The sequence below is a fragment of the Micromonospora sp. genome, from assembly GCF_048594385.1.
Taxonomy (GTDB): Bacteria; Actinomycetota; Actinomycetes; order Mycobacteriales; family Micromonosporaceae; genus Micromonospora; species Micromonospora wenchangensis.
The window spans coordinates 1-40,500 of record NZ_JBMDWU010000121.1; the positions used below are offsets into that span (position 1 = coordinate 1).

General features: G+C 68.9%; 34 protein-coding genes and 2 pseudogenes. 16 read left to right on the forward strand and 20 right to left on the reverse strand.

Going from position 1 to position 40,500, the window contains the following annotated elements; genetic code table 11:
• On the reverse strand, nucleotides 1-122 hold a 122-nt coding region (locus ACOJTC_RS05915; RefSeq protein ID WP_420116106.1), incomplete at its 3' end, for a helix-turn-helix domain-containing protein.
• Nucleotides 123-611: 489 nt separating this feature from the next.
• On the opposite strand from ACOJTC_RS05915, the gene ACOJTC_RS05920 reads away from it, so the two are divergent.
• Nucleotides 612-1,025 carry an SRPBCC family protein gene (locus tag ACOJTC_RS05920; protein ID WP_420116077.1) on the forward strand — a complete coding sequence of 138 codons (414 nt, stop codon included), beginning with the start codon at nucleotides 612-614 and terminating at the stop codon, nucleotides 1,023-1,025.
• A gap of 82 nt (nucleotides 1,026-1,107) precedes the next feature.
• On the opposite strand, the gene ACOJTC_RS05925 is transcribed toward ACOJTC_RS05920, so the two are convergent.
• From ACOJTC_RS05925 to ACOJTC_RS05935, 3 genes and pseudogenes are all read right to left on the reverse strand, one after another.
• Complete coding sequence (locus ACOJTC_RS05925; protein ID WP_420116078.1) at nucleotides 1,108-1,266, reverse strand: hypothetical protein; 159 nt, start codon at nucleotides 1,264-1,266, stop codon at nucleotides 1,108-1,110.
• A 25-nt stretch (nucleotides 1,267-1,291) separates the two neighbouring features.
• Nucleotides 1,292-1,915 (reverse strand): DUF2399 domain-containing protein, encoded by a 624-nt coding sequence (locus ACOJTC_RS05930; RefSeq protein ID WP_420116079.1) that lies wholly within the window; start codon nucleotides 1,913-1,915, stop codon nucleotides 1,292-1,294.
• 74 nt (nucleotides 1,916-1,989) lie between these two features.
• A pseudogene (locus tag ACOJTC_RS05935) lies at nucleotides 1,990-2,274 on the reverse strand (hypothetical protein); the annotation flags it as partial.
• Nucleotides 2,275-2,691: 417 nt separating this feature from the next.
• Between ACOJTC_RS05935 and ACOJTC_RS05940 the strand changes: the two are divergent.
• Both ACOJTC_RS05940 and ACOJTC_RS05945 read left to right on the forward strand, forming a co-directional pair.
• Nucleotides 2,692-4,479, forward strand: a complete 1,788-nt coding sequence (locus tag ACOJTC_RS05940; RefSeq protein WP_420116080.1) for a putative bifunctional diguanylate cyclase/phosphodiesterase — start codon at nucleotides 2,692-2,694, stop codon at nucleotides 4,477-4,479.
• Between the two features lie 26 nt (nucleotides 4,480-4,505).
• Nucleotides 4,506-5,213 carry a VOC family protein gene (locus tag ACOJTC_RS05945; protein ID WP_420116081.1) on the forward strand — a complete coding sequence of 236 codons (708 nt, stop codon included), beginning with the start codon at nucleotides 4,506-4,508 and terminating at the stop codon, nucleotides 5,211-5,213.
• Between the two features lie 327 nt (nucleotides 5,214-5,540).
• Here the strand turns inward: ACOJTC_RS05945 and ACOJTC_RS05950 are convergent, their stop codons facing one another.
• A complete protein-coding gene (locus ACOJTC_RS05950) occupies nucleotides 5,541-6,476 on the reverse strand; it encodes an NYN domain-containing protein (protein WP_420116082.1) in 936 nt (311 codons plus the stop codon).
• Between the two features lie 300 nt (nucleotides 6,477-6,776).
• Here ACOJTC_RS05950 and ACOJTC_RS05955 point away from each other — a divergent pair.
• A pseudogene (locus tag ACOJTC_RS05955) lies at nucleotides 6,777-7,671 on the forward strand (IS5 family transposase).
• 405 nt (nucleotides 7,672-8,076) lie between these two features.
• Nucleotides 8,077-9,642 carry an FG-GAP-like repeat-containing protein gene (locus ACOJTC_RS05960; protein WP_420116083.1) on the forward strand — a complete coding sequence of 522 codons (1,566 nt, stop codon included), beginning with the start codon at nucleotides 8,077-8,079 and terminating at the stop codon, nucleotides 9,640-9,642.
• Between the two features lie 276 nt (nucleotides 9,643-9,918).
• Here the strand turns inward: ACOJTC_RS05960 and ACOJTC_RS05965 are convergent, their stop codons facing one another.
• Both ACOJTC_RS05965 and ACOJTC_RS05970 read right to left on the reverse strand, forming a co-directional pair.
• A complete protein-coding gene (locus ACOJTC_RS05965; RefSeq protein WP_420116084.1) occupies nucleotides 9,919-10,518 on the reverse strand; it encodes a TetR/AcrR family transcriptional regulator in 600 nt (199 codons plus the stop codon).
• A 27-nt stretch (nucleotides 10,519-10,545) separates the two neighbouring features.
• Nucleotides 10,546-11,400, reverse strand: coding sequence for an SDR family NAD(P)-dependent oxidoreductase (locus ACOJTC_RS05970; protein WP_420116085.1), 855 nt, complete (start codon nucleotides 11,398-11,400; stop codon nucleotides 10,546-10,548).
• A 178-nt stretch (nucleotides 11,401-11,578) separates the two neighbouring features.
• Here ACOJTC_RS05970 and ACOJTC_RS05975 point away from each other — a divergent pair, with 178 nt between their 5' ends.
• Complete coding sequence (locus tag ACOJTC_RS05975; RefSeq protein ID WP_420116086.1) at nucleotides 11,579-12,067, forward strand: hypothetical protein; 489 nt, start codon at nucleotides 11,579-11,581, stop codon at nucleotides 12,065-12,067.
• 119 nt (nucleotides 12,068-12,186) lie between these two features.
• Here the strand turns inward: ACOJTC_RS05975 and ACOJTC_RS05980 are convergent, their stop codons facing one another.
• Entirely contained in the window at nucleotides 12,187-13,437 is a 1,251-nt protein-coding gene (locus ACOJTC_RS05980; protein WP_420116087.1) for a hypothetical protein, read from the reverse strand.
• A gap of 611 nt (nucleotides 13,438-14,048) precedes the next feature.
• Between ACOJTC_RS05980 and ACOJTC_RS05985 the strand changes: the two genes are divergently transcribed.
• The 3 genes from ACOJTC_RS05985 (at nucleotide 14,049) to ACOJTC_RS05995 (ending at nucleotide 15,458) form a co-directional block, all read left to right on the forward strand.
• The gene (locus ACOJTC_RS05985; protein WP_420116088.1) at nucleotides 14,049-14,453 is read left to right on the forward strand and encodes a VOC family protein; all 405 of its coding nucleotides are present in this window, start codon (nucleotides 14,049-14,051) and stop codon (nucleotides 14,451-14,453) included.
• Nucleotides 14,450-14,731, forward strand: a complete 282-nt coding sequence (locus ACOJTC_RS05990; protein WP_204925237.1) for a winged helix-turn-helix transcriptional regulator — start codon at nucleotides 14,450-14,452, stop codon at nucleotides 14,729-14,731. Before ACOJTC_RS05985 ends, ACOJTC_RS05990 begins: the two co-directional genes overlap by 4 nt.
• A 106-nt stretch (nucleotides 14,732-14,837) precedes the next feature.
• Complete coding sequence (locus ACOJTC_RS05995; protein WP_420116089.1) at nucleotides 14,838-15,458, forward strand: hypothetical protein; 621 nt, start codon at nucleotides 14,838-14,840, stop codon at nucleotides 15,456-15,458.
• Between the two features lie 82 nt (nucleotides 15,459-15,540).
• Here the strand turns inward: ACOJTC_RS05995 and ACOJTC_RS06000 are convergent, their stop codons facing one another.
• On the reverse strand, nucleotides 15,541-15,810 hold the full coding sequence (locus tag ACOJTC_RS06000; protein ID WP_420116090.1) for a hypothetical protein: 270 nt from the start codon (nucleotides 15,808-15,810) through the stop codon (nucleotides 15,541-15,543).
• 189 nt (nucleotides 15,811-15,999) lie between these two features.
• Nucleotides 16,000-18,153 (reverse strand): 2Fe-2S iron-sulfur cluster-binding protein, encoded by a 2,154-nt coding sequence (locus tag ACOJTC_RS06005; RefSeq protein ID WP_420116091.1) that lies wholly within the window; start codon nucleotides 18,151-18,153, stop codon nucleotides 16,000-16,002.
• A gap of 169 nt (nucleotides 18,154-18,322) precedes the next feature.
• Here ACOJTC_RS06005 and ACOJTC_RS06010 point away from each other — a divergent pair, with 169 nt between their 5' ends.
• Nucleotides 18,323-18,952 carry a TetR/AcrR family transcriptional regulator gene (locus ACOJTC_RS06010; RefSeq protein ID WP_420116092.1) on the forward strand — a complete coding sequence of 210 codons (630 nt, stop codon included), beginning with the start codon at nucleotides 18,323-18,325 and terminating at the stop codon, nucleotides 18,950-18,952.
• Between the two features lie 163 nt (nucleotides 18,953-19,115).
• Here ACOJTC_RS06010 and ACOJTC_RS06015 read toward each other — a convergent pair whose 3' ends face one another.
• Nucleotides 19,116-20,003, reverse strand: coding sequence for a helix-turn-helix transcriptional regulator (locus ACOJTC_RS06015; RefSeq protein ID WP_420116093.1), 888 nt, complete (start codon nucleotides 20,001-20,003; stop codon nucleotides 19,116-19,118).
• A gap of 179 nt (nucleotides 20,004-20,182) precedes the next feature.
• On the opposite strand from ACOJTC_RS06015, the gene ACOJTC_RS06020 reads away from it, so the two are divergent.
• Both ACOJTC_RS06020 and ACOJTC_RS06025 read left to right on the forward strand, forming a co-directional pair.
• Nucleotides 20,183-21,043 (forward strand): SDR family oxidoreductase, encoded by an 861-nt coding sequence (locus ACOJTC_RS06020; protein ID WP_420116094.1) that lies wholly within the window; start codon nucleotides 20,183-20,185, stop codon nucleotides 21,041-21,043.
• A gap of 458 nt (nucleotides 21,044-21,501) precedes the next feature.
• Nucleotides 21,502-22,122 (forward strand): peptidase inhibitor family I36 protein, encoded by a 621-nt coding sequence (locus tag ACOJTC_RS06025; RefSeq protein ID WP_420116095.1) that lies wholly within the window; start codon nucleotides 21,502-21,504, stop codon nucleotides 22,120-22,122.
• A 471-nt stretch (nucleotides 22,123-22,593) separates the two neighbouring features.
• Here ACOJTC_RS06025 and ACOJTC_RS06030 read toward each other — a convergent pair whose 3' ends face one another.
• The 3 genes from ACOJTC_RS06030 to ACOJTC_RS06040 are packed head-to-tail and all read right to left on the reverse strand — an operon-like array spanning nucleotide 22,594 to nucleotide 27,366.
• Complete coding sequence (locus ACOJTC_RS06030) at nucleotides 22,594-26,568, reverse strand: trypsin-like peptidase domain-containing protein (protein WP_420116096.1); 3,975 nt, start codon at nucleotides 26,566-26,568, stop codon at nucleotides 22,594-22,596.
• Entirely contained in the window at nucleotides 26,565-26,930 is a 366-nt protein-coding gene (locus ACOJTC_RS06035; protein ID WP_363653885.1) for a CU044_2847 family protein, read from the reverse strand. Before ACOJTC_RS06035 ends, ACOJTC_RS06030 begins: the two co-directional genes overlap by 4 nt.
• 10 nt (nucleotides 26,931-26,940) lie before the next feature.
• Complete coding sequence (locus ACOJTC_RS06040; protein ID WP_204925229.1) at nucleotides 26,941-27,366, reverse strand: hypothetical protein; 426 nt, start codon at nucleotides 27,364-27,366, stop codon at nucleotides 26,941-26,943.
• Between the two features lie 774 nt (nucleotides 27,367-28,140).
• Between ACOJTC_RS06040 and ACOJTC_RS06045 the strand changes: the two genes are divergently transcribed.
• Complete coding sequence (locus ACOJTC_RS06045; RefSeq protein WP_420116097.1) at nucleotides 28,141-28,920, forward strand: isocitrate lyase/PEP mutase family protein; 780 nt, start codon at nucleotides 28,141-28,143, stop codon at nucleotides 28,918-28,920.
• A gap of 132 nt (nucleotides 28,921-29,052) precedes the next feature.
• Here ACOJTC_RS06045 and ACOJTC_RS06050 read toward each other — a convergent pair whose 3' ends face one another.
• From ACOJTC_RS06050 to ACOJTC_RS06075, 6 genes are all read right to left on the reverse strand, one after another.
• Nucleotides 29,053-30,348 (reverse strand): MFS transporter, encoded by a 1,296-nt coding sequence (locus ACOJTC_RS06050; protein ID WP_420116098.1) that lies wholly within the window; start codon nucleotides 30,346-30,348, stop codon nucleotides 29,053-29,055.
• A 467-nt stretch (nucleotides 30,349-30,815) separates the two neighbouring features.
• Nucleotides 30,816-31,958: a HesA/MoeB/ThiF family protein gene (locus tag ACOJTC_RS06055; protein WP_420116099.1), complete on the reverse strand. Its 1,143-nt coding sequence runs from the start codon at nucleotides 31,956-31,958 to the stop codon at nucleotides 30,816-30,818.
• 232 nt (nucleotides 31,959-32,190) lie between these two features.
• A complete protein-coding gene (locus ACOJTC_RS06060) occupies nucleotides 32,191-34,011 on the reverse strand; it encodes a M3 family metallopeptidase (RefSeq protein ID WP_420116100.1) in 1,821 nt (606 codons plus the stop codon).
• A gap of 734 nt (nucleotides 34,012-34,745) precedes the next feature.
• Nucleotides 34,746-35,663: a hypothetical protein gene (locus ACOJTC_RS06065; protein ID WP_420116101.1), complete on the reverse strand. Its 918-nt coding sequence runs from the start codon at nucleotides 35,661-35,663 to the stop codon at nucleotides 34,746-34,748.
• A gap of 3 nt (nucleotides 35,664-35,666) precedes the next feature.
• Nucleotides 35,667-36,473 carry a MerR family transcriptional regulator gene (locus ACOJTC_RS06070; protein WP_420116102.1) on the reverse strand — a complete coding sequence of 269 codons (807 nt, stop codon included), beginning with the start codon at nucleotides 36,471-36,473 and terminating at the stop codon, nucleotides 35,667-35,669.
• 243 nt (nucleotides 36,474-36,716) lie between these two features.
• On the reverse strand, nucleotides 36,717-37,958 hold the full coding sequence (locus ACOJTC_RS06075) for a PucR family transcriptional regulator (protein WP_307826165.1): 1,242 nt from the start codon (nucleotides 37,956-37,958) through the stop codon (nucleotides 36,717-36,719).
• A 329-nt stretch (nucleotides 37,959-38,287) separates the two neighbouring features.
• Between ACOJTC_RS06075 and ACOJTC_RS06080 the strand changes: the two genes are divergently transcribed.
• The 3 genes from ACOJTC_RS06080 (at nucleotide 38,288) to ACOJTC_RS06090 (ending at nucleotide 40,350) form a co-directional block, all read left to right on the forward strand.
• Nucleotides 38,288-38,425 carry a hypothetical protein gene (locus ACOJTC_RS06080; RefSeq protein ID WP_420116103.1) on the forward strand — a complete coding sequence of 46 codons (138 nt, stop codon included), beginning with the start codon at nucleotides 38,288-38,290 and terminating at the stop codon, nucleotides 38,423-38,425.
• Between the two features lie 132 nt (nucleotides 38,426-38,557).
• Nucleotides 38,558-39,844, forward strand: a complete 1,287-nt coding sequence (locus ACOJTC_RS06085; protein ID WP_420116104.1) for an NAD(P)/FAD-dependent oxidoreductase — start codon at nucleotides 38,558-38,560, stop codon at nucleotides 39,842-39,844.
• A 176-nt stretch (nucleotides 39,845-40,020) separates the two neighbouring features.
• On the forward strand, nucleotides 40,021-40,350 hold the full coding sequence (locus tag ACOJTC_RS06090; protein WP_420116105.1) for a TraR/DksA family transcriptional regulator: 330 nt from the start codon (nucleotides 40,021-40,023) through the stop codon (nucleotides 40,348-40,350).
• Nucleotides 40,351-40,500: the final 150 nt, after the last annotated feature.

Genomic DNA, 40,500 nt, shown 5'->3' on the forward strand with positions numbered 1-40,500 from the left:
TCCACGTTCGCGACCGAACTGCGGGAGTAGGCCGTCCGCCTGGCGAGGGCGGCCTGGGTCATCCCGGCTGCCTTGCGCCAGTGGGCCAACTGCCGTCCCAGCGCCTTCTGCAGGTCGCGAATCTGCTCCGATGTGACGGGAACCGGGACGGCATCCTGCCGTACAGGACTGGATCGTGTCGCACGGGCGGTCCACCATGCAGCGTGTCCAAGACGACCCTGACAGCTTTTTGGAGTTAGCGCGCGACCGACACAACGCTCGGATCGACTGGTTCTGCGGCCTACCGCTCGAAGCGTACATCGCGGTCACCGGGGCACCATTCGCTATCGATGGGTGTCCCGGATCCGACGCACCGGCCGGGAGGCCGGCCGAGTTGACCGACGAGGCTAGGACGAGACAGCGTTTCCCTAGGCTCACCACCTACCTCGACAAGAATCCGTGGATCGAGCGTCCGTGGGAACATGGGGCCAGCTGACCACCACAGACGCACCCGATCAGCGGCATGAGCGGATGTCAGTTCGGGCATGCCTGGGTCCTTCTGGCGCTCCGTCAGGGGGCCGATAAGCTGCGGCGGCCGTCCCGCTTTCAGACAGCGATGGGAAGTATCGATCATGGCCACGGTCTGTGTCGAAGTCGCCATCGACGTGTCCGCACAGCGCGTGTGGGAGGCCATCGCGGATGTCGGCGCGGTACACCGGCGACTGTTGCCCGGCCGGGTGGTCGATGCCCGGATCGAGGGTGACGTACGCATCCTGACCATGCCGGACGGGGCGCAGGTACGGGAACTCATCCTGGCGGTCGACCACACCATCCGCAGAATGGCGTACGCAGTGGTAGAGGGCCAACGGATGCCGCTGACCTACCACCACGCGGCGTTCCAGGTGCTTCAGGAGGGCGACCACAGCCGGCTCGTCTGGCTGACCGATGTTCTTCCGCATGCGATGGCCGATGCGGTGAGGGCCCGGCTCGAACGAGGGATCGAGGAGATCAGAGAGGCGCTGGAACTCAACGGATCCGAGCGGTAGTGCCGCTCCTGTCGAACAGCGGCAGTACCCCACCACCGCTGAACGCGCGGCGTTCGGTCATCGGCAAAGCCGCGAGCGCTGGCTATGTCGCGGAGGCCAGGTACGCGGCGAGGATGTGTTTGGGTTGGCGGTCGAGGTTCTTGCGGGCCCGGTCGTAGCGCATGGTGGTTCTCGGGTCGGCGTGGCGGGCGGCGATCTGCACGTCGCGGAGGTTGGCGCCGGAGTCGAGCATCGTCGTCACGAACGTGTGCCGCCGCACTGCTGGTTCAGCCCCGATGGTGCGCGAGGATTCGCGCGAGAAGGACGTCGTGTTCCTGGAAGACCGGGGTCGCCGCGCCAGCGCACGCGTGGGACTGCTCACCTTCGCGTGTCCTGGGCCGGGGTGTGGCCGGCGGGTGATGCCGAGCTTCGGAGGCGACGTCGTCATCCATCGCGACGATCTCGGCACCGTAGGTCGACGCGACGACCGCGGCGATCTGTTTCCCCGCGGTGTCGATGTCACCGGCGTACCGCAGACGCACGCCGTGCGCGACAGCGAGCTGAAAGAACACATGGTCGATCGCGCGCAACTGGCCGCTGGTACAAGCGATCGGTTGCCGCACCCCGGCAATGAAAGTGACCTCCATGACCGACGGGTTCTCCACGACCGTCAGGGTCTGCGGCGCGAGAAGGGGCGGATGGTGCACAAGGTCGAGCAGGGTGAGCGCCACGGGCGCCGGTGAATCACGCAGCCGTCGGTCGATCGGCCCGTCGCCGACAGCCTCGACATTGAAGAGCAGGACGGTCGCGCACAACCGGTCCGCAATGACACCGACGGTGGCCAGCAGCGCGCGCACCAGATCCGGCCGACTCGGCTCGCTCTGGCCGGTGCGTTCGGCGACGGCGGCCACGGGCGGATGCCGTTGAGGGTGGTCAGGTCGAAATAGTGCGGGTCTCCGGTGATGTCGTGGGCGAGCTTCGCCAAAGGTACCGGCGGCCGGGCCGGAAGGTGTCGCAGCGCTTCGGCGAGCGCCGCGATGCTGTACCGGACCTCGGTATCGTCCCCGCCGACGCCGGTCACCCGCATCCGGGCGACGAGCTGCGGTAGGTCGGGAAGCTCCTCGGTCGCGTACTGCCACAGCCGCGCACGACGCTCCGCCGCCGCCAACGCAGCGGCACCACGGTCGATGACCGGTTCCCCCACCGCCTTGCCGTCAGAACGTGCGAACAGACGTTGCCGCATCGCCCGCCGCCGGCTGCTGGGGTGCATACGCCGCACCGGTCAGCTTCAATCCGACACCACGGGCTCGATCGACCAGCATCGCGACCGGTCCCGGCGCTCTCGCCGCCGACGCCCTGAGCGGACCGTCCGGACGGCCGCTAGACTGCCCGTCGCGATAGGATGACCGTCTGTCAGCCGTGGCCGTGCTGCGCCCTGCTCGGCGAAGGGAAGTGGTGGCCCCAGGTGAGCACGCTGCCGGGACTCGCGGCGGACACCGCCTCCACCGCCTTGGCGATAATGGCCCCGGACGGCCGCTTTCTCTGGTGCAACCCAGCCGGTCACCGGTTGGGTGTCAGGCTGGCAGAGTTGCCGCTGGGGCAGATCGGGCCCGACGGGCCCGCAGTGGACCACCCGGTGCAAGGTGTCGACGGGGCCACCCGGTGGTTACGGGTGCGATGTCACGGCATGGAACACGAGGGGCAACCGCTGCGCCTGTACGAGCTGCGTGACGTCAGCGCCGAACGGCAGGAACGCGACCGTGGGCGCAACTACCGGTGGCGGCTGGCCCACCTCGAGCAACTCGCCAAGGTGGGCACCTGGGAGTGGAACGTACTGACCGGTGAGGTCGTCTGGAGCGACGTGCTGCTGCAGATGTTCGGTCTGCCCGCTGATGCGCACCTCGACTATGACTCCTACCGGCAGATGTTGTACCCGGACGACGTCGCGATGATCGAACGGACGTTGGAGAAGGCCCTACGTGACGGCGGCTCGTTCTCCTACACACATCGGATGTACCTCGCCGACGGCGCGACACTGCGCGTCTTCGAGTGCTACGGCGAGGTCTTCCCCGACGCCGCTGGGGCGCCGGCGCGCGTCCTGGGCACCGCCCACGACATCACCGCGATGCGGCGAGTGCAGGACGAGCTGACCAAGCTGGCCGAACGCGACCCGCTGACCGATCTGCCGAACCGCCGTGCCCTGCTGGCCCGCCTCGACGACCTGATCGCCGAGCTGCGGGAACGGTCCGCGGCGCTGCTGCTGATCGACATCGACAACTTCAAGGACATCAACGACGTACACGGGCACGCGGTCGGCGACGACGTGCTGCGCGTCCTGGCCCGGCGGCTGCTGTATGAGCTGCCCGACGGCACGGTGCTGGGCCGCCTGGGCGGCGACGAGTTCGCGGTCGTCCTGCCGGGGGCGTACGCCGAGGACGCCCTCGCCGTCGCCGAGCGGCTCTGCGACGCCAGTGTCCGCACGCCCGTGCCGTTGGCCGGCACCGGGCTGCGGGTGACCCTGAGCATCGGTGCCGCCTCGCTGGAACCGGGCGACACCCGCGACACCGTGCTCGCCCACGCCGACCTCGCCCTGTACGAGGCGAAGAACGCCGGCCGCAACCGGGCCAGGCTCTACCTTCCGGAGCAGTACCGGCACGCCGTGCAGCGCGTCAACGTGGTGACCCGGGTCCGCAAGGCCCTCGACGAGAACCGGATGCGGTTGGACGCCCAGCCGATCATCGACCTGTCGACCGGGGAAGTGGTCAGCCGTGAGCTGCTCATCCGGCTGCGGGACGGCGGCGAGCCCAGCCTGTCACCGGCGGAGTTCCTGCCGACGGTGGAACGTGACGACCTCATCGGTGAGCTCGACCGGTGGGTGGTGTCCACCGCCACGGAGGCGCTGGCCCACCCCAAGGCCATGAAGGCGGGAATGTGCTTCGACATCAACATCTCGGCCCGATCCCTGGAATCGCCGGGCTTCGGTGACTGGGTGGTGCGCACCCTGCGCGCGGCCGGCATCGACGCGAGCCGGCTCGGCCTGGAAATCACCGAGACTGCGGCGATCACCAATGTCGCCGCGGTGCGGCACCTCGCCAGCACCTTACGCGACGCCGGTTGCCGGCTGAGCCTGGACGACTTCGGCGCCGGGTTCGGCTCGTTCGCCTATCTCAAGCACCTGCCCTTCAGTACGGTCAAGATCGCGGGCGACTTCGTCCGCCAGGCGGATCACGGCGGCGCCGATCCCGTGCTCATCGACGCGGTCGTCCGCGCCGCGCACGGCCTGGGCATGCGAACCGTCGCCGAGTCGGTGGAGCGCGCCGAGCTGGTGCCGGCGCTGCGGATGCTGGGCGTGGACGCCGGCCAGGGCTACCACCTGGGCCGACCGGCCCCATTGGACGAACTACTCGGTCGAACGTTCGACTCGCGGCAGGGCGGCGGGGCGGCCGGGACAGTCGTGGGGCATCCTGAACCCTGATCAACCGCCCCGGTTTGGAGACTCAGGTGAACGCACCCCGGACAAGGCCGTTCCCCACCGGCGCCGAACTCGTCACGAGCGATCTCGACGCTGCCCGTAGCTTCTACCAGGATCTGTTGGGCTGGACGTACCAGGCCACCGCCGACGGCTGCACCGCGTCCGCCGACGGGGTTCCCGCCGCCGATCTGCGGGTCGGTCCTGCCCCGGCCCGCTGGTGGACTGTCTTCGGCGCCGCTGACGAGGCCACCGTCCGGGCCGCCGCCGGCGCAGCCGGCGCCCGGCTGACCGGCGACGAGGTGCACGACCCGCTGGGCGGGAGCTTCCGGCTACGCACCGCACCGACCCCGGTGGCCCCGGGCCTCGGTCGGCCCTGCTGGTACGAGTACATGACGACCGACCCGGCCGGAGCGGACCGGTTCCACACCGCCGCCCTGGGCCTGCGGCCCAGCGTGCCACCCGGCGCCCCCGACGACTCGTACGCCCTGCTCGTCGGCGACGTCGCGCCGGTGGCCGGCCGGCTCGCCACGCCTCCGCCGCTGGATACCCTGCTGCCCGCCGGCTGGATGGTCTATCTGGCAGTGGCGGATCCGGACGACGTCGCCGAGCGGGCCCAGCGGGGTGGCGGCCGACTGCTGGTGCCGCCGCGCGACGTGGTGACCGGTCGGGTCTGCGCGCTCGCCGACCCGGCGGGAGCCGTCTTCACCGTCATTCGACCGGCCCACACCGGTAGCTGACTGCCACGTTCTCCCGCAGGTCGCCGTCACCCTGGCGTCCCGAGACCGGCACCGGGGCACGGCGGGACCCGGCCTGCCACGCGTTCAGGCATCCCCTCGGAGGATGTGCCGCGATCGCGGGAGCGGGGGTCTGGTCAACGACGGGCCGCCCGCCGCCGCAGCCCACCCCCCAGCACGACGAGGACGGTCAGGGTTGAGCCGGCGACGAGGATGAGGTTCCCCCGGTTTGCCGGAGGCTCCTCAGGACCTGAACCGGCGCCTGCCTCACCCTGCCACCGACCCGTGAAACCCTACGCCGCAACAAGCGCCACAGAACCAAACAAAGCGCTACCAGGCCTGGTCATACTGCTCCCAAAACCGTGCCCGAAGCTGGTGTCGCACGGCTTCACCCAGATCGACTTCACCGAGCCGTTCCGACAGGTCGGTCAGTAAGGCTTTGTCGATGTCGCGTGGGATCGATGGTTTCCCGGCGGTGAGTTCCGCCAGGGCCTCCGGCGTGGCGGAACTGCGGAACGTCGTCAGGACGTTGGTGACGACCGAGCCGATCTGTTCGGCAAGGTCGGCAGGATCCTCGTGAATCGTCGTGTCCGTCCTGATGGCCAGGACCCCGCTGGACGCAGGCACGGACGACAGGCGGGGTGCTCGTGAGCGTTCCTGCGCGGTGAAGCCCGCCAACGGGGCCTTGGCACGCGGGTGCCCGCCCAGCGACACCGCCATCGGTGACGGCACCGCCGAGGGTGTCTCCACCTTCGTCACGGCATGGTCGATGGCGTCCGGAAATATGATCTTGAGCCCGTCGGCCGCCCGGATCAGATGCCGGCTGATGCCATGGGGCCGGTCCTGCCCGTTGGGGACGGCGAGCAGGATGACCTGCACCCCGTGCACCTGAGCCTCCTCCACGGCCTCGGTCAGATCATCGTCGCCCGAAACGAGGACGAAGACGTCCGCAACCGCGTTGCGCGCATGCATCACCAGGTCGAGCCCAATGCGCAGGTCGACACCCTTCTGCTGGCCGTCCACGCCGAACCGGCCAAGCCGCAGCTTGACGTTGGGCAGTTCACCGATGAACTGCTGCGAGCCGTCGGGTACACCGTCTCTCGCAGAGTCGTACCAGTGCACGCGCAACATCGGCAGCTCCGACAGCGCCTCGGACTGCTGGACCAGCGCGTCGATCAGCGACTCGTAGTCGACCTGAATCCCGTTCCGCAGCGACGTCCCCGTCACCCGGACCGCTGCCGCACTGAGCAGGTAACCGACGTCCACGTACAGGGAGCATTTAGGCCTCACGATCCACAGGATGCCACCCCCATGCCGCAACTATCGAGGCCGCACCCCGGCGGCGCAGCTGCGCCCGCTCGCAGGCAATGGCGTCCGCGATCTTGACATCGTGCCGTCCCGGGGTCGGGGTGTAGCACCACGCCTTGATCAAGGACAGGACCAAGCCGACGATGACGCGGACCGCGTGGGGTAGCCGCCGGATCAGCGCGGACAGAATCGTCCGGGCAGGACAGGCGCGGTTAGGTTCTGTCTTGCGGATCATGAGTCTCGCTCGTTGAGCCTGGTATGGCGCGAGGTGATCTCACGAGTCACGAGTGGGTTGTGCTGGCAGCGTTGTTGCCGGCGCAGGCGGTGCGGGGTGGGCGGTGGCGGGATCATCGGCAGGTCATCAACGGGATCTGCTGGGTGAAGCGGACCGGGTCGCCGTGGCGGGACCTGCCGGACCGGTACGGGTCATGGAAGACCGCGCACGGACGGTTCTCCCGGTGGGCGGCTGACGGGACGTGGGCCCGGTTGAAGGCCCACGTCATCGCCTTAGCCGAACTCGACGACGGTATCGACTGGAACGCCCAGGTCGATGCCACCATCGTGCGGACCCACCAGCACGCTGCCGGCGCCCGTAAAGGGGGCTGACCCGCCAGGAGTTGCAGGCAGCGCAGGCCGTCGGCCGATCGAGGGGTGGTCTCACCACGAAGATCCACACCCTGGCCGACGGACGTGGTCGTTCCCTGGCCACCCTGATCACCCCTGGTCAGGCAGCCGACACCCGCCAACTGATCCCGCTGCTGGGCCAGGTCCGGGTGCCCCGACCCGGGGGTGTGGGCCGGCCCCGCAATCGGCCGGACTCCGCTCACCGGTGACAAGGCGTACTCCTCTCGTGCGAACCGGACCGCCTTGCGGGACAAGGGGATCACCACGGTCATCCCCGAGCCCAACGACCAGATCGCCAACCGGAAGCGCGAAGGGACGACGCGGCGGCCGACCACCAGCGTTCGACAAGGTCGCCTACCGGCGACGTAACCAGGTCGAACGCGGCTTCAACCGGCGCAAACACTGGCGCGGACTCGCCACCCGATACGACAAACTCGCCGCCAACTTCCAGGCCACCCTCGACCTGGTCGAAACCCTCGACTGGCTACGCGCCGTCCCCGACAACCAAGATCCGCAAGACAGAACCTAGGCCGGGGTGGGCCGCGTGCCCATCGTGCGCGGCTCGCCAACCCGTATACACCGCCAGTAGGCAGGCCCGAGCCGGGCATCGACATTTCGCCTCACCCGGCGTTACCCGTCGGATCGCGGACACACAGGAATTCTCAGGCGTTGTAGCCTCCATTCCGGACGCCATCGCTGCGGAATCTGGCCGATGTCGGTACATAAACCCCGAGACGTCGGGGTGACGTGGGCGTTCAATCATCGACGTCTGCCGTGTGCGGGCGGCTCGCTTGCGGCGTGTGCAGGTCGACAGGGACCTGGATTCACCGAGCGTGCCTGCAACCTGGGCTGCCCCTCGAACATGTGACGTGCGGACGTGCACTAGCGACCAACGGGGAGGAAGACTGTGCGTAGATCCGGCGGGCGAAGGCTCGTGGCAGTACTGATGATGGCGGGTGTGCTCGCCGCTCCGGGTGGGCTCCCGGCCCAGGCCAGGGCAGCGGCTCCGGCCTGTCCGACACCGGCCGGCCTGCTGGCCGCCCTGCGGGCCGACCCCCTCACCGACGAGGCGGCCGGGAATCCCGCCGTACTGGAGGGCGTGAGTTGCGCCCTGCCCTGGGCCACGGCGGTCGTGCCGGCGGTCGGCGAGTACGACGCCTCTTTCGTGTTGTTTCGCTTCGAGGATGGGGCGCAGCAGTGGAAAGCGCTCAACGTCGGTTCGGGCGGGGTCTGCGACGAGTCGGTGCCGGCCGCCATCGCGGCCGAACTGGACGGATGCCAGCTGAACGACCCCGGCGACGAGCTGCCCGACGATGATCCGGTCGAGGAGACCGAGGATCCCCCGGCAGCCCAGGGTTCCGCCGGTGGCGCGGTATCCACGTTGGCTTCCGCGATCGGTGGGCCGATCACGCGTACCGAGATCATGCAGCGGGCTCAGGGCTGGGTGGACAACCAGCCCGGCACGTACAACCAGCGGGGGTTCTCCTGGGACCCGACCCACACCCGCAAATACCGGCGTGACTGCTCAGGGCTGGTGGGCATGGCCTGGCATCTGAATGCCGACCCGAGCACGCGGACGCTGCCCCAGTTCTCCAACCAGATCAGCAAGGCGAACCTCCAGCCGGGCGACATCCTCAACATCGCCTCGACGCACGTCGTCCTGTTCAAGAGCTGGAAGACCGACCGACGGCACTTCAGCTACTACAGCTTCGGGTCGACGCCGGTGAAGATCAGGACGGCGGCGATCGACGCGGGGACCATCGACAGCCACCGGGCCACCAGCTATGTGGCACGGCGGTACACGAAGATCGCGGCATCCTCGACGCCGCCCCCGACGACGCCGACCGGTCGCGCCGCCCCGACGGTCGCCTACGACCAGGGTGACGGCACCATGCGGATGTACCGCTGGCTGTCCGATGGTGACTCGTTCAACCGCACGACCGACTACGACTCGGGTTCTTTCCGGCTCAGCGCGGTCGGTGACCGGATGGCTGCCGGTGATGTGGACGGTGATGGCAAGGACGACGTCGTCATGGCCTACCAGAAGTCCGACAGCACATTCTCGTTCTACGTCTGGCGCAACGGCAACTCGGCAGCCCGAATCTGGTACGACAGCGGGCCGTTCAACTTGAGTAACGTCGCCGGTCGTCTCGTGTTGGGCGATTTCAACGGTGACCGTAAGGCCGAGCCGGCGATGGCCTACGACCAGGGTGACGGCACCATGCGGATCTACCGTTGGCTGTCCGACGGTGACTCGTTCAACCGCACCACCGACTACGACTCGGGTGCCTTCCGGCTCAGCGTCGTCGGTGACCGGATGGCTGCCGGTGATGTGGACGGTGACGGCAAGGACGACATCGTCATGGCCTACCAGAAGTCCGACGGCACGTTCTCCTACTACGTCTGGCGCAACGGCAACTACGCCGCCCGTGTCTGGTACAGCAGCGGGTCGTTCAACCTCAACAACGTCTCCGGCCGCCTCGTCCTCGGCAACTGGTAGACGCTGACCCGGGGCCAGCCCCGGTACGGCCCTCGCGTCGCCACGGGAGGCTGTACCGGGGCGTGCCCTGAATCGTCCCGCCAGACCAGGCTTCCTGGCGGGACGATTCATCCCGCACGCTGCCCATCTGCTCGTGGCGACACACGGTGGAGCGCGCTTCGCGGCCCGCCGGTCGGGAAAGCGGCCACGGTGCAGGCCCGCACCGTCCCGGGTTGTGGCCTGCGGGGCGTACCCGGCGATCAGCAGCGCGGCGACCGGGTGGTCAGCCGGTCGACCTCAGCCGAGCGAAGCGAGGATGAGTTCCCGGGTGGCGTGGACCGTGGGGGAGTAGCTGCCCGGGTCCCGGCCGATACGTTCCGCGCCGGCGCGCATGACGCCGCTGAGCAGTTCCACCACGAGGTGCACGTCGCCGACGTCGCGGAACTCGCCGCGTTCGATGCCGTCGCGGACCACGGTTTCGACCTCGACGACTATCGCGTGGAACGGGCTGTCCGGGCCCTTCGGTAGGTCGGCGAACGGCAGGCCGGATCCGGGCCGGAACATCAGTTGCAGGACCTGGTCCTGGAACGCGGCCAGGACCGTCTCGATGATCTCCCGCATCCGCTGCGCAGCCGGCTCGGTGGACCGTGCGGCGATGGTGGCCACCTGCTGCACCGTGGGTTGACCCACCCGCTGGGTCAGGGCCAGGACCAGCGCGCTGCGGTCGCGGCCATAGTTGTAGAGGGTGTTGCGGGCGAGCCCGGCGCGGGCCGCGATGTGGCCCATGGTGATCGAGTCGTAGTCGCGTTCGCGCAGTAGCTGCCGCATCGCCTCGGCGAGATCGGCCCAGACCAGCTCGTGGTGTTCCTCGATGCTGGCTCCCCGGATCCGCGGCATCCGGTCATCCTTCCCTACCGCACCGGGTCATCCGGTGACTGCCTTCGGGTAGTGACGGCGCAGGTTGGCGGCGATGACACGGTCGAGCATCCGGTCGGGAAGCAGCCGGGTCAGGCCGATGACCAGAGCGGCATCCCGGCCGATGGTGTAGCGGGTGCGCGGCCTGCGGGCCGTCACGGCTTTCGCGATGACCCGGGCGGCGGCGTCGGCGGTCACACCCGATGCGGTGCCCGTCTGCATCAACGTGTTGATGGCCTGGACCATGCTGCCGTACCGGGCGTCCTGCTCCGGCGTCATCGCGGCCGCCAGGTGGTTGGCCGTGGCGACCCCACGGGCGGCCATCTCCGTGCGGACACCGCCGGGCTCGACCACGACCACGGGTACGCCCAGCGGCGTGACCTCCCGCCGCAGCGCGTCGCTCACCGCCTCCAGGGCGAACTTCGCGCCGGCGTACGCCCCGTAGGTGGGCATGGCGGCCTTGCCGCCGATCGAGCTGATGTTGATCACGCGGCCTCCGCCGTGCAGGAGCGCGGGCAGGAGTGCCTGGGTGACGGCGACGTGGCCGAACAGGTTGACCTCGAACACCCGCCGCCACTGCGCCATCGGCAGTGCTTCGACCGGCGCGTTCACCTGGATTCCCGCGTTGTTGACCAGCGCGTGCACCGTGCGCGGGTCGTCGCCGACCCCGGCGGCGATGGCCGCCACCTGCTCGGCGTCGGTGATGTCGAGGATGACCGGTTCGATGCCGGTCGTGCGGATGGCGTCGGCGTCGGTGTCGCGTCGTACGCCGGCCAGGACGTGGAACCCCCGGCGGGCCAGTTCGCGGGCGGTTGCGGCGCCCATGCCGGTGGAGGCGCCGGTGACCACGATCAGCTTCTGCATGCCCGCACTCTCCCTTATGCGACACACTGTCGTCAAGATTGCGACAGGTTGTCGCTAAAGCCGGTGGGACGGGACCACCAAGGCCCAGAGGTGCGATCGAGCCCCAGTCGCCTTCCGGACAGACGCCCACCTGAACGGCCCATCCACCGGCCTCACCGCTGCCAGCACACTCGGCCAGGTGACGAAGCGACTCACCACCAAGCAGACCATCGGCGTCACCCTCGCCGGGCTTCTCGGCCTGTGCTGCTGCGGCAGCGGGATCGCCGGCGCATTCAGCGACGACTCAAAACCCCGCTCGGCTCCCGCCGCGACCACCTCCGCTGCGACCGCGACCACCCCCGTGCAGGCGCAGAAGGCGGGCGGGGTGCTCACCAGCGTCAGCCCCACCGCCGACACACCCGCCCCGACAACGGCCACCACCAGCGCCGCGCCGAAGCCGACCCGCACCCCCACCGTCCGGAAAACCACCAGCCCCCCACGCACCACCGCCCCGAAACCGAAACCCAAGCCGACCCCGGTCAAGACCACGGCCCCCTCCGTGCAGAAGGGCGTGCATCCCGGAGCGTTCTGCACACCGCGGGGCGCGTTGGGTCGAACCTCCACCGGGAAACTGATGCGGTGTGGGCCGTCAGCGACGGACAGCCGCAACCGGTGGCGCGCCGCCTGAACGTGCAGGTCGCACCGCACCCGGGCCGGCCGTGGCACTGGCCCGGCCGCGCCCTGCGGCCCGCGCGACCGGGCGGCTCACCTCAACCCACCGGCGTACGCCTCAACGGCGAGGCGGCGCTACGTGATGTCGAACAGTTGCCTCAGCCGGGCCTCGATCAGGGGTTGGCCGGCAGCGGACACGTCGTAGTGGCCGGCACCTTCGAGGACGGCGAGGTTGATGTCGTTGCCGTTGATCAGCATCTTGTTGACGGTGTCATAGGTGACCGTGGCCGGGCTGGTGATGTCGTCGGTGCCGTACAGCCAGAGAATCGCCCCCGGCAGCGTCGAGTTCTCCAGCCTGCCCTGGTTTTCCGCGTAGAACCGCTTGTTCTCGGGCAGCGAGTTCGGGGTGTCGCCGCGAACACCGGGGTAGGTGGTCAGCCGGTGTGCCGGCGACGCGTTCAGGTAGTGCTGGATGTCCCGTTTGACCAGGGCGTTGAGATCGTCCAGGCAGGTACGCCAGTTGTCGCGGTAGAACCTCAGCATGTTGGAGCCGTAGATCGTGGCGGGGTCGATGTCGTAGCCCGCGTACCGTTCGGTCCTGGTGAAGTAGATGGTCTCCGCGTTGGCGAAGACGAGTTGCTCGATCTGGTGCTCCGTTGGCGGGAGCCCCGATCGCGCAGCCGCCTCGATGTCGTTCCACAGGACCCGGTTCATGGCGGGCACGTCCGGTACCGGGGCGAGGGCGATGGTGCCGCGGTACTCCAGGTCGGGGTCGGCCATGGTGGCCCGGTCGGCGTAGTACGCGGCGGCCAGGGCGGCGAAGCCACCCTCCGACCAGCCCGCCGGCACCCACTGACCCGACAGTCGGTCACCGAGGAGCCGCTGCGCGGCCACCGCGGCGAAGACCATCGAGTTTCCCTCGCTGGACAGCTCGTAGTAGCCGTGCCCCTCCGGGACACCCTCGGCCACCGGGCCGAGTCCCTCGTAGTCCGGGGCGACCACGGCGATGTTCATCTTCAGGATGGACGCCAGCAGGGGAGCGTTCGGCCCGTCGGCCCACCGGCCGTGCTCCTGCAGTTGCACGCTCGGCGCGCACTCCGGAGCCCACCCGACGGTGCCGTGCCCCCACACCACGAGTGGCCACCCACCGGCCGGTGGTGCCTGCGTGGGCAGGAACAGCATGGCGGTGGCGTTGATCTGGCCGCCCCGGATTCCGGGCATGCGGTAGACGACGAGTTGACCGTCGGCCACGTCGGCGATCACCGATGGCACGTTACGCAGCGGCGTGGGGGTGCCGACCACGTCGCCGTCGGCGGCCGTCTCGACGGTGCCGGTCGGACCACCATCGGCACCCCACGCGGGGGCGACGGGGATCAACAACCCCACCAGCAGCACGACGAGCGGGAATCCGCGTCGGACACGACCACGCCGTCCGGGTGATCCGATGGGGCAACTGGTCATCGTGCTCCCGTCGTCGTGAGTTCCCGAGACCGTCCCAGGCAGGGCGTCATGCTCCACCGCCAGCGACGTGACCCGTCGTGTCGTCCGAGCACCACCACAGGGCCCCGGGCAGCCGGGAGGACGTGGCCGTGACGTGTGCCGGATCGGCAGGCCGGACCCCCGCGCGACGAGCCTCCGGTTCCGGTGCCTACGGGTCGAGAATAGGCCCGCGCGGTCAGGTCAGAGGTGGTTTTCCCGGGCCGGCCCGGGACCGGCAACGACCGGCCCGTCCGACTCCATGACCACCCACCGGGCCTGACCCCAGCAGCAGAGGGGAAGCCCTACCCGGCCAGGCCCGTCACCGGCAGCGGGAACCCATGACGTCTGCCCTACCTCCCGGGTTTCCTCACCTGCCAGGTAGCCGGCAGGGTTCAGCCCCGGCGTCCGGCGTCGATCCGAGGCCCGGTAGGTGGGAGGGGCACCACCCCCGGTTCCGTCGCTGGACGGTGGACGCATGCCGCTTGACCAGTCACTTGTATTTTGCAAGTATGGCCCGCATGAGCCTCTTCATCACCTGCCCGGTCGAGAGCGTCGAGCGCGCAACCGCCTTCTACACCGCCCTCGGCTGGACCCTCAACGCCGAGATGTCCGACCACAACGTGTCGTGCTTCGCGATCGCCCCCGAGCAGTACGTCATGCTCGGCAGCCGCGAGATGTACGCGAGCGTCGGCGGAGTCGAAGAGTTGATCGGCGGACCTCAGACGCCCTCGAAGGTCACGGTCTCGTTCGACCTGGGCAGCCGGGAGGCGGTCGACGAACTCGTCAACCGCGCCGGCGCCGCCGGCGGGCGGATCGGTGACACCGACGACTACCCCTTCATGTACCAGCGCCAGTTCGACGACCCCGACGGCTACCACTACTCACCGTTTTGGATGAAGGCGGACGCCGACCCGACCGCGTGAGTGACCTCGCTGCGGCCCTCGACATCGTCGGAGCACGGTGGGCCCTGCTCATTGTGGAACGGCTGCTCGACGGGCCACAACGCTACGGCGATCTGCAGCGTGACCTCGGCGTACCGACCAACATGCTCGCGATACGCCTGCGCGAGCTCGAAGCGGCCGGCGTGCTGATCCGCCTGCCCCTTCACCACAACACCCGGGCCTACGCGCTGACCGATCGCGGGTTCGCCTTACGCGAGGCGATCGTCGCACTCGGCAACTGGGGCAGGCGCGACTCCTGATACGGCACCGCCGTCCGGGATCATGGCTGATCGTCCACAGGAGGCAGAGCATGCAGGGCACGGGAGAGAGATGACTGCTACCGCAGGCGGTCCGATGGTACGAGACATGACGCCGCGTCAAGCGGTCGACGTACGGGCGCACCGCTGGCTGATGATCGTGGGGGCACTCCTCACCGCTGGCGCACTCCTGCTGTTGTCGCTTCTCCCTGACCCGCCCGCCGAAGCGGTCGCGATGACAGCGTGGGTCGAACGCGGCCACCCGCTACTGATGTGGAGCAACGAACTGCTGTTCTTCGCGGTCATCTGCTGGGGAGCCGGTGCACGTGGTCTCGTCAGCGCAGGCCTGGCCGGCCCGTCGGCGCGGATCGACGTGGGAAGGACCGCTCTCACGGTTGCGCTCGTCGCGCTTGTCGTCGTACTGCTCGCGGTGGGGCGTCTGGTCTACCCGGTGTTTGAGATCGACCTGTCAGCCGAGGTCGTAGCCCTGCTCGTCAGCTCGACGTTCGGCGCCCTGCATGTGGCGTTCCTGGGTTTCGCCGTCGCTGCGGTGACGCTCGGCTGGTCGACACGCGCCGCACTGGCCGGGCGAGCTGTCGGCATCGTTGCCGCAGCCGTATTCGTCGTGGGCTCCTTCCCCTGGTTGACACCGAACTGGTGGAACTCGGTGGTCCCGGTGCTGACCGCCGCCTGGGGCGTGTTTCTCGCCTGCGTAACCCGCACCGAGTAATCCGGCGACGCCACGGAAGGGACGAGCGCCGGGCAGGTCGCCGATGCCGTGGAGATTCGCGGCGCTCACGGCAGGCTGCCGGTCAGCGGGTGCACTCCAGCAGCACCCAGACGTCGAACCCGCCGGGCCAGGTGTAGCTGTCGATCAGCACGCAGTCGCCGAATCCGGCGTCGTCCGCTTTGATCAGGGCCTGTTGGTAGGCGTAGTAGTAGGCCAGGCCCATGCTGCTGGAGTCCTCTCCGCTGAACTGCCGGGTCTCGACGGCGGACCCGCTGGCTGCGGCGGAGGGTGCGGCACCGAGCACAGCTACCGATACGGTCAGTAGCGTTGCGGTCACCATTCGCTTCATCACCGCTTCAGGGTGGGCCGCACTCGATGTGATCGCCATTTGCCGGAGCGAACCCACCCCCGCGCCGACTACCGCTCAACCGCCCTCGGCCCGGACGCCGTCGGCGTTGCCGCACACCACGTTTCCCCCAGCCCGGGCGTGACCACCACGCCGTCGACCTGCAACCCGACGATCCGCCACCCGGCATCCAGATCAGCCTCGGCCACCCGTCGAGGAACGCCCCTGGTCGGCGAGGTCGATGGCCACCTCGGACAGGGGCTGGGCGACACACGTCAGGGTGTAACCGGCGGCCCGCTGCTGCGGGGTGAGACAGTTCGGCCCGCCCACCACGACGTCGCCACGGCGAAGCCGCACGACGCACTCGCCGCAGGTGCCGACGGTGCAGGAGAACGGCAGGTCGATCCCGGCGGCGAGACCCGCGTCGAGCAGACTCTGACCGGGCTCGACAGTCCCCGAACCGACGGGCTGCCCGGCCGCCTCCACGGTCATCGGCTGCGGCGTGGTCGTCACGATCGTGGTGCCGGCACCCGAGGTGTACGTCTCATGGTGCACCCGCGCGTCCGGAACGCCGAGGCCCGCGAGCACCTTCCGTACGGTGCCCATGAGCGCCTCGGGGCCGCAGACGTAGTAGTGGGCGTCGGCGGCCGGCGAACGGCCGGTGAACCAGTCCACCAGGCGGTCCGCGTCGAGGCGGCCGTCCCGACTGGTCAGGACGGGGGTGACGGACAACCGGTCGGGATGCTCCGCAGCCAGCCGGTCGAGGTCGGCGGCGAAGATGACCTCGCCTGCGTCCCGGCTGCTGTAGAGCAGCGCGATCCGGTCGCGGCCGGACCGGTCGGCGAGCCGCGTACGGATCATGCTCATCATCGGCGTCACACCGCTGCCGGCGGCGACGAACAGCATCTCGGTCGGCGGCTCGGCCCCGATGTGGAACGTCCCGGACGGGCCGTGCAGGCCTAGGTGGTCCCCGACGCGCAGCACCCGGTGCACGTGGCCAGAGAGCCGACCCCCCTCGACATGCTTGACGGTGACCTCCAGCCGCGGCGTCCCCGGCGCGGACGAGGCCGAATAGGCCCGTCGGACCGGGCGGCCGTCGACATCGACGACGAGCGTGAAGTACTGGCCGGGCCGGAACGCGAAACCGCCGGGCCGCCCGGCGGCGTCTTCGAGGACGAGCGTGACGGTGGTCGGCGTCTCCCGCCGCATCTCCACGACGCGCACCTCCCGCAGCGGACTTCCGGCCCGGTCGCCGGCGGTCTGTCGCCCGTCCGCGATGTCGGCGTAGCCCTCCTTCCGCAGCCCGGAGCGGTAGGCGCGGCGCATCACCACCCGCAGCAACCGCGACAGCCCCGGGATCGCGCCGATGACCCTGAGCAGCGCCGCAGGCGGCCCGCCCGGCACGCCCGCCGAGTTCGCGGCGAGATGCTCCAACGCGATCATGGTGAGATCCGGCGCGGCCCCGCGGTCGAGGTGCGTGCCGGGATGCCACAGCCGGGCCCGGGCCACCGCGTCGTTGCCGACCACCTCGGCGTGCTCGACGTCGATGACGAGCGCCGCATGTGGTGGCAGCCCGCGCAGCGCTAGGGTCCGTAGCAGTGCCGGGTCGTCGGTTACCACGCCGCGCCCGCGTACGTGCAGCACCCCGCTGCGGCCGGGAACGAGCGCGGCGAAGGCGAGCCGCTCGTCCTGCAACAGGTTGTGCAGCGTGTCGGCACGCTTGTTGCCCCTACGGTCCGGGAGCACGAGCGTCCGACCGTCGAGTACCCGGACCACCGTCCCCCGGTCGCCTCGGGGACTGGTGTCGCTGCCACCCTCGGTGTCCCAGCTCGACAGCGCGAGGAACGGCGCTGCGGCCAGGAAGCCGGCCACACCGGGCGCCCCCAGCGGCTCGTCGACGGCGATCTCCGGCGCCGGCGCGGCCTTCGCGGGTGGTTGCCACAGGCCGGAACGGAGAATGGCCTGCGCGCAGTGCACCCACGCCTGCCTGATCGCCACCGTGGTCCGTGCTCCCTGCTGGGAGATGACCGTGCCGTTGACGCGCAGGACCTCGCCGACGCCAGGCAGCAGGAAGAACATCGACGCCGGCCCGGGGGCGGCGTCGGCCTCGGGAAGGGCGAACGAGATCCGCGTGGGCGAGTGGACGCGGGCGAACCCGGCGACGCCACCGACGAACGTCGTCCGGCTCGTGCCGTCGGTGCCGCGGTAGCCGAACGCCGCGACCGGACTGCGGGCCAGGACGCTGCGGCAGCCCGCGTCGAGGGCGTCGACCTCCTTGAGCATGACCATGGACGGCGGGCGGCCGACAAGCGCCTCGACCTCGTCCACGGTCGTGAGTCGATGCAGCACGACGGTTCCTCTCAGTCGGGCGCGGGGTGAACCACGTAGCCGGCGAAGGTGTCGTCGGTTGTCGGTGCACCGCATCGACGAGACCTTGTTTCAGCAGCTCAGAGCAATATTATGAGCAATAGCTCAGCTCTTTGCCTACTCGCTTTCCGTGCCCCGGAAGGACCATCGGATGCCGTCAGCCGACCGTCGTCTCCAGCCTCGTCGTGAGCCCCGCCAGGTGCGGGCCGAACTCACCCGGGAGCGCATCCTGGCCGCCGCTGCTCACATTTTCAGCGAGTACGGCTACGCCGCCGGCACCACGAACCGCATCGCCGAACGGGCCCGGATCTCCATCGGATCGCTGTACCAGTACTTCCCGAACAAAGACGCGATCCTCGCCGCGCTGCTGGTGCGGCACATCGACCGCGGCACCTGGACCCAGGCCGACGAACTCGACCTGTCCCCGGGCACCCTCGCGGCGACAGTCCGGGCCCTGGTCCGCGACGCGATCGACAACCACAGCGAGGACCCACAGCTGCTACGCATCATGATGGAGGAGGCACCGCTGTCGCAGGAGCTGCTCGACACCGTCGACCGGCACGGCAAGCAACGCGTCGCCCAGATCCGCGACCTACTCGCCCGGCACCCGGACGTCCGCGTGACCGACCTCGACACGGCAGCCGAACTCATCGTGCTCACCGTAGAGATCAACACGCACAAGCTGATGGCCGATCCCCGGCCGATCCCGGTCGAACGATTCGAGCGTGAGCTGGCAAACATGGTCACCCGCTACCTGCGCGGCGATCGGCACGGGGAATGACTGCCAGCGGTGTGCAACGGGCTGGGTGAGCCGTTGTGAGGGTCCCCCGGTAGCTCGGAGGCTTTGGTCTGCCCCGGGTTGACCGAACCCTCCGGCGAACCGGGGGACCTCACGTCCGGGTGAGATCGGCGCGTTCCACTTCCCAACAGGTCCCGATGGTGTTTCAGGCCGGCGGGGCGTGTCGGATTGATGGAGGGCTCAGCGACCAGCTCGCGAGCAGGTTCAAGGCGCGTTGGGAGGGTGAATTGGGTTCGGTGCTGTAGAGGAACACGGTGGTCTCTTTGTCGCCGGGCAAAGTGAGTGTTTCGTAGTCGATCGACAGGTCGCCGACGACCGGGTGGCGAAGTCGCTTGGTCCCGTAAGTGCGCTGGTAGACCCGGTGCTCGTTCCACCATTGGTCGAACTCGTGACTCTGAGTGCGTAGCTCGTCGATGAGCTCGGTTTGCGTTCGGTCGTTCGGACGGGCGCCGAACTCGAGGCGCAGGCTCTCCACGGCAGCTCTTGCCTGCTGGTCCCAGTCGACGAACAGTTCCCGGGCTGCGGGGTCGAGGAGTATCCAGCGGGCGTAGTTCCGCTCGCGTGCTGGCATCCGCTCGAAGTCGGCGAACAGCGCCCGAGCCAGCCGGTTCGCAGCCAGCACGTGGCTGCCACGGCCGAGGACGAGTACCGGCACCGTGTCGAGGCTGTCCAGGAGCTGCTGCACGCCGGGCCGAATCCGTTGCACCCCCGACACGACTCCCCTTGTGCGACCGCGCGGCGATTCGGTCGAGCCGACGCCGATGAGGTTCTCGAGGTGGCTCCGGCCGGCCGGATCGAGGTTGAGCGCGCGTGCGAGCGCATCGATCACCGCCGGCGAAGGCACGATGCGACGCCCCTGCTCGAGGCGGGCGTAGTAATCCGTCGAGACCCCGGCGAGCAGCGCCACCTCTTCGCGGCGCAGGCCGGGCACGCGGCGCACGCGGGCGTCTGTCGGTAGTCCGGCTCGCTGCGGGTCCTGTTGGCTGCGCGCCCGTCGCAGGAAGTCGGCGAGCTCGCGATTGATGGCGGGCATGGGCCGATTCTGCCTCGCGGGCCGGCGGGCCGGGTGGACCTAGGAGTCCTAGGCAGCGCGTTCCCAGGTCTCGAAGGGCTCGAGATGACCGCCCACGACGGCCGCACAACGGACACAGTCGAACTCATACCGATTTCGCCGAACGGCTCGGCGAGACGACACCTCCCGGAAGGACCCCCATGAGCATCCCCACCGATCGCCCGGCCACCTGGTTCGTGACCGGTACGTCGCACGGCCTCGGCCTGGAACTGGCTGTTCAGGTACTACAGCGCGGTGACAACCTCGCCGCCACCACCCGTACCGTCGAGCGCCTGACGACTGCGCTCGACGGCCGCGTGGACACCTCAAAGCTGCTCGCCCTCAACGTCGACCTCCGTGACTCCGACGCCGTCGGACGCGCGGTCGAGGAGACCGTCTCTCGCTTCGGCGGCCTCGACGTGGTCGTCAACAATGCCGGCTACGGCTACCTCGGTGCCGTTGAGGAGGCCAGCCCGGTCGACGTCCGCAACATGCTCGACGTGCAGGTCGTCGGAGTCTGGAACGTCCTGCGCGCCGCCTTGCCGGTCATGCGAGGCCAGCGCAGCGGCCATGTCGTCACCGTGTCATCCGTTCTGGGTCTCACCGCCGTGCCGGGCTGGGCGCTGTACTGCGCCGGCAAGTTCGCCGTGGAAGGGATCAGCGAGGCGTTGGCGGCCGAGGTCGCGGACTTCAACGTCGAGGTCACCATCGTCGAACCGGGCTATCTCCGCACCGATTTCCTGACCACCGACGCACTGGCACTGCCCGCGGCGCCCTCGGACGCCTACCCGGCCATCCGCGAGATGGTGCAGAGTCACCTCGATCTGCAGGGCAACCAGCTCGGCGACCCCGTCAAAGCCGCCGAGCGGATGATCGAGAAGGTCGTCGACGGGGGAGGGCCCCTGCGCCTGGTGCTGGGATCGGACTCCCACGCGTACGCCACAGCGAAAGTTGAAGCCCTGCGAGCGAATCTCGATGCCGCCCGCGACACCGCGGCTGCCACTGATCACCCCAGCGCCTGAACCGCCTTCCCGGCCGCGACGCCTGACGGGGAGAAGAGCGACCATGAACTGCCAACGCCGGCTGAACTTGGCTCTGGCACACGTTCTGCGATTGATCTTGTTGATGGCTGTGCATCAGGCGCAGGAAGTCGTTCATCCGGCGCAGCCCGCACCGCGACTGTAGCCGCTGGAGACGTCGGCGAGTCGGCGAGGTTCTGAACGCGCAGGGGTGCGTTCGGGAGAAGGTCACCCACGCCAGCGGTGCGGGCCTCGGTGATGCCGTGCATCGAGTCGGGACGTGCCCCGTCGCAGAGCAGCAAGCGGCCGGGCGGGTCACAGATCTTGGTCGACTCCTGCCTTGCCGGGAATCCCGCCCCGCTGCCTTCCTCCGTGCGGGCCGCCAGGCCATGATCAAGAAGCCGGATGCGTTGGGTCACTGACACTGGTCTGCCCCTGTCTGGTTCCGCCGAAGGAAACGTGTGGTTCCCGAGCTGCGGCGCTCCGGACATCACCTCTCAGGCGGTTCCGGTAACGTCATCGACGATCATCAATGTGACGAGGTGGGTGCCGTGCTGGTTACCGCCGCAGCCGACCCGAAGGAGAAGACGGTGGACGCAAGAATGATCGTCGCGACCGGTGCCGTGCTTGGTGTGCTGGGCCTGCTCGGAGCACCCGGCTCGCCGGCCGTCGCCAAGGAACAGCCGCGCAACTGCGCGGTCAACGTGGACACCCGCGTACTGCGCTGCGCCGATACCGAAACGCAAGCGCTGCGCGCGGTGGGGGCTACGCAGGCCAGCGTTGTCATCGCCCGCACCTACGACGGTACGGGCTTCAGCGGCGCGCTGCTGACCTGGGCTCAGAACGGCAGCTGCACCCCTGAGTACGACGCCGAGTTGCAGTGGGATGACCTGCGGACGACTAGCGGGGGCAACTGGAACAACCGGATCAAATCGGTGCGCACCTACAACCAGTGCGACGTCAAATTCTTCGACGGGATCAACTTCACCGGTGCCCAGTCAGTCTGGATCGATGAAGCCTCCAACCTCGCGACCATCGGCGACGGCTGGAACAACCGGGCTGGCTCGATCAAATTCTCCTGATCGTCTGGCAGCCGACGGTGAAGGGCAAAGGGCCCCACCGATCCGGCCCGCCACGAGGTCACCGCCACGGCTTGCCACCAACCGGAACGAGCACGCCGAAGGCCCGCACCAAGCACCGTCAACGAGCAGTCGGAGACCGTGCTCGTCAACCAGCGGCGGCCCCGGAGCACCACCGACCCCAGGGCCGCCGCTGTGGCCCGTGCCATCGGGTCGAAACAGATTTCCCACGTTCCAGGTCATGACGATCAGGTCGTGGGCAGCGTCGCTCCCCTGAATCCAGGTCCGCTGCCAGCTCGAGAACCGCACTCTAGGACCCGACTCGCTCCGGTTGCCCCTACGTCGCCATGTCGACATGACCGGGTAGTCAGTGACAGTCAGGTGGGTGTCCGGCCGACAGGGGGCACTTCAGCCGATGGCCTCGATGAGTCGCTGGATGTCGACACTCTCTTTGCGACGACCGGTTCAGGGAGCTCATGGGTCGCAGGACGGGGGGCCGGGTTCGTCGGGGGCGTACCGCTTCCATTCCGCCCCGGTGGGTGGGCCGTGCCGGGCGCACAACTCCGCGTACGCGACCCGGGGCGCCGGCACGTACCAGTCCCGGGTCTGGAAGACCTCGTCCACCGACTCCACCAGGACGCCGTCGGCGCTCACCGCCAGGCCCGCGATCCGGGACGGGTGGCCGGTGCGGGTGGCGAGCAGGCGTGCGGTGGCGATCTCCCAGAAGCGGATCGTGCCGGGTTCGCGGAACGCTCCGTCGCTCACGGCGAGGACCGACCCGTCGGCGATGAACGCCAGGGCCGTCACCTCCTTCGCGTCGTTGGTCTGCAACCGGGTGAGCAGGGCACCGGTGCCGGTGTCCCGGATCTCGACCGGTCCGTCACGGCTGCCCGTCGCGAACCGGGTACCTGCGGGATCCAGTGCCAGTGCGCTGACCGGGTACCGGTAGGTGGTGCGGTAGTCGTGGATCAGCGTTCCGGTGTCCGCGTCGTAGAACCGGACACCGGATTCGCTGCCCACGGTGACCAGGGAACCGTCGGGGGCGAAGATCGCCTCGTGGACGAAGAAGTCGCCGCCGGTACGGATGAGCTGGGTCAGCCGCCCGGTGGCGATGTCCCAGATCCGGACCCGGTCGTCACTGCCGGAGGCGGCCACGCGGGTGCCGTCGGGGCTGATCGTCAGACTCGCGATGTAGTCGCTGTCGGTGCTCATCGGACCGGCGATCTGCCTACCCGAGCGCGGATCCCACACCCGTATGCGATTGCCGGCCCCGGCCGCGACGACCCGCCGGTCAGGGTCGGTGGCGACGTGTGACACCGCTCCGACGGAACCTGGCAGCGGTACCCCGTAGGGCTGATCGGTCGTCGCCTCCCAGAGGCGGAGGTTGTTCTCGCCGTCGACGGTGGCCGTCAGGTTCGACGTCCCGGCCGTGGCGACGGGCAGCGTTCGCCCGCCGTCGAGTGGCCGCGCAGCGGTGGTCGGCGCGCCGGTGGTCGAGTCCCACAGCCGGATCCGGCCGTCGGCACCGCCGGTGGCGAGGACGCGACCGCCGGCGTTGAACGACACCGACCACACCGTTGCGCCGTGGCCGGTGATCGGCGGACCCACCGGCACCCGTGTGGCCGGGTTCCATAGACGGGCCGTCCGGTCGATGCCGGCGGCCGCCACCCGGGTGCCGCCCGGGCTGACCGCCACGGTGAGCACCGGCTCGGAGCCGGCGGGCAGGTCGGCGGACCGGCGTCTACCGACGTCCCACAGGGTGACGTCGCCTCGGTCACCCCCCGTCACGAGTTTCGTCCCGGTGGGGTCGAAGGCCAGGGCACGGATCGAACTCCGGGTCGTGATCGGGGAGCCGACGGCCCGGCCGGTATGCGGGTCGCGGAGAACCACCGTCTCGTCGTCGGCGGCGGATGCGAGCCACTTGCCGTCCGGGCTGAACGCCACCGCCTGCACCCGGGTGGAATGCGCGACCGAGGCGATCTGCTCGCCGGTACCGCGGTTCCAGAGCCGGACGGTTCCGTCCCACCCGGCCGACGCCAGACGGGTGCCGTCGGGGGCGAACGCCACCGAGCTGACCCGGTCGGTGTGACCGGTGAGCGGTCCGCCGGTGGGCTGCGCCGTCGTGGTGTCCCACAGCCGGATGGTGCCGTCCGCCGCGGCCGACGCCAGCACCGTCCCGGCCGGGTCGTACGCCACGGCGGTGACCGCCCCGGTGTGCCCGGCCGGTGGCGCGGCAGCGGGCCCCTCGGCTGCCGTCTGCCAGACCCTGCCGGTTGCCGCCTGCCAGAACCGGACGGTGCCGTCTTCGCCACCGGACGCCAGTTGCCGGCCATCCGGCGAGAACGACACGGCGTGGACTGCGCCGGAGTGACCGACGAAGCCGGACTGCCCCTCGGTGAGGCGCGCGGCCAGGGCGTCCCCGGCCTCGGCGGTGGGTGCCTGCTTCCAGGCGGCGACCGCGAGTCGGCGGGCGGTCACCGGCTGCGTGCCGTCGATGCTGCCACTCTGCGCCGCGAGCTGCCGGGACAGGGCGATGGCATGCTGCTCGTTCGCGTTCCTGGCGTAGCGGAGCGCGGCGACTGCGGCGACCGTGGCGACGAGGGTCAGCACGCACAGGCCGGCCAGCAGGGTCCGGCGTGCCCGGGTCGCCCGCCTGGCGGCCCGCTCGCTGGCGGCGAGGAAGACGGTCAGGTCCTGGGGCAGTCGCCGGTTGGCCGACCAGTCCCGTCCTTCGCCGAGGTCCCGGCCGCGGAGCAGTTCGGCGGGCTCGCGCCGGTCGGACCAGCGGTGCTGCTTCTCCTCGACGCGCTGCAGCCACTGCTGGAACTGCTCGTCGCTGCGCACCCAGCTGCGCAGCGTGGCCCAGTCACGGATCAGGGCGTCGTGCGCCAGCTCGGCGACCGGTTCGGCACCGGGTGCCGGGGCACTGGTCACCACCAGCCGCTGGGCGGTGAGGACCGCCAACACGTCGTCGGCGTCGCCCGCCAGCTCCCGCAGCTCGGACAACCGACGCCGGCGGCGCACGGCGGGGATGTGGTGCGCAGCGTCGGCCGGGCGGACGAGCGCCGTCAGGACGTCCCGGCTGGCGACCTGCGGGAGACCGGTGACAGTCTGGTCGCACCAGGCCGTGATGCTGCCACGCAGGCCCCCGAACCTCTCGTACGCGCGGTGCGTCAGAACCCCGTCCTCCTGGCTCTCCCACAGCTGCTTCAGCGCCACCTCCAGCAGCGGCAGGACTGCCGTGGCCGCCCGGGGATCGGCGGCGAGGACGTCGTCGATGATCCGTTCCGGCAGGCCGTCCTGCAGCCGCGCGCCGCCCGCAGCGGCCGGTGCTTCGATGATGTCGTGCAGTTCGGCGCGAGTGAGCGTGGCCGGGATGTTGATGATTCCCGGGCCGACGAGCTCGAGCAGGGCGGGCGCTTCGGCGGCCAGCCGGGGGTAGAAGTCGTCCCGCATGACCAGCAGCACGGTGCGTCCCGGCCGCCCGGCGGCGGCGACCAGACCGTCGAGGACCGGCCCCGCCGCGGGCGTGATGAGCACGTCCTCGAACTGGTCGATCACCAGCAACTCGTGTTCCCCGAGCGGGAAACCCGCATCGTCCGGCCTGACCACGATCGTCGACCACGTTGCGCTGCCCGGCAGCCGTCCCCCTGCGAGCGCCGGGAGGACACCCGCCTGGACGAGCGACGACTTCCCGGCGCCGGACGGGCCGAGCAGCAACAGCAGCGGTGGCCGGTCGGCCAGCGCGGCCACGACCCGGTCGACGGCGCCGGCCCGGCCGTGGAAGACCCCGGCGTGTTCCGGCCCGAACGGGTCCAGTCCCCGGTACGGGCAGGAATCGGACACCACCAGCGCGGGCCAGGCCGACCGCAGGGCCGCGACGGACGTCGCATACCCGATGCCGGTGCCCCGGTCGAGCGCGTCCGGGCGGGTCACCGCAGACACCATGCCGATCACCGCGTCGGCGCTGTCGTCCCACACTGGGCTGCCGCTGAACCCCTGGGTCAGGTCGTTGGCTGCGGTGAGCTGCAGCAGCGCCGGTTGCAGCAGGTCACCGGCCCGCCCGTACCCGAAGTGGCCGCCGGGACCGGCCTGGGCCGGGAAACCGAAGGACCGCACCCGGTTCCCCCGCCGGCCGCCGGACCCGGCCAGGGGGAGCGGTCGCAGACCCCCAGGGACCGAATCCAGCCGTACGAGGGCGATGTCGTCGCCGTCCGGCGGCTGCCAGCCGTCGGCCAGCACCCGGCCGCCCACCATCGGGATGCCCGCCGCCTGCGGGAAGCGCAGCCGCACCGGGTCGCCGATCCGGGCTCCTGCCGCCAGCACCACGTGCGCGCAGCTGACCAGGACGTCCTCGGCGATCAGGAAGCCCGCCCCGGCCGCGGAGTCCCGCGCGTCGAGGATCTGGGCCACGCTGCTGGACCACCGCAGGTCGACGGCATCGGTCACGCGATGTCCACGCTGCCCGATTCCTCCTGCACCAGGACCTCCGGCCCGTCCCGCCGCCACTTCATCTTGACCTTGAGATTGCCGCTCATCGCTGTCTTGGTGATCACCGCGCCGGCCTGGGCGGACAGCGCGATTCCGAACTCGACCTCCAGTTCGGCCGGCTTGGCCCGGCTGAGCTGGTCGAGCAGGACCTGGGCGGCGTCGACCACCGGCTCCAACAGGTCCTGCAGGGTCGCGGACATCTCGTGCACCCGGTCGCCGACGCGACCGGCCTTCACCGGGCCACCGGCGGTGTCCACCTCGGCCGACTCGACCAGGACGACGCCGCCCCCGGCGAGCGGTATCCGAGCAAGCTCAGTCATCGACACCCCTTCACTTCTCGGACTCAAGTACACGCCAGGGCTTGGGGAAGAAAGCCCAATGACCGTTGACGTACGTCAGACCGTTGTACGCCATCCCGTGCTCCTCGCCGGGAACCACCATGTCGATGGAGTAGATCGTCAGTCCAGGCCGCAACTGGTCCTTGATCTCCTCGTACCCGCCCGGGAAGTTGGCCTGGGCGTCCTTCCCCCAGGCCCGCAGTTCCTCGGTGGTCGCACCCCAGACCCGTACCTCCGTCTGGTCCGGCTTGGCGAACGGCGCCGCCGTGGGCGGCATCGAGGCCCAGAGGCCCTTCTCGTAGAAGCGCTGCGCCCGCTCGGCGAAGGCCGGCTCGAACAGCGCCTGATAGTCCGCGGTCGTCGGGCGCAGGGAGGCGACCAGCGCGGGATCGCCGTGCGCGGCGAGCTCTGCCATCAAGGCTCGGGCGCCCTGCTTGTCGCCAGGATAGGCGGCCTGCACGGAGACGACGGCGGGCTCCGAGGACGGGCCGGCGGGGCCGTCGTCCACAGCGGAACAACCACCGACGGCGACAAGCAGGGCCGCGGCGGCCAAACTCCACAACGCCCGAAACGCCTTTCGACTCCACACCATGATGACTCCCAAGCGAGGCGACGCGCGCAACAGTGGCATGGCTCTGAGATCAAAGTGCGCTCAGCTCGCGATTCGCCACTGTCGACAATCAGACGCCCTGGGCGCGGCCGGCGGCTGCCCGGCAGGGGGCTCAGACCGCCGGACCGAAGCCGGGCGACGACCTCGTAGCGGCAGTGGTCGCCCTGGTGGAGCCCTACGGTCACGCCGTAACGGCCCTCGACCGTCTCCAGGTCGACGTGCCGGACGCCGTCCGACCGTCCAGCAGACTGAGCGAGGGGCCTACCGCATCCAGGCATCCCGGCCGGTCATCCGCCGCAGGGCCACGGGCGCGGTACCGCTGATCGTGAGCAGCCGGACGGCGTCGGTGGGCACTCGGAACGCGCCGTCGCAGAAGGCCACGACCTCGACGCCCTCGGGCAGTTGAAGACCGGGGGAACCTCAGGTCGAACGGCAGGTGCTCATGACGGCGGCCATAACGTATGCCAGGATCAACGCTGGCGACTGGAGCAGGTGAGCCTCGCCAGGGACCTGGCGCTCAGCGTCCTTATGCCACGCCGCCTCGGTTGGAGGCGTGCTCGCTTTCATCGAAGGAGCCCGTGCGTGAGGGACTTCGCCGCGCTGCACCGCACTGCTGCGCCCCTCGTCCTACCGAACGTATGGGATGTCGCCTCGGCCCGCTGCCTTGTCGACGCCGGCTTCCCGGCGCTCGGCACAACCAGCCTCGGCATTGCTGCTGCCAACGGCCTGCGCGACGGTGTCAACGCCACCGACGACCAGACGCTGCGCCTCACGCGCAGCCTGGCGACGATCCCGGCCCACATCACCGTCGACATCGAGACCGGCTCGGTCGCCACCGCGGCTGCGGTGGCGGCAGCCGGTGCCGTCGGCGTGAACATGGAGGACGCGATGGGCCCGGCCACGGCGCACGCGGCACTGATCAGGTCGGTGAAGCGGGAAGTGCCGGGTCTGTTCGTCAACGCCCGCACCGACACCTACTGGCAGCGTTCCGGCGACCTGGCTGAGACCCTGCGCCGGATACGGCTCTACGCCGACGCCGGTGCCGATGCCGTGTTCGTCCCCGGGGTAGCGGAGTCGGCCGACATCGCCGCCGTCGTGGCGGCGGTCGACGTACCGGTCAACGTCCTGTTCCTGCCCGGACGACACACCGTCGCCACCCTGACCGAGCTCGGCGTAAGACGGATCAGCACCGGCTCCCTGCTGTTCCGCGCCGCTCTTGCCGCATCCGTGCAGACGGCTCTGGCCGTCCGCGACGGCCTCACCGTCGGCACGGACCTTCCCTCCTACGCAGAGGTCAACGCGGAACCCGACGTGCGCCGCGGCTGGCCGGAGAGCGACGAGACGGAAGGTCACTCCCGGTAGACGACACGAACGCCACTCCGGCGGGTTCTCGCCAGGGTTGTCGTGCTCTTCTTGGGCCCGCTGTCGCGGCCGAGGACGCGCATGTCGCCGGTGCAGTGGCCCCGCGCGCTGCGCCAACGCCCGATCACTGCGTTACTCGGCGTCCTGCACCGACTCTGCCCGGACCATGCGGGGGGCCGGCACCGGTTCCTGCTCCTTGGCGGAACCCTCGACGGGCGTGGTGCGGTCGAGTCGCCGCACCGACGCCCCCAGGGGCGACAGGTAGGCAAGACCGGCAACCAACAGCCTGAGCAGCGCACCGATGGCGATCACCAGATAGAAGTTGTGAAAGGTCGTCTCGATAACGCCGGCCACCATCGCTGAAACGGGGATGGAGGCGAAGGCCAGCATCCGGGTTGTCGCCACCACCCGTCCCAGGAGTTCGTTGGGTACGATCTTCTGTCGAAGCGTGAACCAGGCGACCGGGTTGATGGATCCGAGTGCATAGAGTAAACCCCAGACGATGGCGATGGCCACGGGGCTGTGCAACGGAATGAGGAAGAGCGTCACGAGGCCGGCCAGCGCCGTCGTGCCGATCAGCACCCGAGCAGGGGCGATCTGCCTGATCAACCTTCCCGCGACGGCCGCACCAAGAACCGCGCCGACCCCCTGAGCGGCCAGGACGATGCCAATGACGTCGGGGGAGAGCTTCCGGTAACTCACCAGGTAGAAGATGAAGTTCGCCTGGATCAACCAGATGGCGAAGTTGGTCCCGGTGAACATCAGCGAGCCGGCCATCAGCACTTTGTTCTTGCGGAAGATGTAGGCCAACGCCTCCCTGATCTCGTTTGTCAGAGACGATCTGGCTGTCCTGGCGACCCGGGTCACAGCATCGGTGGCCCGAATTGCCAAGATTGCGAGTGCGGACACAAAGAAGGAGAGGGCGTTTACCAGGATGGTCACTTCGAACCCGGTCAGCGCGATCAGGCCGCCGGCGACCACGGGCCCGATCATGGTGGTGACGTTCTCACCAGACTGCAGCCATCCGTTGGCCTGTCCGAGGCGGTTCGGAGGAACGATCTGCGGTAGGAAGCTCTGAAAGGCGGGATGATAGATCGGCTCAACGCACGAGAGCGCGAAAGCAACCAGATAGATCGGCCAAATCACCTGCATGTCCATCACGACCAGCAGAGCGAGGCCGAGAGCTATCACCCCCGCCGTGGCGTCGCCCGCTATCAAGAGTCGCCGGCGGTCCCAACGGTCAGCGAAAACCCCACCCGGCAGAGACAGCAGCAAAAAGGGGAGATACTCGATCGCATAGAGCAGGCTGGTGCTCAACGCCGAGCCGGTGAGATGCAGCACGAGCAGGGGAAGAGCCAGTCGATAAACCCAGTTGCCCAAGGAGGACGTCACGGACGCTATGAGCAGCAGGTAATAGCGTCCACCCATGATGTCTCCCCTCGATGGAGCAGGGTCGGTGAGATTGGCCGGGCTCATAGTACATGCGGTGGAAGTGACCTGTGGGCGGCCGTGCCGGGAAGCTGCAGACCTTTGTGAAACCGGTGGTAGACGCGCGAAGCGCGCGGCCGGTGTGCGCTTGCCGATCTTGAATAGTCAGAGTCGTGACCGGGTTTGAGCGGTCGCCCGGTTGCGAGCGAGGGAGGCCGGACGGCACCGGATGCTCCTGAATCAGATCGTGGTGATCGCATGCAGTCAGTCCCGGGTGTCGCACCTCTGGCTTCTGGCGGCGCGGCGGTGGATGTTGCACCGGGAGGCAGCAATGCATCGTGATCGCTGACCTGGGGCAGCGGCCACCGCCGGATCGAGACACGTCCACGACGGACACTCGATCACGCGGTGGCCGCATCCCGCCTGTCCGGCCTCCACGAACGACACCTGCAACGGCCGGTTGCAGATCAGTGAGCGCTGGTGAGTTGGGCGGCTGTCGAACCCACCTGACGATCTGAACCACAGACGGTACATTCTTCCATGCGTACCCAGCGCTCGCTTTCGGTCATGGAGTAGTCGGTGAACTGGAGCTCCATGAGTCGTCCTGCGGCCACCGGCGGGGCTACGCCCGTGACCAGACGCGTGAGTTCCCCGATCAGGAAGCCGGTGGTCATCGTCACCAATGGGCAGAAGGCGGCGTTGTCCCCACCGATCTGTCGTCGACGCTTCTCTTCGAGCAGATCCCGGGATACGTCATCCGTTGCGAAAACCTGTTGACGCCAGCACTCCACGCAACCGGTCTGACCCGGCACGATGGTGAAGTAGATGGCGCGTTGAGTTTCCAAACCCCCCGTGAGCATCGGTATGCCGCGCATCACGCACGCTTCGTTCACCCAGTTGACGATTTCCATCTTGGGGCGGTCGGCCACCGATATGAGCACGTCGGCTCCATCGACGACCCTGAGCACGTCCTCGGTGGAGGTGACGCGCAGGCTCACGGGCTCGATCGTCATGCGTGGGTTGAATTGCCGTACCCGTTCGACCGCCAGCCCCAGCTTCTCCTGGCCGACATCGCTGTCCCGGTAGAGGATCTGCCTGTTCAGGTTGGAGATCTCAACCCGGTCGAACTCCACGGCCCGCACGAACCCGATTCCCATCGCAGCCATGTCGAGTAGAAGATGGGATCCGAGGCCGCCGAGCCCAAGGAGGGTGACACGGCAGTCGCGCAGCTTGCGTTGTTGGGCGTACTTGTTGTCGCTCATTCGGGCGAACGAGCCAAAGAAGTTGATGTTGCGTTCCCATCGACGCAATTCGTAGTCGTCGAGGATGCCGGCCGGAGTGACCGCTCCATTGAGCAGGAAGCCGGCACCGTCGAACTGCTCTACGGCCGCGACAACTTCTTCGCGCGTCACCTCGGGGAACGCCGCGGCAAGGTCGCGGTGCACCTCTGTGACCGTCCGGGTTCCGTCGAGCAGGGCCAACAGTGCACGGATCGCACCCGTAGGGTCCCTGATCTCGGTTACTTCCCCGAATCCTCCGATATAGATCGTCTCACCCGATCCGAAGACCGGCGACATGTGTTTCAGTTCGGGCTTGACATCGTCCTGCATGATCGACCACCTTCCGATGTTGTGATGACAGTCGGCCGTCGGTGGCCGACCGAACAGATCCCGCCGATGGAGATTGCGCTTCCACCGACGGGATCTGTCACTGGACAGGACGATGCCTGTCACGAGGCGCATCAGCCCTCGGCGGTGCCACCGGCGATGCTGGCCTTGCGGGTCGTCATGGCGACGTTCATGGTGATCCCTCCCTTCTGGTGATAGCTGGGTCTTCCGCCCCTCACAGAGCCGGGGGCGGAGGTATCGTGGCGGCTTCCGCCACCAGGGTGTGTAGCTGTGTGAGCCGTGTACGCAGAGCTTCCACGCTCTGCCGCAGGCAGCCTGGGTGTCTCGTCTGCACGCCGGTCGCGGCCAGCAGGTCCGCGGGTGGCTTGCTGTCGCCCGCCCGAAGCAGGTCGAGGAAACGCGGACCGAAGCTTTCCGGATCCCGCTTGAAGCCTTCGAGCAGCGTCAGCGCCGATAATTGACCGTAGATGTAGCTGTAGTTCGACCCGGGCTGAATGAAGAGTTCGCTGAGGTAGCTCCACCAGATTGCGTAGCCTGCAGTGAAGGTAACTGCAGGGCCATAAACCTGACGTTGCGTGTCCAGCCAGACCTGGTTGATGTGATCTGGGGTGAGGAATCCACAGTCCCTTACCGAGGCGCGGATTCCGACCTCGAAGGCGTGCAGAGCCGAGTGTCGGCCTATCGCCACGAGTTGGTCCTCGAGCCACCGTGCCAGATAGATCGCCTGAAGTTCAACCCGGTCGTTGCGGGACATCAGCTCATGTGCAACAACCGCCTCGCAGAAAAGAGCAACGGTCTCGCCCGTCACCGGCGGCGGTGCGGCGGCGAAGAAGGGCTGCTCGGCCGCGAATCTCAGGTGTAGTGCATGTCCCATCTCATGGGCAAGGGTGAAAACGTCGCGCAGCCTTCCCGTGTAGTTCATCGATATGCACGCAGGGGAGCCGGGAATAGCCCGCGTCGAAGCTTTTCTCTGTTTGTTCGGGCGCGGCTCGGCATCTATGCAGTTCTCCGCCAGAATCGATCGTGCCGCAGCTCCGAGGATGGCGTCGATGCTCGCGAAGGAATCGATCACGAGTGTCGTTGCCTCCGACCACGAAAATGGTCCGGGGTCCATGTTCTGGAAGATTGGCGCGTACCGGTCGTAGTCCGTGAGTTCGCCCTGACCCAGCACATCGCGTTTGAGGGCGTAGTAGTCGTGCATGACGGGCAGGCATTCGTTGGCCACCGCCAACAGCGTATCGACCTCGGCGGCGTCCACCTGGTCCAGCGCGTAACGGGAGGTCAGCCAGTCCGGTGCACCGAGATTTGCCCGCGCCTCGCCATCGGCGGCGATCATACTCAGGGCTGTGGCCCGAAGGTCGAGCTCGCCCTGCAGGGCCTGGGTTATGGCGGCATGAGTCGAGGCGCGAACGCTGCGGTCTGGGTCGTAGAGCGTGGGAAGGAGAGCGCCGATGCCGTGGGTGGCACCATCGATCTCGACCCGAAGCCGACCGAGGAGTTGCTGGGCCAGCCGCTGCCAGCCGTCGATTCCTGTCGGTGCGAGTCTGGTCAACACCTCCCCGGCTGGCCCTGAAGGTTGCTGAAGTGAGGTCGCCCTCACCTTGCGGACGAAATGCTCATACTCGCGGAACGCTGCGTTGTCGGGTTTGTTCAGGGCGGCGATTTCCTGCTCGAAGAAGCTGAGTTCTGTGGCAAGTTCTGCCCAAGCTTCGTCACATCTTGTCAGCAGTGCGAGTGTCTCCGCCTGCTGGTCGTGCAAGCCATAGCAGAGTTCGGCGTAGGAGGAAACCCGCTGGAGGAGGCTGACGCAACTCTCGTACTCCCTGATTCCGAGTACGAGGTGATCGAGGTCCAGGGTTGATATCTGGTCACGATAGTCTCGGGAAAGTCGCCGAGACCTATTTTTCACCTCAGTCAGAGCGTGCTCGACATCTGGGGAGTCTGGCGCGGCGAAAATGTGCTTCGGGTTCCATCTTGGAAGATCTTCCTGAACTCCCAACCGATTCGCCCTCCATCTGTCAGGAATCAGATCCACGCATTACCGTGAGTGATCTGACCATAGCCTTGCGTCGATTGACTGTCAAGAACTCTGTTCGACGTGGATGACGCGTCCTGGCATATCGATGTCAGTTCCCCTATTTTCCCACGTCAACGTCTTGTCGGCAGTCATAACGTGCGCCCTGCGGGGGGTCGACGCTCTGGCGACGCTGATGCGACCTGGGCTATTCGTGGCTCAGTCGGATATGACGGATACCGTGCCACCTGATGATGACAGCTTCCCAAAGAGAGTCTTCGACGTTCCCGACTGAACTGGCTTTCCGGACATCGATGGGATTCTCGTCAGGATCGAACTGCGCCGTAAGCAGATCCTATTCATGCCAGCGAAACGCCACGGGATCAGCGACAGGTAAACGTTAAGCGCGTGTTCGATAAGGCCTGATGCGGACGGCGTCGCGGCATGACATCCAGCGGTGCAGCGGGCGGCGGGGTGGCCTCCGGCATCCGCGATGGCACGGCGCTGGGCGAGCGTGGCGTGGTACGCGGCAATGGTCTTGATGCGCCGATGATCTCCGGCGCGACGTTGCCCGGTCCGGTGTGGGGTCGACGCCGCGGAATCGGGTACCGACGGGCGCTTCGTACCGCCCTCGCTGCGGATGTTGTTCGGACTCGATCGGCTTCTGGTGGGCGGGGTGCCGCCGTGGCCGTCGACGGCCCGGAATGTCGTGACGGGAGGTTACCCGTCGGCTGGGGGCCCTGGGCATGGCGGTGTCAGCTGAGCACCGCCGCCAGCTGGTCGTAGGTCGGAGCGAGATGCCGCAACGTTCGGGCGGCGGATTCCGTGCGTCCGTTGACGATGTCGTGCTGGAGGCTGCCGACCAGTCGGGCCTGCCGGGTAGCGATCGCGGCGGCCTCGTCGCGGCCGAGGCTGGCGAGTGCGGCGGCTGCGTCGGTGAGCCGTCGAGCGCCGACCCGGATCGCGAAATGCGTCAGGTGAGCGTTTGTCTCGGGGTCAAGTCCCTCGGCAACCAGGTCAGCGAGGCGGTGCACCGCCGCGGCACCTCCGATGGTGCCGGGCGGCACGGCGAGGTCGTCGCGCCCACGCAGCCAGGCGACCGCGCCGGGCAGCGCCGCGCGCAGCGCTGCCTCAGTGGTGATCTCACGGACGCGCCGGAAGTCGCCGCGCATGGTGTACGGCTCGGCACGGTAGAGGGTGATCGTGTCGGCCCGCCAGGCGGCCAGGAAGTCCTGGGTTGGCAGGGTCGCGTAGGGGCAGCCGTAAGGATCATGAAATCGGACCAGCGTGTCGTCGGCTTCCAGGACAGCCACGAAGTGATCCGACCCGATCGGTCCGGTCATCCCGGGCACGTGACGCAACAGCCCCATCTCCAGCGGTCCGGCCAGAACAGGGCCCGTCTTGACCGCTTCGTTGAGCATCGCCAGGGCCTGCTCGCCGTCGTCGGCGTCCTGCCGTCGGCAGGCCCAGCCGAGCAGGGCGATCGCGTCGTCGATGCCGCGGTCGTCCCAGCCGTACGGGTCGAACAGCGGCAGCCGCCCGCCGAGCAGATGCATGCCGAACGGCGAGCCGGTCAGCACTTCGAGAATCGATGGGGAGGGGGCCGTCGGGCCGAGGGCCATCGCCAGCGAGTTGGCATAGCAGTAGGGCCCGGAACCGACGTAGGGGTGCATGCTTCAGCTTCCTCCGCTGGTCGAGATGAGGTAGGTGACGTCGAGGAGCGCACCGTCGGTGCCGGGCCGGATCTCGACCGGGCTAGCGAGCCTGATCAAGCGGTTCGCGTCGATCCATGCCTCCAACGTCTCGTAGGCGCGCAGGATGTCGGGGAATCCGGCGTCGGCCTCGGCGACCGGCAGGTATGCGTCGGTGCCAGCCGGCGACAGCCTGACCCGCAGGTCATCGACGGGTTCAACGGAGCCGGTGAACGCCACCGCCACTTCGACAGGTCCGTCGCTGTCATGGGTCACGAACCCGTGGAAGTGCACCAGGGCCGGCCCGTCACAGGGCACACCGGTCGCCTGCAGCCGGGCACGGATGCGGTGCTGTGCATCGGTGACGAAGGTGTCCAGTTCGCCGATGTGCACGCGCCGTTCCTGACACAACAGCTTGCGTGATGGCCTCAATCGCAGCCTCGGAGCGGCCGTGATCGGTGCAGCGGCACCGTCAAGGGCCCCGATCAGCTCGCGCCGGCGTCGAAGCTGGGCCTCCTGAGCTGCCAGCCAGGCGCGGAGTTCGGCCTGGCGGGCCTGCGGGCTGAGCTCCAGCAAGGTGGCGATGCGCGCCAGCGGCAGGCCCAGCACGCGCAGCCGGGCTATCAGCCGACCACGGGGAATCTGATCACGGTGGTATCGGCGGTAGCCGGTGGCGGGGTCGATTCCTGCGGGCACCAGCAGACCCTGCTCGGCATAGAGCCGCAGTGCCTTCGACGACAGGCGGGTCGCGGCACCGAACTCGCCGGGCAGGAACAGCTCCACGTCGTTCACCCGCCCAGCCTGGGCCATTCCCCTGGGGCGAGGTCAACACGTCCTCAGCCTGAGGGAACGCGGCCCTTCGACGGGTTACCTACACCGGCACGATCAGTACCAACCCGGACCGCCGGCCCACGCGGCGAAGCTCGACCACCTGGGCGCGCATCGCCGCCCCGGGCCCGAAACCGGCAGCGTTCGACCTCTCGTTCCGGGCGTACGCCGAGCAGGGCCAGCAGCGACAGGTGGAACTCGTGCAGGTCAGCCGGCAGCCGGCAGTGGCTGTTCGGGCCAGTTGAGGGCGCGGGCGCCGAGCACCGCGGCCTGCAGGGTGAACCGTTGGGCAGGGTCGGCCGGGTTGTAACCGGTGAGGGCGTGGATGCGCTCGAGGCGGTAGGTGACCGCTCGTACCGAGACGTGGATGTGTTTGGCGGTCTCGGTGGCGACGCCGCCGGTGTCGAAGTACGCCTGCAGGGTGGCTACCAGCGGTTCGGCGCCGCCCCGGGCCCGGGTCAGCGGGTGCAGCACGGCGTGCACGAGTTCGACGATGGCGGGTTGGTCACGTAGTAGGACGCGGTAGATGAGCAGGTCCCGGGCGTCGACCACGGGGGTGGGCATGCGGAGCCGGCCAGCCATGGTCAGGGCCTCGCGGGCTTCCTCGTAGGAGCGGGCGATGCCGTAGAGGCCCGGGTGGGGCCGGCCGACGGCGATACGCCAGGGTTGTCCGCGGGGCAACCGGCGCAACTGGTCATGCATGAGCCGGCCGAGATTGTCGTCGGTGTCGCGGCCGGCAGGCACCCCGTCGGAACCGGTGGTGTCGGCAGGAGCGAGGACGACCAGGAGCCCGTCCTTGGTCGCGACCAGAACGTCACGGTCGCCGAGCCGGTCGAAGATGACCGCCTCCAGCGCCGTTATCGCCGTGTCGGTGTCCGGCAGCCGCCGGCTCGGCGCGGCCAGGGCGACCTGGTGGACGCGGGCGAGGTCGAGGCCGAACGGTTCGGCCCGGTCGACCAGACCGCCGAGGTCGGAGTCACCGCGCAGCAGGTCGTCGATGAGTTCGCGACGCAGCGTCTCCTCATGGCGGACCAGGTCGCGACGGGCGACCGCATAACCCTCGGCCAGGGTCGCGACGGCGTCGTCGATGACGTGCAGCACGGCGGCCGCCGCCGCACGCACGGCCTCACGGTCACGGCTGCGTACGACGTCCGGAAGGTCCTGCCACAGCCGTCGGGCGGCGGAGAGGTAGAGCTGCACCACCCGGCCGGCGGAGATGCCCTGCTCGGCGGCTTTCCGGCCGAGCGTCTCGACGGCGTCGAGTTCGGCGCGCTTGGGTCTGCGGCCGGTGATGGCGGCATCGGCGAGCAGCGGCAGGTAGTCGCCCAGCAACGCCACGGGCACGTTGCCGGCGTCACGACTGGCGCTGGCGGCGACCTCGGCGAGCCACTGCCCGTCTGGTTCGGTCGCCGCCGGCCGCTGAATGCGCCGTGTGCCGTTGTCACTCACGTGGCTGCTCCCGTTCACCGTTGCGTCTGACCCAGCATCGCCCATCCCGGCGGCGGTAGACGCCGATTCGAGGTCCGTACCGGTCGGCCCGGGGCTGGCTGGCCATCACCCGGAGCATGCCGTGGACAAGGTCACCTTCGCACCCCGGGCACTGGTGAGGCCGCCCCGGCGGCGAGCTACCGGGAACTGCGGGGGACCGGTCGCACGGGCACCGATGCACGGCGCTCTGCGGCGCGGCGGAGCAGGGCCCGGTCGAGACCCGGTTCGTACCCACGGATCCACCAGCCGGCACCCCGCGGATCATCCCGCTGCGCGAGGACAGCGGCGCGGTGGACCACCGGGACTCCGCCGCGGTGATCACCCTGCGATACGGCGGCACCCCGCCACCGCATCCCGGCCACGGCACCGACGGCAGCGGTCCTGCCGTACTGAACGCCTACTGGTTGCCGAGCGTCGGCAAGGTATGACGGTTCAGCTGACCGGCCACAACCCTGGCCCGGTTCGCGGTGACCAAGCGACCATGGCCGGAAAGCAGGCCCGGACAACGTGGCCAACCCACCGAACGGCTGTCCAGCCGCCCAGCGCAGCAGAGGAGCGGTATGTCTGACGAGCTCGGCGTGACAGGCACTCCCGCGTTCGTGCATGGCTCACCGCGTGACGTCGCGGTGATCGGAGCGGGCATGGTCGGCCTGTCCACGGCCTGGTTCCTGCAGGAAGCCGGCGCACAGGTGACGGTCTACGAGCGTCACCACGCCGGCGCCGGCGCGTCGTGGGGCAACGCCGGCTGGCTGACCCCGGGGCTGACCGCCCCACTGCCGGAACCTGCGGTGCTGCGTTACGGTCTGCGCGCGGTCCTCAGCGCCCGATCCCCGGTGTACCTGCCGCTGCGGGCCGACCGTGACCTGTGGCGCTTCCTGCTTGCGTTCGTGTTCCACAGCACCGCCCGGCGGTGGCGGCGGGGCATGGCCGCCTACGTCCCGCTCAACGAGCGCTGCCTGGACGCCTTCGATGCCCTCGCGGCCGGCGGTGTGAGCGCCGTGACGACGCCGGCGGACCCCTTCCTGGCCTGCTTCACCAGCGAACGTGACAGCCGTGGACTGCTCGACGAGCTGGAACAGATGGGCGACGCCGGTCAGGACGTCACCTTCCGCCCGGTGACCGGACAGGTGCTCCGTTCGATGGAGCCCGTTCTGAGCGACCGGGTCGGCGCCGCCGTCCAGATTTTCGGGCAGCGGTACCTGAACCCTCCCGAGTTCATCCCGTCGCTGGCCGACGCGGTCCGGGCCCGCGGCGGCCGCATCCTCGACAGCAGCGAGGTGACCGGTCTGCAGCCGGCAACCACCGACGTCCGCGTCACCGGCCCATCCGGGCAGCAGCACCGCCATGACGCTGTGGTCATCGCCACCGGAGCGGCCTTCGGTGAGCTGGCCGCACGCTTCGGGGTACGCCGCCCGGTGCAGGCCGGGCGCGGCTACAGCTTCAGCGTGCCCGTCGAACGGATGCCCGCCGGCCCGCTGTACTTCCCGGCGCAGCGGGTTGCCTGCACTCCGCTGGGCAGCCGGCTGCGGGTGGCCGGAATGATGGAGTTCCGCCGACCCACAGACGAACTGGACCCGCGACGCATCACCGCCGTTGTCGACGCGGTGCGGCCGTTGCTCAACGGGGTGAACCTCGATGACCGCCGCGACGAGTGGGTCGGTTCCCGGCCGTGCACTCCTGACGGCCTGCCGTTGATCGGCGCGACCGCCGCGCCGCGGGTGTTCGTCGCCGGTGGCCACGGCATGTGGGGCATCGTCCTGGGGCCGATCACCGGCCAGTTGGTGGCCCAAGCGGTGCTCAAGGGTGAGGTGCCCGTGGAGCTGACGCCGTTCGACCCGCTGCGTTAGCGGGCACGTCAGCACTGCCGAACCTCCGGACCGGACGCAGCCCGCAGCCGTCGGGTCGCGACCCACCGGCGAGCGGGGAAGTTCACGACACCCACCGATCGCCAGGGCGGAGCCGTTCGAGCCTCCGCCCTTCGGTTTCCCGAAGCACTTCCGGCATCCCGAGCAAGGAGCGGCACATGAGCGTCGACACCGAAGTATCCGATCAGGGCTGGCTCGCCGGCCTGCGCGCATCGCTGAGCGAGGACTTCGCCGCCCAGACGACCCGGCTCAGGGAACTGACGGAGATCTCCGCCGACACCGGCGACCCCGGCGAAGCACACAACCGCGCGGCACTGGTGGCGGCCACCCGACACAACCTCGAACAGATCACCGGCGCGCTACGCCGCATCGCCGAGGGCAGCTACGGCCGCTGCGAGAAATGCGACGGCCCCATCCCCGCCGAACGGCTCGAAGTGCTGCCGCACGCCCGGTTCTGCGTCCCCTGCCAGCAGAAACACAAGGGCTGACCGAATGCCGCGGCAGCGGCCAGACCAGCCCAGCGGAGCTCTCGGAGGCTCGCCAGCGGAGAGTACGGAGAGGACTCGGTCGGCGCAGGCGTCATGAATTCGGCTCGCGAGACGGCGTGGCGCGGGGAGGTCAAGCCTCAGGTTACATTG

What these genes read in the sequence shown, in the direction of transcription:
- ACOJTC_RS06085 (WP_420116104.1), top strand. Translation starts at nt 38,558, where the DNA reads ATGTCTGACGAGCTCGGCGTGACAGGCACTCCCGCGTTCGTGCATGGC.
- ACOJTC_RS06065 (WP_420116101.1), bottom strand. Translation starts at nt 35,663, where the DNA reads ATGCACCCCTACGTCGGTTCCGGGCCCTACTGCTATGCCAACTCGCTG.
- ACOJTC_RS05940 (WP_420116080.1), top strand. Translation starts at nt 2,692, where the DNA reads ATGGAACACGAGGGGCAACCGCTGCGCCTGTACGAGCTGCGTGACGTC.
- ACOJTC_RS05920 (WP_420116077.1), top strand. Translation starts at nt 612, where the DNA reads ATGGCCACGGTCTGTGTCGAAGTCGCCATCGACGTGTCCGCACAGCGC.
- ACOJTC_RS06055 (WP_420116099.1), bottom strand. Translation starts at nt 31,958, where the DNA reads ATGCAGGACGATGTCAAGCCCGAACTGAAACACATGTCGCCGGTCTTC.
- ACOJTC_RS06010 (WP_420116092.1), top strand. Translation starts at nt 18,323, where the DNA reads ATGCCGTCAGCCGACCGTCGTCTCCAGCCTCGTCGTGAGCCCCGCCAG.
- ACOJTC_RS05995 (WP_420116089.1), top strand. Translation starts at nt 14,838, where the DNA reads ATGACGCCGCGTCAAGCGGTCGACGTACGGGCGCACCGCTGGCTGATG.
- ACOJTC_RS06035 (WP_363653885.1), bottom strand. Translation starts at nt 26,930, where the DNA reads ATGACTGAGCTTGCTCGGATACCGCTCGCCGGGGGCGGCGTCGTCCTG.
- ACOJTC_RS06015 (WP_420116093.1), bottom strand. Translation starts at nt 20,003, where the DNA reads ATGCCCGCCATCAATCGCGAGCTCGCCGACTTCCTGCGACGGGCGCGC.
- ACOJTC_RS06020 (WP_420116094.1), top strand. Translation starts at nt 20,183, where the DNA reads ATGAGCATCCCCACCGATCGCCCGGCCACCTGGTTCGTGACCGGTACG.
- ACOJTC_RS06090 (WP_420116105.1), top strand. Translation starts at nt 40,021, where the DNA reads ATGAGCGTCGACACCGAAGTATCCGATCAGGGCTGGCTCGCCGGCCTG.
- ACOJTC_RS05985 (WP_420116088.1), top strand. Translation starts at nt 14,049, where the DNA reads ATGAGCCTCTTCATCACCTGCCCGGTCGAGAGCGTCGAGCGCGCAACC.
- ACOJTC_RS06050 (WP_420116098.1), bottom strand. Translation starts at nt 30,348, where the DNA reads ATGGGTGGACGCTATTACCTGCTGCTCATAGCGTCCGTGACGTCCTCC.
- ACOJTC_RS05970 (WP_420116085.1), bottom strand. Translation starts at nt 11,400, where the DNA reads ATGCAGAAGCTGATCGTGGTCACCGGCGCCTCCACCGGCATGGGCGCC.
- ACOJTC_RS05965 (WP_420116084.1), bottom strand. Translation starts at nt 10,518, where the DNA reads ATGCCGCGGATCCGGGGAGCCAGCATCGAGGAACACCACGAGCTGGTC.